Here is a 54,501-nt window from a genome sequence, read left to right as displayed (position 1 = left end):
GCCCAGACCGCCAGCTAAGGTCCCAAAATGTATGTTAAGTGGAAAAGGATGTGGAGTTGCTTAGACAACTAGGATGTTGGCTTAGAAGCAGCCACCATTTAAAGAGTGCGTAATAGCTCACTAGTCGAGTGACTCTGCGCCGAAAATGTACCGGGGCTAAACATACTACCGAAGCTGCGGATTGATACCTTTTGGTATCAGTGGTAGGGGAGCGTTCTAAGGGCGGTGAAGCCAGATCGGAAGGACTGGTGGAGCGCTTAGAAGTGAGAATGCCGGTATGAGTAGCGAAAGATAGGTGAGAATCCTATCCACCGAATGCCTAAGGTTTCCTGAGGAAGGCTCGTCCGCTCAGGGTTAGTCGGGACCTAAGCCGAGGCCGAAAGGCGTAGGCGATGGACAACAGGTTGATATTCCTGTACCACCTCTTTACCGTTTGAGCGATGGAGGGACGCAGAAAGATAGGGGATGCATGCCGCTGGTTGTGCATGTCTAAGCAGTTAGGCTGGTAAGCAGGCAAATCCGCTTACCGTAAAGGCTGAGCTGTGATGGGGAAGCCCTTTATGGGCGAACTCCCTGATTCTACGCTGCCAAGAAAAGCTTCTAGCGATGGTAAATGGTGCCCGTACCGCAAACCGACACAGGTAGGCGAGGAGAGAATCCTAAGGTGAGCGAGAGAACTCTGGTTAAGGAACTCGGCAAAATGACCCCGTAACTTCGGGAGAAGGGGTGCTCTTCGTAAGGAGAGCCGCAGTGAATAGGCCCAAGCGACTGTTTAGCAAAAACACAGGTCTCTGCGAAGCCGCAAGGCGAAGTATAGGGGCTGACACCTGCCCGGTGCTGGAAGGTTAAGAGGAGAGGTTAGCTCCAGGCGAAGCTTTGAATCGAAGCCCCAGTAAACGGCGGCCGTAACTATAACGGTCCTAAGGTAGCGAAATTCCTTGTCGGGTAAGTTCCGACCCGCACGAAAGGTGTAACGACTTGGGCACTGTCTCAACCAGAGACTCGGTGAAATTATAGTACCTGTGAAGATGCAGGTTACCCGCGACAGGACGGAAAGACCCCGTGGAGCTTTACTGTAGCCTGATATTGAATTTTGGTACAGCTTGTACAGAATAGGCGGGAGCCTGGGAAGCCGGAGCGCCAGCTTCGGTGGAGGCGCCTGTGGGATACCGCTCTGGCTGTATTGAAGTTCTAACCCGCGCCCCTCATCGGGGCGGGAGACAGTGTCAGGTGGGCAGTTTGACTGGGGCGGTCGCCTCCTAAAGTGTAACGGAGGCGCCCAAAGGTTCCCTCAGAATGGTTGGAAATCATTCGAAGAGTGTAAAGGCATAAGGGAGCTTGACTGCGAGACCTACAAGTCGAGCAGGGACGAAAGTCGGGCTTAGTGATCCGGTGGTTCCGCATGGAAGGGCCATCGCTCAACGGATAAAAGCTACCCCGGGGATAACAGGCTTATCTCCCCCAAGAGTCCACATCGACGGGGAGGTTTGGCACCTCGATGTCGGCTCATCGCATCCTGGGGCTGTAGTCGGTCCCAAGGGTTGGGCTGTTCGCCCATTAAAGCGGTACGCGAGCTGGGTTCAGAACGTCGTGAGACAGTTCGGTCCCTATCCGTCGCGGGCGCAGGAAATTTGAGAGGAGCTGTCCTTAGTACGAGAGGACCGGGATGGACGCACCGCTGGTGTACCAGTTGTTCTGCCAAGGGCATCGCTGGGTAGCTATGTGCGGACGGGATAAGTGCTGAAAGCATCTAAGCATGAAGCCCCCCTCAAGATGAGATTTCCCATAGCGTCAAGCTAGTAAGATCCCTGAAAGATGATCAGGTTGATAGGTCTGAGGTGTAAGCATGGCGACATGTGCAGCTGACAGATACTAATCGATCGAGGGCTTAATCATAATTACACAGCACAGCGTGTTATCTAGTTTTGAGGGAATACCCTTCAAACAAAATAGGTCTAGTGATGATGGCGAAGAGGCCACACCCGTTCCCATACCGAACACGGAAGTTAAGCTCTTCAGCGCCGATGGTAGTTGGGGGTTTCCCCCTGTGAGAGTAGGACGTCGCTAGGCAAAAAAGACTAAATCTAATTGATTTAGTCTTTTTTTGTTCAAAGGTAAGAAAGTATAACTTTTTAGGGGACACTGTTTAGCTCCCGTGATTTGCTTGCCGTGGAGAAAGACCTCCGCTCACTGAGGAAAAAAGCGCCTCAATGTGCGGAGAACTGCCTCCTTCGGGAGCAGGACGGGCCTTGTCCGCTTTTCTTAAAGAATAAGAAAGTATAGCTTTTGGAGGATGTCTGATTTCATCGGCCTGCTATCTGCGGAGGAGCGCCCTTCTTCGTGAGCCAAACGGGTCGATTTCGTTTTCTTACGCAGCTTTTGCAAGAAAAGGGAATCCATATATTGCATCCCTTGTTCCTCCAGCCCCTTTATGGTACATTTATAATAAGCTTAACTGTGTATGACATATGGGAGGTTATTACGTGCATACGTTTTTATCAGTCTTATTAATTATTGTATCCCTTGTTATGATTGTATTGGTTCTACTGCAATCGAGCAAAAGTACAGGTCTTTCCGGTGCGATTTCAGGCGGCGCTGAGCAGTTATTTGGAAAGCAAAAGGCTCGCGGCTTTGAAGCGGTTTTGCAGCGTTTAACGGTTATATTTGCTGTTTTATTCTTCGTACTTGCTATTTTAGTGGGGTACGTAGCATAAAGCTATCAGCATATGTAAAAGATTCACCGTCCTCGGTTGGATCTTTTTTGTACTTTCTTTCAGATAACATAAATTTCTAGCTGGGAAGCTATCCGATAGACTGGAAATTTTATATGTAAAGATAAGTGTAACAATGCTTTTATCTCTGCTCAAAAGCCTGCTAATCGGTGAGCTTTTGGACAAAGCTTAAGCAAGCATAACCTTTTGGCCGTTGTCTAGCAGATGCGGCCTGTTTCAGTTTCTAGAATAACCTTTGCACCTTGTGTGACAGAGAATATTCTCCTGCCAGAGCAAAGGCTGGCTTATTCCACTTTTCTTATTTTTGTTTGTGATGTTAGATTAATCCAAAAGCAATATGATACACTACTATTATTGCTATACAATTATAGAAAGAGGATATGAATATGAAGATAACATCTCCAAAACCGTTTACATTTGAGGCGGGAGAGCGTGCAGTACTGCTGCTGCACGGATTTACAGGACATTCAGCAGACGTCCGCATGCTTGGACGTTATTTAGAAAGCAAGGGTTATACATGCCATGCACCAATTTATAAGGGTCACGGTGTCCCGCCAGAGGAACTTGTACATACAGGACCGGTGGATTGGTGGAAGGATGTCATGGAGGCGTACGAGTTTTTAAAGGAACGAGGGCATGAGAAAATTGCTGCTGTCGGTCTTTCACTTGGCGGTATATTCTCGTTGAAACTCTCCTATACAGTACCTATCATAGGCGTAGTGTCGATGTGTGCACCGATGTATATTAAGAGCGAGGAAATTATGTATCAAGGAGTTTTAGCATACGCTAGAGAATATAAAAAAAGACTAGGCAAATCACCGGAACAAATTGATGAGGAGATGCTTCGTTTTAAACAGACACCGATGGGAACCTTAAAGGCGCTGCAAGATTTCATGCGTGATGTACGTAACAATATTGATATGATTTATGCACCAACGTTTGTTGTGCAAGCGCGCCATGATGAGATGATTAATACAGATAGTGCTAATATTATTTACAATGGTGTGGAATCGAATATAAAGCAGATTAAATGGTACGAGGAATCTACGCATGTAATTACATTGGACAAGCAGAAAGATGAGCTGCATGAGGACATCTATCAATTTTTAGAGAAGCTCGATTGGTAAATGTTACAGGTTTAAAAGGGATGAAGGACAGCAATAGATCTTGCATACAGAAGATGCTGTCCTTTTTCGTATTAAATACTATTTATACATACCGCTTATTTAGGAAATAATGATAATATCTGTGTTACAAGAAGGAGGGATTTTATTTGGACGACATAATACAAAAGCATATAGAAAAGCTATTGTCCTTCATGAAGGAAGAAGTATATAAACCATTAACTGTACAGGAGTTAGAGGAAGCATTCGGTATTGAAGAAGCAGCGGATTTTAAAGACTTTGTTAAAGCGCTTGTTACAATGGAAGAGCAAGGTTTAGTTGTACGCACTCGCAGTGACCGCTACGGTTTGCCTGAAAAAATGAATCTGCTGAAAGGAAAGCTTACAGGGCATTCACGCGGTTTTGCGTTTGTTGTTCCGGAGGAAAAGGGGAAGGACGACATTTTTATTCCACCGACAGAGCTAAATGGTGCGCTGCATGGTGATACGGTGTTAGCGCGAATCAACTCTGAAACGAGCGGTTCTAGAAAAGAAGGAACAATTGTCCGTATTATTGAACGCGGCACCAAGCAGCTAGTTGGTACATATACAGAATCGAAGAATTTTGGATTTGTTATTCCTGATGATAAACGTATTATCAGTGATATTTTTATCCCAAAGCATGCGACGATGGGGGCGGTAGAAGGTCATAAGGTAGTCGTAAAAATTACTGCTTATCCGCAGGACCGTATGAGTGCAGAGGGCGAAGTCATCCAAATTCTTGGTCATAAAAATGATCCAGGTGTTGATATTTTATCTGTTATTCATAAGCATGGTTTACCAATGATGTTTCCGGCGGATGCATTAGACCAAGCAAACAATGTGCCAGATACAATTGACCCGAAGGATTTAGAGAATCGCCGTGATTTGCGGGATGAAGTGATTGTGACAATCGATGGTGCAGATGCGAAGGATTTGGATGATGCCGTTACCGTGACAAAGCTGGATAATGGAAACTACAAGCTTGGTGTGCACATTGCAGATGTCAGTCATTATGTAACAGAGGGGTCGCCGATTGATGTGGAAGCAGCAGACCGCGGTACGAGCATCTATCTTGTTGACCGCGTGATTCCAATGATTCCGCACCGCCTATCAAATGGTATTTGCTCTTTAAATCCAAAGGTTGATCGGTTGACCCTTTCGTGTGAAATGGAAATTAGTGCAAAGGGCGAGGTCGTAAAGCATGATATTTTCCAAAGTGTCATTAAAACAACGGAGCGGATGACATATTTTGATGTAAATCGCATTCTTGAGGATAAGGATGAGGAGCTGCTTGCTCGGTACGAGACACTCATTCCAATGTTTCAGAATATGGGTGAGCTTGCAGCAATTCTTCGTGAAAAGCGGATGAATCGAGGTGCGATCGATTTTGATTTTAAGGAAGCAAAGGTTATTGTGGATGAAGACGGTCAGCCAAAGGATGTTGTGCTGCGAGAGCGGTCTACGGCAGAAAAGCTTATTGAGGAGTTTATGCTAGCTGCCAATGAAACAATTGCGGAGCATTTTCATTGGCTGAACGTACCGTTTATGTATCGTGTGCATGAAGAGCCGAAGGAAGACAAGCTAGAGCGCTTTTTCCAATTTATCACGAACTTTGGCTATACGGTAAAGGGGAAAGCAAATGATATTCATCCGCGTGCCCTTCAGCAAATTCTTGAGATGGTACAAGGCCAGCCGGAGGAGGTAGTGATCTCCACTGTCATGCTTCGTTCCATGAAGCAGGCACGTTATGATGCGGAGAGCCTCGGTCATTTTGGACTATCAACGGAATATTATACACACTTCACTTCACCAATCCGTCGTTATCCTGACCTAATTGTCCATCGCCTTATCCGAACTTATTTAATTAATGGGAAAATGGATGCGGATACGCAGGCAAAGTGGCGTGAAAATTTACCTAATATCGCAGAGCATTCATCTAATATGGAACGCCGCGCTGTAGAAGCTGAACGTGAAACAGATGAACTGAAAAAAGCGGAATATATGATGGATAAAATCGGTGAGGAGTTCGAGGGCATGATTAGCTCTGTTACAAACTTCGGTTTGTTTGTTGAGCTGCCCAACACGATTGAAGGTCTCGTTCACGTTAGTTATTTAACGGATGATTATTACCGCTATGATGAGCAGCATTACGCAATGATTGGAGAACGTACAGGAAAGGTGTTCCGCATTGGAGACGAAGTAACGATTCGTGTTGTGAAGGTAAATAAGGACGAGCGGTCGATCGATTTCGAGGTTGTTGGCATGAAGGGAAGCCCAAGACGCGAGCGCAAGGATCGTCCTACAGTTATTGCTGAAGCGCGTGGAGGACGGAGAAAGCGAACGGAAGAAGGAAATGGGCATAATCGCCGCGGTGCGAAGCCGAAGTCAAGGGATGGCAAGAAAAAAGCATTTTTTGAAAATGCGCCGAGCTTTAAACGTAAGAAAAAGAAAAAGCGTTAATGAAAAAGACGATGGGCAATCATCGTCTTTTTTAAATGATAAGAAAGTATAACTTTAGCGAACTGTATCCGCTTTTCTTATTCAATCGCACCTGTTCCTTGAATTTCTGTATCAACATACACACGAAATTGTACGTTAGGATATAGCTTCTTCCACCCAGCATACAATTCTTTTTCATCACCGATATGGCGGGAACGAAAACGCAAGCCAAACCCTACAGGATCTACTCGCTTCTTTTGCAGCTTACGCAGCAAGGAATGGACACTTTTTTTTACTGTTTTCGAGGTTAGGATTTCATACTCTTTTAAGTGTACCTGCTGAAGAGGCAGACTCGATTCTTTAATAATCCCCCTAATTTTTATATACATATTGATATATGGTTCCTTCTTATTTTCTGTATGGATTGAATATGAAACCGAAGAACCATTCATGGCTAAGATAAAGTAGTGTTTGTCTTTTTTTACCTTCAAATCTGCTTTGTGATAAGCACGCGCTACGATATTCAAAAATTTTGTTTCATCTTTACCTAGCGTAAGAACAGTTTTTTCGTTCTTAAAAATAGAGGTTTTTTGGATTTGATGTACACTGCTGTCCTTACTAACTTCAATAATAGGAAGCAATGCACTAAGACCTGGCTCCTGAAGGCGGCGGAGAAAATCAAATAAGTATGTATACATAATATAGGGAGATTCTGTGCCAGTATCACCAAAGAACTGAAGCAGTACACTGGAGGGCAGCCGCTCCGTTTTTGGTTTTTGCTGAAGCACCTTCTCAGCGCTTGGCCTGCCAATCGTTATCCAGGCAATTTGTTGAATATCTTGCCGCCGCATAAACCAATCTATAGTACGGCGAACGTCTCTTTGCGCTGCTTCATCACCGATAACAATGGTCTTTGCCTGACCGAAATCCAGATTTTTATTAACTCGTGATTCGATAACCTGGATTGCTTCGGAAATGCTTTGTCCTTCTTCGGATACAATAGTAAAATTTTTCGTCCCAATTTTGGGATCGGAGTGCGGCAGTGCTAACTTTAAGCTCACCTTATAGCCGTCTTCAAACTTTGTAGATGAGTCCAATCCGATTGCGATGACAAAAAAACGTTTATCAATGTCTTTAAAGTCACAGCCGTTCAGAATCACAGTCAATAAGATCCATATAGAAATGAGAAAGGAACGATTCATGCTTTTTGCTTCCTTGCTAGCCATGCAAGCGGCAGAATGGTAAACAGCAGGAATGGGATCGTAGCAGATATCCAAAATCTGGCGATCATATAAATGTGTGCCTCATTCGTAAAAATCGTCATCACACACGATGCTGTAATAAGAAAGGCCATCACGAGCAGCGGTATATTGGATTTCTTTTGTTTTTGAACCTGCGGAAACATACTTTTCAACCATTCAATCCCGACGTGCCAGTGAATCATAACGCTAACAAGTGAGATCGTGATGTATAAAAGCAAAAACATAAATAACATACGTTCAACAAATCCAAATTCCATGCGCAGTGTATCAGCAGTTGACACCCAAGGAAATACATATTTTCCGACTTGAATCGTGCCATGCATAGCAATTGGCACGAATGCCGTTGTAAATAAGTTAATGAGACCAATGACTGGTACAAGCCAAAGCCATTTTCGATTTAGCTTCGGGATTGCTCGATTGAAAATGACCAAGCTTGAGAAGCCAAGAAAGGTGTAAAGGGCACCTGAAATCGTAGTCCAGGAAGGTAATTCGTAAAAGTGTGTCATTGTCACCAAGATCATATCCCAATTAAAAAACTCATTGGTGTACGCCTTGAAAAAAATAAAAAGCATAATAGGTATATTGGTAAGAAGCAGTATTTCAAGCAGGAATAACAGCATTTTCGTTTCCAGCAGTGCTCCGCCGCCGCTGACCAGTGCAAACAGCAATGCAATAGCAAATGTGTGAGTATTAGGATTTAGGAAACTCTTGGTAATATCAGAGAAAATAATGAGTGTGATGAACCCTGCTTGGAACCAGAGAATGCCTTGCAGAAAAACAAAGAAAAAGCGAAACGATGATGGAACGCGATTCTTCAGGATTTCCGGCAGGCCCTGCGCTGGAAATTTAGCGAGAACACTCGTATACCAAAATAGAAAGCCTGTGCCAAGGATGGTAGCGATAATGATAGCCAGCACCATGCCGGAAAACCGTTCTTTTAGCAAAATATGCGGGACATAGGCAACAACATTGGCAATCATGTTTAGTAAAATAAGCCAGTATAGGTGGCGGCTCATTCCCATGCAGTTTTCCCTCCTCCTATGAGTTGCTGTGTTTAATTTTTTCCGGCTTCTCGCCGTATGCAATACGAAGATATGGCTCCTGAAAGCTTTTTAGATGTGCTAAATATACGAGGATTGCAAGCATTCCAACAATCAGGCCGACGAATCCGGTTGTTGTTGTTAAGAGAAGCAATATATATTTGACAACGCGCATGGCAAAGCTCATTTCGTTAATCGGAATTACAAAATTAGAAATAGCAACAGCGGCAACAATAATAATCATAATATTGGAGACAAGCGCAGCTTCTACAGCTGCCTGTCCTAAAATCAGCCCGCCCACCGTTGTTGCGGTGGAGGAAATTGTTTTCGGCAAACGAATGGATGCTTCAACGAGCAGCTCCATCATAAGCAGCATGAACAGCACCTCCAAATAGGAGGGATACGGGACGGCGATGCGACTTCCCGCGATCGACAGTGCGAGCTGCACTCGGAAGACTTCTGGGTTGTAGGATGTTAATGCCACATAAGCCGAGGGAAGACATAGGCTAAGAAATAGTCCAATATAACGGAGCGTGATGAGAAATTTCCCAACCCAATATGGTTGATATAAATCATCCATAGAGCTCATAAAATCGACGAAAACGGCAGGGACAATAAGAGCGAACGGGTTTCCTTCGATCATGAGGACGATTTTTCCTTTCTCTAGATTATAAGCAACTCGATCAGGGCGTTCTGTAACCATATAGATAGGGAACAGCATTTTTCCATGTCTATTCAGTAGTCGGTGCAGTTCTCCTGTGGATTGGATAATCTCCTTTTTAACTTGATTGAGATGCTGCTTTACATCCTCCAAAACGTCTGGATTTACCCGTTCTAGGTCGTATAGCATCACCAGCTCCATCTCGTTGACTGTTCCAACTGTTCGCGGAACTTCAATTTTGAGTGAAGGCTGATGATATCGGTGTCGAATCAGGCTGATATTTGTATCGAGATTTTCACTTAGTGCCTTTTGCGGACCTTGAATTGTCGTTTCTACCGATGTATCGAGCGGCTCCTTCGTAAACGCACTACGGCAGCCTAGGAGAAATGCTTCCTCTTCTATTAAAATGAGTACAAAGCCGCGTAATATCGATTGCAGCGCCTCAGCTTCGTTTTTGTATTCTTTATAGCTTTCCATGCTTTTAATGTACTGCTTAAAGGCGGAAAGAGATCTCATTGCATAAAAGGGAAAAATTAGTTTGTTTTGCAGAGACGCACTATCGCATACGGAGGACAAGTAAATACACTGAATCTGCTGATCGCCTGTTTTGATGATTTGAAATTGCGCATCATCGCTATGACCGATATTCTCCCGAAAAAATAGATTGATTTGATCGGATAGCATCTGTTATACACATCCTTTATGCATCCGCTGTTTTGGTTTTTAGTTCCTTATATTACGTTAGATTATTTTTGATGTTGTGTGCCATTTGTAACCGGTTTATGGATTATCTTGTATTGTTGAATGAGCATACAGTTTCAATAAAACCTTTCTCTTATGTACGAGCTATATAGGTATTGTTAGTATGGCTTATAGATAGAGATTTTTATGTAAGAAAAAGGAAATTTTTCAGGCGGCAGATCCAAGCAATTATGCTGCATTGAGAAATATCATATTGTTTGCTATAATAATGCAAATAAGGGAGGGACAAACTATGCCAAAGGGTCACGGCAAAGTAATTGCACAAAACAAAAAAGCATTCCACGACTATTTTATTGAAGACACATATGATGCCGGTATTGTCCTTCAAGGAACGGAAATTAAATCAATTCGCGCTGGAAAGGTGAACCTTAAGGACGCGTATGCCCGTATTCAAAACGGAGAGATATGGGTATTTGGCATGCATATTAGCCCGTACGAGCAAGGGAATCGTTACAATCATGATCCGCTCCGCACGCGCAAGCTGCTCTTACACCGCAGAGAGATTGAAAAGCTAATCGGTTACACGAAGGAAACAGGGAACACAATTGTGCCGCTTAAGCTTTACTTGCAAAATGGATTTGCCAAAATCCAGCTTGGTTTAGCAAAGGGTAAGAAGAATTACGACAAGCGCGAGGATTTAAAAAAGAAGGAAGCAAAACGTGAAATTGAACGTGCCTTCCGCGATCGTCAAAAAGGCTAATACAAAAACTTACAATTGCAAAGTGTAAATGTTATGTTATAATAAGTTTGTAAGTGATTGATGCACATTGAAAAACAGCTCATCATGAGCTCTCTTGATAGCTTCCCGTAAAGGGTCTTCTTATAATGGGGACGTTACGGATTCGACAGGGGTAGTTCGAGCTTAAGTTGCGAGTCGAGGGGATCGGCCTCGTTAAAACGTCAACGCCTATAACTGGCAAACAAAAATTAGCTTTAGCTGCCTAATTAACGCAGCTGCTCCTCCCTCCGTTACCTGTGCGGTAGGGTAAGGGGCCCACTCTTAGCAGGTTACGCCGGCGCCCGCCGTCTGAGGGCAAAGGAAGAGAATAACCAGACTAGCTGCTTCGAAGCCTGTCGATAGGCTGAAGAGCTTGCGAATTGCGAATATATCGACTACGCTCGTAGAAGCTTAAGTGCCGATATTTCTGGACGTGGGTTCGACTCCCACCGTCTCCACCAAATACATACTTTGGTGGATTTTTTATTTTTGTGTGTTAAACCATAAGGTAGCCGATTTGGCTATTTTATGGTTTATTTATTTTTGACCAATGTATCCTTTCGTTTAAAATTAAGACTAAGAGCATAATTCTGCTTCTCGCGTATGACCATTTCATGCTTTAACGTACATCTATCCGTTACTTTAAGCTTGTGGCTCTAATATAATATCTACATAAGAAATCATATTTAAAAATTTTTCTCTAAACATTGACGTAAGATTTAAAAGAAGAAGTTGGCTAGTTTCTCGGTAGTAACATAACCCCAACACCGATAATACAAATTACCCCGCCAATCCAGTCGTATGTATCGGGCGCTTTTTTATCAATTCCCCAACCCCAAAATAAACTCATCACAATAAAAACTCCACCGTATGCTGCATATACACGCCCAAAGTTAGGAAAGGCCTGCCAGGTAGCAATAACTCCATATAAAGCAAGCGTTATGCCCCCTAAAAGCCCTAACCAACCTGACTCTCCCTCGCGTAACCATTTCCAAATCAAATAGCCTCCCCCAATTTCGGCTGTTCCTGCGAGTAAAAAGACGAAAATTACTTTTATCACTATATCTCCTCCATATGACTTATGACCTCATTGTATACCATATTTACATGAAGATGACATAGCGCCGCGCTATAAAATCATTTCTATCTATCAGGCCTGCATTGTGCTTAAATTCTCCTGAAAGTTCCCTAGTGTAATATAAGGGGTACATCTGGTAACTGAAATGTCTCCTTCTGAAGCAATTTCAACAATATTGTAACAGCAGTTTTATGCAAGATTCAGAAAATAATGTAGAGATTCATTGACACATATGAATAGTGGTGCATATAATAAGAGAAAATACATGAACAATTGAATAGTTGTTCATATGTGTATAGGAGTGAGAGAAGGATGGCACAAGAAAAGAGAGCAGAAGAGCAGGTTGATGCTTGTGCGGAATCATGTAATCAAACGGTTATCCATCTTGAGACAGTAAAACAGGTGCAGCAAACCATTCCAAAAGACGGAACGCTAACGGATGTGGCGGAGTTGTTTAAAGTGTTAGGGGATCGAACGAGAACGCGCATCTTACATGCATTGTTTGAAACGGAGATGTGTGTATGCGATTTGGCTTATGTATTAGGCATGACACAATCATCTATTTCACATCAGCTGCGTGTGCTCAAGCAAGCAAAGCTCGTTAAAAACCGTAAAGAAGGAAAAGTTGTTTATTACTCCTTGGCAGATCACCACGTGAAGCATATCTTTGATCAAGCATTCCAGCACGTGAATGAGGACCGGAACTAAATTAAGGGAGAGAAACACTATGGGGGAACCGGCGGTAAAGCGGGAATTTGAATTGGATGGATTAGATTGTGCGAACTGTGCCTTGAAAATTGAAAATGGTGTGAAAGGGCTTGAGGGTGTTTCCTCTTGTTCTGTTAACTTTGTCACAAAAACCTTGACTGTAGTGACTGCAAAGGAAAAGGAAAGCAAGGTTGTTCAAGAAGCAAAGCAGCTTGTCAAAAAGCTGGAGCCACATGTTGAAGTAAAGGAAAAGACAGTAAGAAAAGGCTCTGCTCGCAAGCAGGTATTGCTGTTAGAGGGGTTAGATTGTGCAAACTGTGCGGCGAAAATCGAGAAACAAACTGGAGAATTACCTGGTGTTGCGGCTAGTACGCTAGATTTTGTATCAAAAAGGCTTATCATTGAAGCGGAAGATGCTGGACAAATAGCAAGTATCATTGAACAAGCAAAGCAAGTTGTGAGCCGTTTAGAGCCGGATGTAAGGGTCGTTCCAGAGCAAGAACGTAAGGAAGCGACCACTCAAGATGATCACGGAAAAGCGGAAATGCGCAACACCATTATCAAGCTGTCTATTGGTACAGTGTTAACTGCAATTGCTGTATTTGCTTCCCTAGAATTTCCATTTGACCTCGCATTGTTCGTAGCAGCATACATCCTCATTGGAGGTGAAATTGTTGTTCGGGCATGTAAGAATATCGTAAAAGGTCAAGTATTTGATGAAAACTTCCTTATGGCCATTGCCACACTTGGAGCCTTTGTGATAGGTGAGTACCCTGAAGGCGTAGCTGTTATGTTGTTTTATCAGATTGGGGAGCTATTCCAAAGTTTGGCTGTCAACCGGTCTCGAAAGTCCATTACGGCACTTATGGATATTCGGCCAGATTATGCAAACCTGCGAGTCGGAAAGGAAACAAGACAGGTCGCACCAGAGGATGTTCGTGTAGGAGATGTAATTTTAGTAAAGCCAGGGGAAAAGGTGCCTTTAGATGGAAGAGTGCTGGAAGGTTCCTCCATGGTGGATACATCTGCTTTAACAGGGGAGTCGGTTCCTCGTGAAGTAGAAGCTGGCAATGAAGTGCTGGGCGGCTTCATCAATAAAAATGGAATCCTGACAGTCGAGGTAACAAAAGAGTTTGGCGAATCTACTGTATCCAAAATTTTGGATTTAGTGCAAAATGCGAGCAGCCGGAAAGCGCCGACAGAGAATTTTATCACGAAATTCGCACGTTACTATACGCCATTTGTTGTCATTACAGCAGCTGCACTGGCATTTCTCCCGCCATTATTGATTAGTGGAGCTGCGTTCTCTGAATGGATTTACCGTGCATTGGTATTTCTCGTCATTTCTTGTCCATGTGCATTGGTTGTGTCCATTCCTCTTGGTTTCTTCGGCGGAATTGGAGGCGCGTCCAAACGCGGCATCTTGGTGAAGGGAAGCAACTATCTTGAAGCATTGAATGATGTCAAGTACGTCGTATTTGACAAAACAGGGACACTGACAAAAGGCGTATTTGATGTGACTGCGATATGTCCTGCAGGCAACATGACGGAAGAGCAATTGTTAGAATACGCGGCTTTTGCAGAGGTGCACTCAAACCATCCAATTGCAATTTCTATACACAAGGTGTATGACAAGGATGTTAAAGAAGAGCTGATCCAGAGCTACGAAGAGATTTCCGGACATGGGACACGAGTTGTTGTAAGTGAAGAAGAAATTTTAGCAGGAAATGCAAAGCTGATGAACAAATATAATATTGCGTTTACTGTACCTGCAGAAGTTGGAACGGTCGTACATGTAGCTGTGAATGGGAATTATGCTGGTTACCTTGTCATTTCAGATGAAGTGAAGGAAGATGCGGTAAAGGCAATTCAAGCTTTGAAGGAACTGGGTGTGAAGAAAACAGTCATGCTTACTGGGGACGCAAAGCCTGTTGGAGAAGCTGTAGGCCGGCAGCTAGGCTTAGGTGAAGTGCATGCCGAATTGCTGCCGCAGCAAAAGGTAGAAGAGGTTGAGAAACTGGATGCCAAGAAGGCTAAGAGAGAGAAGCTGGTGTTTGTAGGAGACGGCATTAATGATACACCAGTACTTGCGCGTGCTGATATCGGAATTGCAATGGGAGGACTTGGCTCGGATGCAGCAATTGAAGCAGCTGACATTGTCATTATGACAGATGAGCCATCAAAAATTGCAACTGCTATTGGTGTTGCGAAGCGAACAAGACGCATTGTCTACCAAAATATCATTTTCGCGCTGGGAGTTAAAGCTGCTTTCTTGTTACTTGGTGCATTCGGTATTGCAACCATGTGGGAAGCTGTATTCTCTGATGTTGGTGTGACGCTCTTGGCAGTATTGAACGCGATGCGTGTCATGAAGGTTGAGAATATATAAAGATAGGGAGGCCAGCTGTATGAAGGAAGATATGGCTGGCTTCTTTAGAACAGAGATCAGTTAGCTCATCCAGCGGATTATATTGGGGGATTTCAAGTAACCATGTCGTTTCCAGCCTAGAAGGAAATGATTATAAAGCAACGCGGCTGCCTTAGTATGTATCATAATTTTCAATATGCTTGGATATGATTTTATGAGCATGCTGAAAGGGGAGAATGCTTGATGACGAGTTTTGAAACAGCAGCGAAATTCGAACATGGTTTTTGGTTGCAAATATTGGGGGATCATGCTCGTTTTATTCATGATTCACTCGCTCCGAAAGAGAAGCAGGAAATCGATACCGCTAATAAGTTTATTCAAGTATTTGATCAGCTTCTCGAAAGCGTTCAGAGCGATAACTTACTTTCATTAAGCAGCAAGGCGGCAGAGGAGAGCAATGCATTAAGAGAATTTAAACTTCACTTAATAAAGCGGCACTTGATTGGGGAAATTCAAATAGGGCTGGGGCCGATCTTTCTGAGTCATATGGTGAATGAATTGGAGGAGTATTTGCGAATTTTAGACTATTTAAAACGGGGAGAGGCTCCGCCAATCTTTCATGAACTTCACCATCATTTATTATGGCTTTTAGATGCGGCAGGCCATGCCGGAGCCATCTCGGTTAATTTGTGCAGAGTTGAAAAGAAAATGAAAGAGAAAAGTGACAATTTTACAAAGGATTTTGAGGAGTTCTATTTAAAGGCGGTGGAACTAAAAGGGTTCTTAAGAACAAACTTATCCTCTTTCCCTGCATTGGAGAAATTCAACCAAGATACTTCGCTAGAAATGAAGCTTTTTATGAATTTTTTAAATGAAATTGAGGAGTTAGAGCTTAGCAAGAAAGCTTTAGGAACCTTTGCGCCTTTGATGGCTGATCATATGATGAGAGAAGAATGCTATTATTTAACAAAATTAGCACAAGCAACAGAGCTTCAGAAACCGAACTGCGATCCGACAAAACCGAGGTTAAAGGGTTGACAGGATGTAAAGGCAGATAGGGTCCGCTTTTCTTATAAAATCAGAAAATATAACGTTTTAGGTGTCACCCTGCTCCAGAATAGCCTTCCACGCAAAAGGCAAAAAGCGCCTTTTGCGTGAGAGAACACAATGAATCTGCTTCACCCGAACCGTGCTTTTTGTGTGCAGGTTGTTTTTCCGCAGGAACAACGGCAGGACGTGTCCGTCTTTTTATACTCTAAGAAAGTATAAGTTTCCAGCTAAAAGCTAATCCGATGCGGCAGGAAATTTTAGGAATAAAGTATAAGTGCAAATACGCCTTTGCCATTGCCTAAAGGCTTGCCAATCGATGAGTTTTCTTTATTTTAAATGGGCTGTGAATGGGTGTAACATATTGCTGCAATCAGGTTCATGAACGGGAGCATTTATCATATCGTATACATATAACTCTGTTATGATCGAAATACTGATTTGCGCCTCGATATTGTGAATTTTTGATCATATACAAATGAAAAAGGTGATGCACAATTAAGCCCTGGGTAAAGTCCACTTTCTTTATAAGTGTAATAGCTGTTAGTGTGTACATTGTGGTCAATACGGATTTGTTCTATTTTATACGAACTGGAGATTTTCAAGCAGTACCGTCTTTTTTAAGAGAAAATCTATTCTACACACTCAGTATTTTGTTAGTAGCTATGATTATTCAAAATGCATTTACGGTCATTCCACTGCTTGCCTTAATTACCGTTAATGTCACTTTGTTTGGTTTTTTCAACGGATTTCTTTGGAGTTGGTTTACGAGCATTATAGCGGCAATTATCATTTTTATGGGCGTTCGCTATTGTTTTCAAGACTGGGTACTAAAGAAAATGAATCCAGCATTAATTGCGAAAATAGAGAAGGCAGGACTTATGTATGTCATTCAAGGAAGAGTTTTTCCCTTTGTACCAACGAGTCTTGTGAATATTATTGCTGGGTTAAGCTCTATCCGATTTACGCATTTTTTACTTGGAACAATCATTGGGAATTTTATATATTTCTTTGTGTTATCTCTCATTCCGTTTGGGATCCTGTCGGTGAATCTGAATAAATACGTGCTTGGAGGGATTGTTCTCCTTATAATTATTGTTTTCTACGTGTATAGGAAGAAGAAACATACACTGAGCATTGTCAATCAGCAGAAAGAAAATGAGGCGGATGGGAATTTTTGACCGTCTCTTTCTCTTTCTGTCATACTCCTGTTCCCGACCTGCAAGGTCTCTCGTATACAGCCTCTCCTGTCTGTAAAAAAATTCTCGTTTTCATTAAACTTTCACCGTTCCCTTCTATAATCTCCTTGAAAGATGTGAGTAATAATCATTGAATATGCATATATAACAGTTTAATAAAGTTAAAGAATAGCTTTTTTAAGGAGTAGAGGGCAGGGAGATGGGAAGGATGAAGAAAATAACGTATGTGAAGTTTGCCATTGATATCGTGATGGCAGTTGTCTTTGTATTGCTGTTTAACAAGCGGGTGCTGGGAGGACTGACCTTTCATGAGATTGCTGGCTTAGCAATTGCGGTTATTTTTCTTACGCACGTGCTGCTTAACGCACAGTGGGTAAAGAAGGTGACTTTAAAGCTATTTGATCGTAAGCTGCCAGGGAAGACCCGTTTTGGTTATTTGCTAAACCTGTTGCTATTAATTACAATGACATTTAACATGGTCAGCGGAGTTATTATTTCAAAAGTTGTATTTCCGAACATCAACATTGGAAATGAAATGTGGTTTAAGGTGACACACATATCAGTTTCCTTCTTAACACTTATTTTAGTAGCTGTTCACGTTGGGCTTCATTGGCAATGGGTGATACAGGTATGGAAAAATATTTTTAAAGTGAAATCAACAAAATTGCCGCTTGGCATCATTGCGAAGGCTGCTGCAATCCTTATGCTTGCGTTTGGCGGCTATGAAATGTATTCCACTGGCTTTGTTTCCAAGCTAAGTGGTGTAAGCTTTGTGTTTGGCGCAGGTTCCACGCAGCAAATGCCGACGCGCGGTGAAGGTGGACCGCTGATGATGGAGGGAAGCGGACAAGCTGCAAAACCGGAATTTTCCGGAAATCAAACTACGGGAAGTGAACCAACAGCTTCCGTACAAGCAGGCTTCCCGCAAAATGGAGAAAGGCCGGCACGCCCTGAAGGCGGTATGGAGGGCGGTATGAGAGGCGGCGGACAAAGTGCGAGCGTCCTCGGTGTGCTTGCTACATACTTTGGGATTATGTCCGTATTCATTATTATTGTGTATTATTTAGAAAAAATTATATTGCGAAATAAACGAAAAATAAAACTAGCTGAAGGTGTGTAAAGGGAATAATACTTAAAAACAAGCTGTACTTTATTGGAAATTTATTTTCCAATATTGCCAATATGAGAAGGCTTATGAGATAATGGGCTTGTTTTCAATTTATATAGTATAAAGGAGATTATCAACATGGCTGAATTAAAAGTAACAGTAACAAGCGACTCTGGTATTCATGCGCGTCCTGCGACAGTACTTGTGCAAAGCGCAAGCAAATTTGAATCTAATGTAGAACTTCACTATAACGGCAAGGCTGTTAATTTAAAATCCATTATGGGCGTAATGGCTTTAGGCATTCCGCAAGGAGCTGCGATTACAATTACAGCGGAAGGCTCTGATGCAGATGCTGCGATCACTGCTTTAAAAGAAACATTGAAAAAAGAAGGCTTAGCTGAGTAATAGAGGCAGCTTAAATAAAAGTACATGTCTACGTGACATGTACTTTTTATTTTTTAGTCATAAATCATTTGCTCTCTAGAGAAAACTAAGCTGAAGGGAGCGATTCATATGCAATTTCATTATACAGTTATTTCTCCGTACGAAACGGAGGAAACGATTCATCGTTTGGAGAACGCATTGCAGGGCGACGGTTTTGAAATACTGTGGCGCTTTGATGTACAGGACAAGCTGCAGGAGAAGGGGTTCGCATTTACTGAGGAATTGCAAGTGCTTGAGGTATGTAACCCTGAGGAGGCACACCGCATTTTAAGTGAAAATATGATGGCCGGCTATTTTCTGCCCTGTAAAATTGTCGTGTATACGGAGCGTGAGCAGGTACATATCGGTATGCCGAAGCCAACAGCATTAATCAGCATGCTAGATCATGACGAATTAAAGGGATTTGCAGCAAGCATTGAGCGACGGCTTGCCAATGTGATTGATAAGACTGTGCAATAGAAGACATACAGCGAGCGGGCATCTTCTCATTGTCCGCTTGTTTTGAGGACAAATGGCGTTACGAAGGCTGCAAATGGGCAGCTTATTAAGATTTTCTAGATTTTTTCTTATTATTACTTGACGTAAATTTATTACCTGTATATACTAACTTACATAAAGTAATCTACTATAAAATTATATGGAGGCTGTCAGCATGATTCCTTCTTTGTTTTTAGCTCATGGTTCACCGCTGTTAGCTATTGAGGATAGTGAGTATACACAGTTTTTAGAGACATTAGCGGGACAGATTCGCCCAAAAGCAATTGTCATTTTCACAGCACATTGGGAAAGTGAAACGTTGACGATTTCTTCCTCTGATGATATGTATGAAACCATTTATGATTTTGGCGGCTTCCCGCCTGAGCTGTACGAGATTCGCTACCCTGCCAAAGGATCAGCGGCGATTGCTAACCTCGTAGCTGAGCGATTAACAAAGCAAGGTATTCCTGTACAAAGGGATACGAAAAGGGGACTGGATCACGGGTCGTGGACGCTGTTATACCGTATGTACCCAAAGGCTGATATTCCAGTTGTGCAGGTATCGGTCAATCCGTATCTTCCTGCGAGTGAGCAATATCGCATTGGGGAAGCGCTCCGCGGGCTCGGACAGGAGGACATTTTAGTGATCGGAAGCGGTGTGACGGTTCATAATCTTCGCATCATTAAGTGGGGGCAAACGACGCCAGAGCCTTGGGCTGTTGCGTTTGACGATTGGTTAATTGAGAAGCTTGCGGAGAAGGATAAGGAAGCCTTATTCGATTACGACAAGCAGGCTCCATACGCGCAGACAGCAGTTCCGCGCCCTGAGCATTTTGTGCCATTTTTCATTGCCTTGGGCAGCGGGAAAGAAGGAGAGGCGAGTGTCATTCACCGCAGTTATCAATACGGCACGCTCAGCTATTTGTGCCTGCAGTTCTCATAAACGGAACGAAGAACGTGGGATAATGTTCCTCACAAGAAAAAGGTTAAAACGAACAAACTACAAATGATTATTCTTCTATTACAGGAAAGGCAGGGAGATTAAGATGGCAACAGTTCTTTATATTACAGCACATCCGCATAATGAAACAGCTTCATATAGTATGGCAGTTGGCAAGGCATTTATTGAAGCGTATAAAGAGGCGCATCCAGAGGATCAAGTTACACATCTTGATTTATATAACGAGAATATCCCGCATATCGATGCGGATGTGTTCAGCGGATGGGGAAAGCTGCAATCCGGCTCAGCATTTGATCAGTTATCAGCAAACGAGCAGGCTAAGGTAGGCCGCTTGAATGAATTATGTAATCAGTTTGTGGAAGCGGATAAATATGTATTTGTAACGCCAATGTGGAACTTCTCATTTCCTCCAATTATGAAGGCATATATTGATTCCGTTTGCGTAGCTGGAAAAACGTTTAAGTATACGGAGCAAGGACCAGTCGGGTTATTAACAAACAAAAAGGCGCTGCACATTCAGGCGCGCGGCGGCGTATATTCAGAAGGGCCGGCAGCAGCCATGGAAATGGGTCACCGTTATATTGGAATTATCATGCAATTCTTTGGTGTCCCTTCCTTTGACGGTTTATTCGTGGAAGGACATAACCAGTATCAAGACCGAGCGCAGCAAATTAAAGAGGAAGCAATTGCAAGAGCAAAGGAAGTTGCGAAGGACTTCTAAGATATATAGAAAAGCTTCCCTTTGAACATGTGGAACTGAAAAAGTCTCTTTTTATCTCGGTGTTTTGGGATGGAAAGGGACTTTTTGTGATTCATACAGACTTTTCCTTGCAAGTATACATAACAATGGAATACAGACGGACGCATTCGGCTAAGATGGATGTTGAGGCAAGAATAAGGAGGATAAAAAATGAAGCACTTAATTGTATATGCACATCCGAATCCAAAAAGCTTTAACCATGCTATTTTAGAGACGCTGCAAGGGGAACTTTTGGAAAGAGGGCATGATGTGCGCGTCCGTGATTTGTATAAAATAGGATTTAATCCGGTCTTATCTGCACATGACTTTGAAATGTTGTCGCAAGGGACGATCCCTCCGGATATTCATGAGGAACAAGAGCATATTAGATGGGCGGATGTCATTATAACCATTTATCCGGTATGGTGGACCGGGCTTCCTGCTATGTTAAAGGGGTATTTTGACCGGGTGCTGACACATGGCTTTGCGTATGCATATGGTGAACATGGTCCGGAGCAGCTTCTTAAGGGGAAGAAGGGCGTATTTTTTACAACGCAAGGAAATCCAAGAGAGGTATACGTAGCAAGTCATATGTTTGATGCTATGAAGAAAACAACGGATGAAGGTATCTATGCATTTACCGGTATTGAAACGCTTGATCATATTTTCTTTACAAGCGTACCATCGGTAGATGATGAGAAGAGACGAGAGTATTTGGATGAAGTGAAGAGCTTTGTGCATACAATGTTTTAACAAGGGAGCGGCTGCTATGAATGGGGCAGCCGTTTCGTTTTGTTCTGTTTAGTTCGTTTCAATAGTGTAAACAGCACATATGTGATATGTTTTAGTTCTAAATATTAGCGTTATCAAGTAATCTATGGTAAAGCATTTTCTAACAAAGACAAGCAAATTGTAACGGTTCATACCGTTTCTTTTCTCAACTGTTTCTTTTAGGGGCGTTTATCAGCGTGCAAAAGGTGGAATAACGAGGATAGGAAGCTTACGAAAAGGAAAGAAGGGGGAGCTGAAATGAAATTCCCGTTTCACAAGTTGTATCAGCAATCTGGGAATTGGTGTGTGCTGGACGAGGAATTCCCGTGGGATATAAGCCAATTGAAACAGGATGTATTTGCTCTCATTGGAATGCGTACAACGCCTGTGTTTTTTTGCGACACATGCGAAGCGAACAGTGTTCTTTCTTATTTCGGAGAGGAAGAAGAGGAGTTTCTATATCCGGTAAACGGTTTTTATCACCGCGGGAAGCAGTTTGTATTTATTTGTGCATGGGAGAGCTATGAACAGGTGCTCGAAACGCTGCTGCACGAGCTTAGACATGATATGCAATATGAGAACAAACAAACGAGGCCTTTGTTTTATAATGATAGTCAGGTGTATGAGAAGAGATGGATTGAAATGGATGCAAGAGCTTTTGCTGAGGAAAAAATGAGGCAATATCGAAAGCAAATATAAAGCTGCCTTCTGGAATAGGGCAGCTTTATATTTGCTTTCTGTTTTAGAAGCTTTATAGCAGTGGTGAACAAATGCTTCTCCCTTATCGAGGGCATGTCTACTTTTCTAATTTCAAAGTATGCTTTTTGATAAATTCTTGCAGTTTAGAAAAAGGAATTTGTAAACTTTTGCGGAATTTGAATTTTATATAGCCATTACGAATGGATGACGGAAAAGGTGTGAGTTTTTTGCGTGTAACATTAGAAGCAGCAAAGCATATAGAAAAGCTACGGAATTTATATTCCTTATATTTGTACGATTTATCAGGGTTTAGTTATTCTCTTTCTATAAATGAATGCGGGTTGTATGAGTTTGAAGGGTTTGATAAGGTGATAGAGCGGGAGGAGCTGCAGCCACACTTTATTCAATATGAAGGAGAGTGTATAGGCTTCCTTTTGCTGGCGGAACGCCCGTTTACTGCACCAGGGACAGATTATTGTATAAATGATATATTTATTCTTCGCGCATTTCGCAGGCGTGGACTTGCTTCGGATGCAATCCATGAGCTTTTGAAGCGGAGGAGCGGATATTTCTGTGTACCTCAGCTGCAAGCAAATGAGGGAGCCTTGCAATTTTGGCGGAGCTTCTATGCAAGACATGGCATCTTTTACAGGGAAGAGCACCGGCTGATGGACGGAGAACCATGCATTATACATACATTTAGGAAATAACAGGAGCCGGTATTGAGGGCTCCTGTTATAGTTTAGAAAGCATTCAGCACCTTAACTGCTAGTGTTCCCGTCTTCTTTGTATTGAACTGCCCGTCACTTACTCGCTGGCGCTCCTTGAGGCGGGGGCTTTTATCGGAAAATGATAAATGGATCATCTAACGTCTGCAGTTAATTCGTTCATACTATAAACACAGGATTTAGAAGGGCTTTTCTCATTCAGGCCGTTCCTATCCATGGTAAAGGGTGATTGTGGCTCCGCAGCAAATCGAGATTATAAGACTTCCGTTTTTTGTTAAATCTGTAGTTGGATCTTATGCGAATTGCCAGGACGTTTTTCGATTTGAAAATGAATATAGAATATCCTGTACAATTTGCCCAGCACTTTCTTTTTGGTGGATTCTTGCAAGTGCCTGGCTCATCTCATCAAGCTTGCTCGTATGATTCAATAAATGCAGTACCTCTTTCACAATCGCTTCTTTGTTGCTGACAACAACTGCAGCGCCAAGTCTTGAGAAAAATAACGAGTTTTCCTTCTCTTGACCGGGAACAGGCCTGTATAAAATGGTTGGGAGCTGCTTGGCGGTTGCTTCTGAAAGCGTGATGCCGCCTGGCTTTGTAATCATAGCATCGGCAATAGCATACAGCTCATGTACATCGTCTACATATCCGAAAATGTGTAGACGCTTCTTATAGATGGGTTTCAGCTTGCTTAATTGCTTGTATAGCTGTTTGTTTCGTCCGCAGACAACGATAATTTGTATATCACTTTGTTCTAATATGCTAGTAGTAATAGCTTTTATATTCTTCACTACTCCGTACGCTCCAGCCATAAATAGGAGAGTTTTTCGATTTGTGGGCAGTCCATATTTGTCCTGAAGCTGCTTGGTATTTGGGCCCGATTCAAATGCTTTTCGAATAGGAATGCCGCTTACGTATATATTCGCTGGAGAAATACCGTTTTGAACAATTTTTTGTTTGACCTCCTCAGTGGCAACGTAATAGCGGTCAATCTCTGCATGTACCCATGTCCGATGCAGACAGTAATCGGTTACGACCGTGTATAGCTGAAACGGTTTTTTTGTTTTTCGTCTCCATTCGGGAACCGCTCCAACAGGAAAAGTGGTAATGATAATGTCCGGTTTTTCCTCTTCTACAACTGCTTCTAGTCTTCTTTTTCCGAGCCTGCAGTAGAAATAAGCAGCCTTCGTTTTGTACATCCTGTCTGTTCCATAAAAAAACAGCTTATAAAGCGGAGCCCCGATTGTAAAGGAGCGCTGATACAAAAATTTTGCGAGTTCATTCCAATATGGATAGGCATCGGCATATAAGTCGTATATCTTGACATTACAAACGCCATGTTCCTCAAATGTATGCTTTAACGCATGAGACACTTGATTATGTCCATTTCCAAAGCTTGCTGTTATCAACAAAATTTTCGGTTGAGTTTTCACAAGATTTCCTCCTGAAAAAAACATCCTAATTTTTGGGACATGTGTTATAAGTAAAAGGAAAGCGATATTCATGTCCATTTAGCTTTACAGTCAACTTAATCTGATTCTAGGAGAAGATTTTTAAGGGAGTATAAGGGAATTTTAAAGAGTTTATGAAGGTTTAGAGACAAGTATGACTAGCTGGTATCCTTTTCCTGGATGAATTCCATACAACATCCTCATAGAACAGGTAACACTAAAGGGAAAAGGGGGATGTGCATGCCTAGTATAGGATCTGTTTCTGCAAAACAACATGGGAATGATGAACAAGCGATAGATCACTCAAGAAAAAAACGTATGCTCTTTTTGTTTGCTGTTTCGTCTGGGACGCTATTAAATCCGCTTAACTCTTCAATGATTTCTATGGCACTGCATCCGATTCAGCATGCATTCCACATCTCATTTACAACCGCATCCTGGGTGATTTCTTCATTTTATATAGCGAGTGCTATTGGACAGCCGGTAATGGGCAAGATTGGTGATGCGCTTGGAAGAAAGAAGGTGTTTTTGGCTGGTTTGCTGATTGCAGCAGTGGCAGCTTTGACTGCTCCCTTTATAACAGCCTTCTCAGTGCTGGTGCTCCTGCGTGTCTTGCAGGCCGTCGGTACGAGTGCAATTTATCCGTCCGGAATGGGTCTTGTGCGGAAGCATATTCAAAGAAATCAGGCATTTGCTTTATCTCTTATCTCCATCTTTTCATCTGTTACAGTTGCACTTGGTCCGACAATTGGCAGCTTTGCAATCCTATCGGGGGGATGGTCTGCGATTTTTACAATCAATTTGCCGTTCCTCTTCATCAGCCTTTTTCTCGCTTGGATGGTATTTCCCAAGGATGATACAAGGGGACCGCATCAGCTTCGTGCTTTGCTTTTGCATTTGGATGTACCTGGTATTGTACTATTTGCATCAGCGCTTCTGCTTCTGCTTTCATTTCTGCTATCACTAAAAACAAGTGTACAATATACTTCAGGGGCAGTTGGAATGGTGCTTTTGCTTGCATTTATTCGTTACGAACTGCGTGCGGAGCAGCCGTTTATTGACCTGCATATGTTTCGAAAGCATCCAGCTTTGACGAAGGTCAATCTTCTATTTATTATGCTGAATGTATATAATTATGCCCTGTTGTTTGGGCTGCCTACCTACTTCCAGGATGAGATGGGGCTGAACATTGAAACGACAGGGCTGCTCATGCTATTTATTTCTGGTTTTGGTATTATTGTGTCACCGCTTACGGGAAAATGGATAGACCGTGCAGGGGTCATGCCGCCGCTATTGCTAGGTTCATCACTCATGCTTGTCGGCGCATTGCTATTGGCCTTTACGTTTACAGTCATTCCGTGGCAGTGGGTGATCCCGGTGCTTTCCATCATGGGTATGGGCTACGGCTTCAATAATGTAAGCCTGCAAACAGCTATGCTTCGCGCCGCTCCTAAAGAAGAGGTTGGTGTATCGTCTGGATTGTTCCAAACCTCACGCTATATGGGAGCCATTGTATCTTCTGCATTACTTGGCTTTATTTTTGGCCGCGATATTACAGCCTTTCATATGCAAATGGTTGGCTGTATTTTGATTGGCGTGTCGCTGCTTAGTATAATGGTGAGCTTTCGCTTTTCTCGGGTATAGCAAAAATGCGTTCCAGCGTTGTATGTTGTACAATAATAAGGAGAGAAAATCTGTTAGAATAAAGAGAGTATATACATAGGAGGCTTTGCAGCATGGCAATTGTTGATATTACGATTATTCCGATTGGAACACCGACAACGAGTGTGAGTGAGTATGTAGCCGACATTCAGAAGGTATTAGAAAAAAATAAAGAGCGTGTCAAATACAGACTTACACCGATGAATACAATTATTGAAGGAGAATTATCTGTGCTATTTGATGTAATTCAGCAAATGCATGAGGTGCCGTTTACGAAGGGGGTCGGCCGCGTAGCAACGAACATCCGTATTGATGATCGTCGCGATAAAGAGAGTTCGATGGAGAAGAAGCTGCAGTCTGTACAGTCGAAGCTGTAAAAAACTGCACCTCCAATTGTCAGCTGTGTCTAACAATTGGAGGTGGAGTTCAACGTTTAGGGCTTTTTTTACATATTGCATAGCATTAGCCATGCCTAAATATTTATAGTATGCTGTTCCTCCGTTGGAAGTTTGTAACAGCAACAAAGGTTTCTTATAATAGAAGCAGCATGTAAGGAAAGGGGAAAATAGGGATGACGAAGATATTTGAAGAGCAGTTTGATGGATTGCTTGAGAAGTACACGGAGCTGCTGCTTGGTCAAAGCGACGGAGAATTAAAGAAAAAGGTGCAAATGTGGGCGCTATATTCATATATTGCAAAAACGATGCCAGCACTTGCTAAGCATTGGAATGATACATATCCAGATGCGAAGCAAGAGATGATGAAGCTCATTGCAGAGATTAAGCAGCTGAATGAGGTACACCGGGAAAAGAAATAAGAAAATTGTTTATACTTTAAGAGGATATAAATTTTCAGCTAGAAGCTAATTCAACGTAGTAGGAAATTTTAAGAATAAAGTATCAGTGCAATTATGCCTCTGTCTTCGCCTAAAGGCCCGTAATCAGCGGGTTTTCTTTATGCAAAACCGTTTCTTCCTTGAAGCAGCGGTGTTGTTAGTAGAATCATCTTCTAGAAACTCCCTTACTTTTATAATCTGCTGTCTTTTTCCCGCTTTTGAATTTTCTATTCGTTTCCTCATTCTATCCTTATATTTCTGTCAAATCATTTTTAGAAAACAATATAAATAAAGTAAGGTACAAAGGCTTATCATAGGAGTGGAGGGCATGGAGCGATTGCTGCGGGATTCCTTTTTATTTTTATCAAAAAATAGAACACTTACAAAGTTTGCGAAGCGATATGGCCTGCGCTTTGGTGCATCTCGGTTTGTTGCAGGGGAAACGATCGAGCAGGCGATAGCCGTTATAAGGGAGTTAAATCAAAAGAAGCTTGCTGTAACAATTGATTATTTAGGAGAGTTCGTAGAGAATGAGCGCGAGGTAAATGAAATGGCGAAGCAGTCTATTGAAGCTATTCGAATAATTGGCCGTGAAGGGCTAAATTCTCAGCTTTCCTTGAAATTGACATCAATGGGACTGGATATATCGGATGAGCTTGTGATGAATCATATGTGCCGTATTTTAAATGTTGCTAAGGAAAATGGAGTATTTGTAACGATAGATATGGAGGACTATTCCCGCTGCCAAAAAACGATTGATATTTTAAAAAGGCTGCGAGAAGAATATGACAATGTTGGAACTGTGATTCAAGCTTATTTGTATCGTTCTCAAAAGGATATTGAGGATTTACATGTATACAGACCGAATTTGCGGTTAGTAAAAGGAGCCTATAAGGAAGCTGCGAATGTAGCATTTCCCGATAAAAAGGATGTAGATGATAACTTTCGAAAGATTATTAAACTTCATCTATTAAACGGAAATTATACGGCTGTTGCTACGCATGACGATGTGATCATTGAGTATACGAAGCAGCTTGTGCAGGAACACCAGATTCCTCTGAATCAGTTTGAATTTCAAATGCTGTACGGCATTCGGCCAGAACGGCAGCTTGAGCTCGCGATGGAGGGATATACGATGCGTGTATACGTGCCTTATGGAACGGATTGGTATGGGTATTTTATGCGGCGTCTTGCTGAACGTCCGGCAAATGTCATATTTGTGTTAAAGGGTATTCTTAAGAAGTAGAAGCAGGAGTATATGAAGGTTATGCAATGGACCCTTAAAGAAATCGAGTGTAATCGAGGATTTCTTTAAGGGTCTATTTTTTTAAAAACTTATGGTCTTTATGTTGTGATTATGCAATGAGTTCATAATTAGACGCAGCAGGAAATTTTAAGTATAAAGTATTAGGACAGCTACGTCTTTGTCCTCGCCGATTAGCGAGTTTTTCACAGGGAGTAACGCGCTATGATAGAGGCATCCTTGTACAGATGATCTTCATCACAGCTCAATACAATACTAATAACCCTCTTTCCGTCTTTTTCATAAACGGCAGCCAGAGTGTAGCCGCCAATGTCAGTACGCCCGCTTTTGCTGGCAATGACATATGGATCATGAAATAGATCCTTGCGGCCATAGTTTGTAATTTTTGTATTTTGCAAAGAGGTATGAATAGGTGTTGTGACGGTGTGCATCGCCTCTGCTGCTTCTGGATGCTTAAGGAGTTCTTTGGCAATTAAAGCTAAATCATATGCTGACATATGCTGTCCCCATGCTTCTATACCACTTGCATTTTTAAAGGATGGATTCTTAATGCCCAGCTCCTTGGCCCGCTTGTTCATAAGAGCAACAAACTTCTCCTTAGAGCCGGCAAGCTGTTCCGCGACAGATTCCGCGACAGGATCCACACTAATCACAAGCATCAGACGTAACGCTTCATCGCGCTTTAGCGTTTCTCCCGCTTGGAGCTTTATTTTTTTCGTACCCTGCTCTGTATTTAGTGCATGCTGCGTAATTGTTACTTCATCCTCTGGCCGCATTTGTTCCAGCAGAAGAAGCGAGGTCATCAGCTTCACAAGACTTCCAGGCTGTGCAGCAGTATGTTCGTTTTTTCCGTACAGAATTTTACCTGTGTTTGCATCAATCGCAATTCCTGACTTAGCATAAATATCCGGCTGGTTTGCATGAACCTTTGTTTCAGGTTCGTGGCGAAATGCGAAAAACAGTAAAAATGTGACGGTTAGAACTGCGGTGGTAATGATAATTTTTTTCTTCATTGAGATCCCTCTTACAAACAGAATAAAAAACAAAAAGGCAGGAGATGGCCTATCCTTCATTATGCCACGTTTCCTACCTTTATTTGTATCCCAAAATCTTATTTATCACCCATATTTTGCTTTCCGTATTGTTGGTTGGTGCTGTGTCTTCCTTTTTCCTTCCCATTATTATGAGGACCTGCATTGCCCCTTACGCTTGCTGCGCTCACACCGCCCTTGGAAGGATTTCCTTGCATCTTTGTCATTGTTACCACCTCCGTTTGCAGTATGTAGTATGTCCACAAGCTTATAGACTATGTAGACGATGGAGAGAATCGATATTACATGGAAAACATGCTAAAGGTATTGCCAGAATTTTGAAAACGATGTATATTTGTAGATAGAGAACTCATTCATCACATTTAAAAATTTTTGCAGAAAAACTGAATGAGTATTCATTCAAAGTATGAGGAGGAGAGGAGAATGTTTCAAATTCAAAAAGCAGCTGTCATTGGCTCTGGTGTAATGGGATCAGGTATAGCTGCCCATTTGGCTAACATCGGAATTCCGACAGTGTTATTGGACATTGTTCCGAAAACGCTTACAAAGGAAGAAGAGGCAAAGGGCTTGACGCTTGATTGTAAGCAAGTTCGTAACCGCTTTAGCAGTAATGCTGTGCAAAAGCTGTTTAAACAAAAGCCAGCTCCCCTCACTGCAAAGGAAAATGCTGCGCTTATTACGGTCGGCAATCTAGAAGATGATATGGAGCTTTTAGGGAATGCGGATTGGATTATTGAGGTAGTTATCGAGAATTTAGCCATAAAAAAACAAGTTTTTGAACGGGTTGATCGCGTGCGTAAGAAAGGAAGCATTGTGAGTTCCAATACATCCGGTATCTCTGTAGAACAAATGGCAGAGGGACGGTCTGAGGATTTCCGCAAGCACTTTTTGGGCACGCATTTTTTTAATCCGCCGCGTTATTTGAAGCTGCTTGAGGTAATCCCGACCAGGTCTACGTCTCCCGAGGTGCTAGCCTTTATGAAGAGATTTGGAGAAGATGTGCTCGGAAAAGGTGTAGTAGAGGCAAGGGATACACCAAACTTTATTGCAAATCGTATCGGCACCTATGGATTGCTTGTAACGCTGCGAGAGGCGCTGCGGCATGGATATACCTTTAGTGAAGTGGATTCTGTAACAGGACCGCTTATTGGCCGTCCGAAAAGTGCGACATTTCGTACGCTTGATGTTGTTGGGCTTGATACGTTCGTTCATGTTGCGAACAACGTCTATGAAAATGTTGAGGAAGAGGAGAAGGACGTATTCAAGATTCCGACATTTCTTCATGTGATGATTGAACATAAATGGCTCGGAAGCAAGACAGGTAAAGGATTTTTTATTAAGCAAGGAAAAGAAATTTTAGAGCTGAACCCGGACACCCTGCAATATGAAGCCTGCAAAAAGCTGCAAGCGCCTTCTATAGAAGCAAGCAAACAAGAAAAGGGGCTGCCTAACAAATTAAAAGCTCTTGTTTATGCAGGTGACCGTGCTGGGACATTGCTATGGAGTATTTTGACTCCAACACTCCTTTATGCGGCAAAGCTGAATAAAGAAATTGCTGACAACATCGTTGCGATTGATCATGCAATGAAATGGGGCTTTGGCTGGGAAATGGGTCCATTTGAAACGTGGGATGCAATCGGTGTCCGCAAATCAGTTGAGAAGATGAGAGAGAACGGATTAACCGTTCCAGTATGGGTACAGGAGATGCTGGAGAACGGCTTCGAAACATTTTATAAACGCGACAACGGTTTTGTATATTATTACGATAACGGCGGATACAAGTTGTTAGAGCAAAATAAGAAAGCGATTAGCCTGCGGCAAGTCAAGGAACAAAGAGGCGTTCTGAAAAAAAACAGCGGCGGGAGCTTAATTGATATAGGGGATGGTGTGCTTTGTCTCGAATTCCACTCTCCTAATAACGCCATTGGTATGGATATTATTCAGATGATTCATTTTGCCGTTGATGAGGCCGCCCGCAATTATAAAGGGCTTGTCATTGGAAACCAATCGAAAAACTTCTGCGTCGGCGCGAATCTCGCGATGATGTTAATGGAGGCGCAGGATGATAATTATTTTGAGATCGATTGGGTTGTAAAGCAATTTCAAGCCGCGATGATGAAAATCAAATACAGCCAAAAGCCTGTAGTTGCAGCGCCTTACGGTATGACACTCGGAGGCGGTGCTGAGGTTTGCTTACCTGCTGCCAGTATCCAAGCGTCGAGCGAGACTTATATCGGGCTTGTCGAGGTTGGAGTCGGCTTAATTCCAGGCGGCGGCGGCAGCAAGGAGTTGTATATCAAGCACCTTAACCAAATTCCACAAGGTGTTGAGATCGATTTACAGAAGGTAGCGAACAAGGTATTTGAAACGGTTGCGTTAGCGAAGGTATCTGCCTCTGCACAGGAGGCGTTTGGAACAAATTTCCTTGGTGTTAAAGATGCTGTGAGTGTAAATGGCGACCATTTGTTATATGATGCAAAACAAAAGGTTCTTGCCTTATATGAAGCTGGCTACAAGGCGCCTATACGTAAAAAGGTTCCGGTCATCGGGGAAACGGGATACGGGACGCTGTTATTAGGGGCGCAGGCGATGTATTTATCCGGTCATATCTCTGACTATGATTTATTCATCGCGAAAAAGCTGGCATACGTTATTGCAGGCGGAAGAGTGCCGTACGGAACAGAGGTCGATGAACAATACCTGCTGGATTTAGAGCGAGAAACATTTATCAGCCTCATAAAAGAAATGAAATCGCAGGAAAGAATGCAGCATATGCTTGTAAAAGGAAAGCCGCTGCGTAATTAAGGAGGGGAAAACATTGAGAGAAGCCGTGATTGTTGCAGGAGCAAGAACACCTGTCGGAAAAGCAAAGAAGGGGTCGCTTGCGAGCGTGCGCCCGGACGATTTAGGAGCGTTAGCCGTAAAGGAGACTTTGAAGCGCGCAGGGAATTATGAGGGTGAAATTGATGATCTTATTTTCGGATGCGCGATGCCTGAAGCAGAGCAGGGCATGAATATGGCACGCAATATTGGTGCTTTGGCTGGTCTTCCATATACGGTTCCGGCTATTACAATTAACCGCTACTGTTCCTCAGGCTTGCAGTCTATCGCTTTTGGAGCAGAGCGTATTATGCTTGGGCATTCGAGTACAGTGCTTGCGGGCGGTGCGGAATCCATGAGTCTCGTTCCTATGATGGGGCATGTTGTTCGTCCGAACCTTCGTCTAGTTGAAGCTGCGCCTGAATATTATATGGGTATGGGGCATACAGCGGAGCAGGTCGCTGTAAAATACGGAATTAGCCGCAGTGACCAGGATGCTTTTGCAGTTCGCAGTCATCAGCGCGCAGCAAAGGCGCTGCAGGAGGGCAGGTTTGACGATGAAATCGTTCCGGTTCACGTCACGGTGCGTTCTGTAGATGATAACAATCGAATGTGTGAAAAAGCCTTCGTGCTTTCCCAAGACGAGGGAGTACGCGCAGAAACGACCACTGAAGTACTTAGCAAATTAAAGCCGGCATTCCATGTACGAGGCTCTGTCACAGCAGGTAACGCTTCGCAAATGAGCGATGGCGCAGCGGCTGTACTATTAATGGATCGTGAAAAAGCACAAGGAGAAGGCTTGCAGCCAATTGCAAAATTCCGCTCCTTCGCAGTGGCAGGTGTTCCTCCAGAAGTAATGGGGATTGGTCCGATTGCTGCTATTCCAAAGGCGTTGAAGCTGGCTGGCCTAAGTATCTCAGATATTGGCTTGTTTGAGCTAAATGAAGCATTTGCCTCACAAGCCATTGGGGTCATTCGCGAGCTCGGCTTAGATGAAGAGAGGGTAAATGTAAATGGAGGAGCGATTGCATTGGGGCATCCGCTCGGCTGTACAGGTACGAAACTCACATTATCATTAATTCATGAAATGAAGCGGCGCGGTGAGCAATTTGGCGTTGTTACGATGTGCATCGGCGGGGGTATGGGCGCTGCAGGCGTATTTGAATTAGTTTGATAGACTGGGAGGAAGCGGAAATGACGAAAAAAACAGTTGGGAGCGCAGTCAAAGGAGGCAGCTTTCTGCTTGATACGATTACAGTTGATCAAGTATTTACACCGGAGGACTATACGGATGAACATAAATTAATTGCAAAAACTACAGAGGATTTTATTGTAAATGAAGTACTGCCGGAATTAGAATATTTAGAGGATCACGAGTTTGAGCGCTCTGTTAAGCTCTTAAGGCAAGCGGGAGAACTTGGGCTGCTTGGGGCCGATGTGCCCGAGGAGTATGGCGGCATCGGTCTTGATAAAATCAGTTCCGCATTAATCGCAGAGAAATTTGCACGTGCGGGCGGATTCGGGATTTCACATGGCGCCCATGTTGGGATTGGCTCACTTCCTATTGTGTTGTTCGGCAATGAAGAACAAAAACAGAAGTATCTTCCATCCCTGGCCATGGGTGAAAAGCTTGCGGCTTACGCATTGACAGAACCAGGCTCGGGTTCTGATGCGCTCGGTGCGAAAACTGTTGCCAAATTAAATGAAAACGGCACACATTATGTGTTAAACGGGGAGAAGCAGTGGATTACGAACTCTGCGTTTGCTGATGTATTTATTGTCTATGCGAAGGTTGATGGCGAGCATTTTACAGCATTTATCATTGAACGTGAATTCCCTGGTGTATCGACGGGTCCGGAGGAAAAAAAGATGGGAATTAAAAGCTCATCTACCCGTACGTTAATTTTGCAGGATGCGCTTGTACCAAAGGAAAACGTGCTGGGTGAAATCGGCAGAGGTCACGTAATTGCATTTAATATTTTAAACATCGGACGCTATAAGCTTGGCGTCGGCGTTGTCGGTTCTTCTAAACGCGGTCTGGAGATTTCTGCGCAATATGCGAATCAGCGTCAGCAATTTAAGCAGCCGATTGCCCGTTTTCCGCTTATTCAGGAAAAGCTTGCGAGTATGGCGACGAAAATTTATGCGGCGGAAAGTTCCGTGTACCGTACGGTTGGTTTGTTTGAGGCACGTACGAGTCAGTTAACGGATGAAGAAATAAAGAATGGTAAAGCAGTGGCAGCTTCTGTTGCGGAATATGCAATAGAGTGCTCCTTAAATAAATTTTTCTGCTCAGAAGTATTGGATTATGTTGTAGATGAAGGTGTGCAAATTCACGGCGGTTATGGATTTATGGCAGAATATGAGATTGAAAGAATGTACCGCGATTCCCGCATTAATCGTATTTTCGAAGGGACGAATGAGATTAACCGCCTGCTTGTGCCAGGCACGCTGCTTCGCAAAGCGATGAAGGGCGAGCTGCCGTTATTCCAAAAGGCGCAGCTTATTCAGGAGGAATTAATGATGCTGATGCCAGAGGAGCCAGGCGATGAGCCGCTTGCACAAGAGCAGTATCTTGTGCGAAACGCAAAGAAAATTGGGATGCTGGCTGCAGGTCTTGCGGTGCAAAAATACGGAAAATCGCTTGACCAGGAGCAGGAGGTGCTTGCAAATATTGCTGATATTGTGAGCAATGTGTACGCGATGGAATCCGTCCTGCTTCGTACGGAAAAAGCGATTCGAAATACTGGCCTTGAAAAGAACAGGCAAAAGCTTTTGTATACACAAGTATTTTGTCAGGAGGCATTTCACGAAATTGAAGCGCATGCGAAAGAGACTCTCATCGCAGTTGAGCAAGGTGATACGCTGCGCATGATGCTGTCTGCGCTTCGTAAGCTGACGCGCCATTTGCCGATTAACGTGATCGCCAAAAAGCGTGAGATTGCAGCAAAAATTCTAGCGGAAGAAAAATACGTTGTGTCATGATTAAATTAAAAAGAGCACGGAAGCACTGTCTTAGCTGCTTTTGTGCTCTTTTCATATGTTCCACTTTAAGAAAGTATAAATTTCCAGCTAGAAGCAAATTCGACGTAATGGGAAATTTCAGGAATAAAGTATAAGTGCAACTACGCCTCTGTCTTCGCCAATCGGCGAGTTTTCTTTAAAAGTTTAGCTTTCCCAAACAAATTGATAGCCTTGTCCACGAATATTCCGAATGTAAGAAGGTAAATGAGGATACGCCTCCAGCTTTTTTCGCAGGTTACTAATATGTACCCTTAAGGTGCGTGTATCCCCATTGCTCTCTGCTCCCCAAATCCAGTGATATAGTTCATCCTCGCTTATAATCGTGTTAGCTTTTTGGGCAAGCAAGCTTAAAATGGAAAACTCCTTGCAAGATAGGGGTAACGTGCTGCCTCGTACCACTGCTCGTTGATACATTAAGTCAATCTCTAGATCGCCAAAATGCAATCTTTGATTTTCTGAGTTTGACTGCTGCAAATGAGTTTGTGCAGTCAGGGAAACAGCCGGAAATGTTTCGCGATTAAATATAGGAGCACGACGCAGGTTTGCTTTAATTCTTGCAAATAGCTGGTATAGATCAAATGGCTTTGTAACGTAATCATCTGCTCCTAATTCAAGACCGTGAATCACATCACTCCCGTCACGTAAACAACTAATAAAAATAATTGGGACATTGGATATGCTGCGAATATATTTGCAAATTTGAAACCCGTCCATATCTGGAAGTTGTATATCCAGCAAAACAAGATCAGGCGGATTTTGCTCGAATTGACGAAGCGCGTCCATGCCGCTTTGGCAGCCGAGAACACCATATCCTTGTTTCTGTAAAGCAATTATAAGCAAGTCCAATATTTCAGAATCATCTTCAACTATTAAAATTTTTCTATTCATTGCTCTTCCTCTCTTTTCGTAAAAACGCTGGTAAGGTAATGGTAAATTGACTTCCCTTTCCCAACTCGCTGCTGACAGAAATCATACCGCCGTGATGTTTTATAATTTGCTGACAAATGGCCAAACCAAGACCTGTTCCTGTTTTCGAGGATGTCCGTTTTCCTTTTACAAAACGTTTGAACAGATGTGGAAGCAGTTCGGGCTCAATACCTGAGCCTGTGTCGCAAAATAAAATCTGAATCTCCCACTGCTCTTCGTTATTTGAAGAGGTATGGCAGTATACTTCGCTATGCAAGGAGATTTTACCTCCTTCAGGCGTATGACGAATGGCGTTTTGCAGCAGGTTGGAAAATGCTTGCTCTAACCGGATGAAATCGACTTGTAGAAAAAGCTTATGGCCTGCAGGAACATGAGTGAGAGCGGTCTGCTCACAGCGCAGACCGCTGCGTTCGATTTCTACTTTAGATCGTTGGCCAAAATATGAAAGCAATTCTTTCATTTCCACTTGTTCAAAATGAAATTGAATTTGATTTTCCTCCATTTTTGCTAAATCTAGTAAGTCAGTAGAGAGTCGATTCAGAAGTCTTGTTTTTTCATAAACAATTTGCAGATATTTTTCCTGTTCCTTTGGCGGTAAGCCTTCTTGTATCAATTGTACATATCCTTGAATCGACTGCATAGGTGTTCCCAGTTCATGCGCGATAGTAGAGAAGAGCTGCTGCCTCGTTTGTTCGAGTGTTTGCAGCGCCTCGTTTGTTCGCTGTAATTCTTCATTCATATCCTTTAGTTCCATCGTACGCTGTGCAATTCTCCCTTCTAGGGATTGGTTTACCTGCAGCAGCTCCGCAGACAGACGTTCTACATTTGCAAGGGCATAGGATGACTTTTGCGCAATAATCAGCGACTGCACAAATAAAGCGATAAATGATCCGAGCGGTGTAGCATCTGTACCGGTCGGGAAAAAATGATAATAGAAAATATCATTCAAAATAGAAGCGATTGTAATGACGAGCATGACACAATTTATGAATGCTCCGACTCTTTTTCGAATGGCCGCACAGATGATTATATATATGATATACAGCAAGATTGGGATCAAACAAATTTGAAATAGAAACAGCCACTTTGTGAAATAAATGGCAGGGAGTAAGGTGGTAAGACTAAAAAATATACAAATAACTGAAAAGGCCTTAACAATAAATCGGTTCGATTCTTCAGGATATAAATAGGTAACAAAGATAAATAACAAGGGGCATCCGATATAGACTGTTAAGTATTCTAACTTTACGCTGAATTCCCATGGGATAGAAGGAATCCAGTAGATGAGCAATCGATCCCCGACTAATAGGGTACGCAAGGTCATCAGTAAACAAAAGCACCCTAAAAATAGAGATAGCGGATTTTTTCTATGAAACAAATAAATAATAAGCTGAAATGAGCCCAGTACTAAAAGACTGCTTGCGAGGAACACATCTTTTAAAATCGAGTGTTCCCTTGCTTGAAGAATAAGGGAATCGCTGCCGATTTGAATGCTTTTCCACATTCCGCCCCTTCGCTGTGTAAAATTGGATACCTGCAGGATCAGCTCAATTTCATTTGTCTTTGGTTGAAACGTTACAATCTTTGCATAAGATTTAGGCCTCATGTTTTCTTTACTTATACCAACAACTCCATTAGATGCAGCTAGTTTGCCGTTTACCCAAAGCTTATAAGCTGAAGAGATAGATGGTATATATAAAGACAATGGCTTTGACTTGTTTTGTTCAGAGAGGACAATGCGGAGACGATATGTCCCATATCCTTCATTACTTAATGTTTGCGAGCCAGTATAGCTTGCGTCGGCCCATACGGATGGCACTTCAATTATCGCACGGTTATTGCTGTGAAGATGCTTTGGATACTCTAATCTTTTCCAATAGAATTCCCATTCGCCATTAAGAGAAAGAATGGTTTGCGACAAATCTAGAGAACGAGCATCCAAAATACCATGTCGGGCAGCGATTTGTTGCTCTGAGTTAGCGTAGGATACGAAAGGAAGTGCGAGAGCATATACGATTATTAGGACGAGTGTTACTGTAAAACTTCTCATTTATTCTATCCTTTTATTAAGAAAAATTTATCTTATCTTATTTTATCCTACTTTATGAAGCACACACAATTATATCCCGTGTAAATAATGTATCCAGATACAAGACATGCAATTTGGATAGGCAGAGGAATGACTGACTATGTATTTCGAGAAATGATATATCAAGTATACATTAGAAGGCATGAAAGAGCGATATACCTTATTATGGGGTTTTACAAAAAAATGGACAATGTAAGAGGGATGAGAGCAATATTTATGAAAAGGAAATTCATTCTCATCAATATATTATAATGAAATTGTAGTGTTTTCAGAAAGCTCCTCATAATCTACTGCATTTTACATAGTAACAGTTCTTTCGCTTTTTTATAAGAAATTCTCCAAAAACAAACAGGAATTTACACATTTTCACATAATTCTAATACTATCAATCTTTTTATAGGTGATAACAATGCATATTAGCAAATTTGTAGCACCGGAAATTATCTTTGGCAACAACACGATTCAGCAGGCAGCAGATGCTTGTATGCGTCTGGGAGCAAAAAAGGTGTTCATTGTCAGCGATTTAGGAGTTGCGCAGGCCGGTTGGCTGGAGACGGTAATGACCTGCTGCAGACAAGCTGGTTTGCCATTTGCGACGTTTATGGATATTACGACAAACCCGAGGGACACGGATGTTATGAAAGGCTGTGCCTCATTTACTGAAAACGAGTGTGATGCGGTCATTGGCGTTGGAGGCGGGAGTGCTTTAGATGCAGCGAAGGCTATTGCTGTGCTGGCAGCAAATGGAGGTACGATTCGTGACTATGAGGGGGTCGACAAAATTGAAAAGCCGCTTCCGCCTATGGTCATGATTGCGACAACAGCAGGATCTGGTTCCGAAGTTTCACAGTTTTCGGTTATCACAGATTCCCAGCGTAAGAAAAAGATGACAATTATTTCAAAAACACTAGTTCCCGATATCGCGATTGTAGATCCGTATACATTAATAACAAAAGACAGCTCATTAACGGCATCTACAGGCCTAGATGTGCTCACGCATGCTATTGAATCGTATGTGAGCATCGCGGCTACCCCGCTGACGGATGTGCAGGCGAAAAATGCGCTCTCGCTTGTATCTGCCTATCTGCGTCCGTCCGTTGCTTCAAGAACAAATGCAGAGGCAAAGGAAGCAATGGCGATGGCAAGTCTGCAGGCTGGTCTTGCTTTTTCTAATGCCATTTTAGGAGCAGCGCATGCCATTTCCCATGCGATTGGAGGTATGTCACCTGTTTCTCACGGTGAAATTAATGCCATTTTGCTCCCATATGTGATGGATTTTAACTTTATAGCTGCTCCGGAACGATTTAGACAGATTGCCGATTGTATGGGAATTGATACGCGGGCGTTAACGCAGCGAGAGGCGGGAAATGCAGCCATTCAGTTTGTACAGGAGCTATCAATTGACATTGGAACGCCGCAGCGGCTGAGCGAGCTTGGCATTATAGAAAATATGATTCATAACATTTGCGTGACAGCGCTCGAGGACGCCTGCATGATCACGAATCCGCGTGATATGACGCTAGAGCAGGCAAAAACCTTGTTAGCCCGAGCGTTTTAGGAGGGAGAGGCATGCTTGAGGACAAGCAAGAAATCATTGCTCTTTTAACGGGTGTCAAATCTTCGAAGCGCAATTATTATACAGAACTGAAAGAAACAGTTGGTCAGCTTCGTAAAAAAAATATGCAGCTGGAAATTATAAGTGAAGTGATGAAAAGCATGAAGGTTGATATGTCGCCCGAGGAGATTTTGCGAAATGTCATTGAGAAGCTCCGGGTGCTTATTCAATTTGAACGTTTTGGTCTGCTTCTGCTGCAAGATTCTCAACTTATTTTAGCAAATGTTTATCCGGAGGACAGCTATATGCTGGAAATCGGAACTCCTATTCCGCGTGAAAACTCCTTATATTGGTCCGCATTAAACAAGAGACAAATTATTTTTCAAGATTTGCTTGATGAACAGGCCTCTTTTTATGAGAAGCCGTACTTACTTGGACTAGGTATCAGAACGATATTAATGCTTCCGATTTATAGTAAAAAGAAAAGAATTGGCATTTTAAGCATCGGTCGCCGCGATAGCTCAGACTGGAGAATAGACGACCTTGCTTTTTTAGAGCAGCTAACCGACCATCTTGCTGTGAGCATCGAAAATGCCCAGCTATACAATGAGGTGCTTCGAGGCAAGCAGCAGTGGGAGGATACGTTTAAAGCAGTGAACGATATGATTATTGTATTTGATAAGGAATTGCAGGTACTGCAATGTAATGATGCTGTGAAGGGTTTTTTCCAGGCTGAAGGCTGTTCGGATGTACCAATGCTGCACGATATGCACAAGGAGCTCCTGAGAGAAACCTTTCTATCCAAAAAGCCTGGATATATAGAGGTATATTTTCCGAATGGGTCTATTTGTGAGATGTATACATATCCAGTACAGAATAATGAACAGCACGTCTATGGCGTTATTGCATATATCAAGGATGTAACAGAGAAACGAAAGATTGAGATGCAGCTGCAGCACTCTGGAAAACTGGCAGCGATCGGGGAGATGGCAGCCGGTATTGCGCATGAACTAAACAGCCCGTTAACAGCTATTCTTGGAAATGCTCAGCTGCTGCTTCGAAGCACGGCAGAGCAGGATACGTCTTTTACTCTTTTAAGGGATATCCATAGCTGCGGTAGTCGCTGTAAAACAATTATTAAAAGCTTGCTCACCTTTTCGCGGCAGGATGAGTATATATTCTATCCATGCTCCTTAAATGAGGCAGTAGGACAGGTGCTTGATTTATTGAAGGGGCAGCTTAAGCAGCAGCGAATCGTTATAAGGCAGCGACTGGAGCAGTCTCTGCCTCTCGTTGAAGCAAGCCAGCCGCAAATTGAGCAGGTGATTATTAATTTGCTCTTGAATGCAAGAGATGCGATCGAAGAGAGGGAACAACAAGCGGGGGAGATTGTAATTCGAACGTTTTGGGAGGACGATTGCGTTTGTATTTCGGTTAGCGATAACGGAGTCGGCATTGAAGAGAGTAAGCTGTCGCAAATTTTCCATCCCTTTTACACAACGAAGGGAGCCGGAAAGGGAACTGGTCTCGGTTTATCGGTTAGCATCGGCATTGCCAAGGCGCACGGAGGTACGATTGAAGTAAACAGCCGTGTGTATGAGGGCAGCACGTTTACGCTGCGATTGCCTCTTCAGTTTGTAAATCATACGGAGGTGTGACTGTTGATTCGGATTTTAATTGTGGATGATGAAAAAGAAATTGGAACTTTTCTTTCTCATTTATTTACGTCGAAGGGATATCTCGTCACAGTAGTAAACAGCGGCAAGGAATTCTACAATCTCGATTTGAAAAAACAGCGCTTTCACGTGGCCTTACTGGATCTTAAGCTTCCTGATGTAAGCGGGCTTTCCTTGTTACAGTATTTGAAGCAGCAGCAGCCGGCATGCAAGGCTGTGATTATGACAGGATACAGCACCATTCAAACGGCAGTTGATGCTATGAAGCTTGGGGCAAGCAATTATTTAGAGAAGCCGTTTGAAGATATTGATGTATTAGAGCAGCAAATAGATGAGCTGCTGGCTGGCGGCGATGAATCTGTGAATCGGTATTTGCAGGAGGCAGCCGTAAGAAGCGGCCTTGTAATTGGGACGAGTGAGAAAATGAAGCAGCTGCTTCAAACCGTTTATAAGGTAGCGCAAAAGCCTGTAAACATTTTAATAGAAGGGGAGACAGGTACAGGTAAGGAAGTGCTGGCCCGTTTTATTCATGAAGCGAGTTCGCGCAGCAAGGAGGCTTTTATTGGTGTGAACTGCGGGGCAATTTCCGAATCACTTCTTGAAAGTGAGCTGTTTGGTCATGAGAAAGGGTCTTTTACTGGGGCGGCGCAGCAGCGAAAAGGGCTGTTTGAGCTTACCAGTAAAGGAACGCTATTTTTGGATGAGGTAGCAGAGGCTTCTCATCTGATTCAGGTGAAGCTGCTTCGCGTACTGGAGACGCGGGAGTTTATGCGTGTCGGCGGTACAGCTGTGCTGCGTACAAATGCTAGAGTTATTGCTGCTTCTAACGAAAATTTACAGGAAGCTGTTCGAAAGAAAACCTTTCGCGAGGATTTATTCTATAGATTGAATGTAGTTCATGTAAAGATTCCTCCCCTTCGTGAGCGGCAAGAGGATATTCCGCTGTTGATCCAACATATGCTAGAGAGGTATGGAAGCGGAAATATGTCATTTAATAAGGATGCGATGAGACGCTTACAAGAGTATCGCTGGCCAGGCAACATTCGGGAGCTCGCCAATTTTGTTGCGAGAACCATTGCGCTTGCTGATTCTGATCAAACCGTTATAACAGCAGAGGATTTACCGCTTTGGGACACAGAGGGGGCTTCTATACGTATGCCGTCTGTTCTAGAATCAGATGTACATAAAGATCATGAGCTCGAGGATTATTTACGGACGTGGAGTCAGGATGTTTTAACAATGTTTCAGAAAAAAGACGATGTTCATCTTGAGGATGTGCTCGCGCAGGTTAAGCAGCTGGAATCCCAAATTGGGAAAGCTTTTATTCTTAAGGCGCTGCAAAATACCCTTGGAAACCGGAGTGAAGCAGCAAAACGCTTGCAGATTACGATACGGAAGCTGCGCTATTTATTGAATGAAAAAAAAGGGGATACCGGTGCATAAGAAACTAATATGTATGATTTGATAGCCGTATTCCCCGTATGAAAGGGGACTTTCACGGGAAAAAGGCCCCCGTTTGCACGGGGGTAATGACATTTTTGTGTGCAGTGAGGATGCGAATGATTAAAAGTGTTTAAGCCATCGTTAAAACAATTCGCCCGTTAATTTGTCCTTTTTCCATGCGCTCAAATACTTCATTGATGTTATCAAGCGGCTGTACTTCAATATTTGTACGAACTTTCCCTTGTGCAGCAAAGGCAAGGGACTCCTGCAAATCCTTTCTCGTTCCGACGATGGAGCCTTTTACCGTTACTCCATTTAACACAGTATCGAAAATTGGGATCGGCAGTTCATCATTTGGAAGACCAACAACAACGAGGGTGCCGCCGCGTTTTACAGAGCGGTAAGCTTGTTCAAAAGCCCGTTTCGTTACAGCGACGCTAACAGCGGATTGGACACCGCCGACACGCTTATAAATTTCTTGGACAGGATCTACCTTCATACCATTAATTGTAATATCTGCACCAAGCTGCGCGGCTAGTTCAAGCTTGTCATCTTGAATATCCACAGCAATTACATTAAAGCCCATCGCTTTTGCATATTGCAGGGCAACGTGCCCGAGGCCGCCGATGCCGTAAATAGCGACCCAATCACCAGGCTGAGCTTCGGACACCTTTAATGCTTTATATGTTGTCACGCCAGCGCAGAAAATTGGAGAAACCTCTTCAAAACTCAGTCCATCCGGAATTTTGACGATATAATTGGCAGGAGCTTTACAATATTCAGCATAGCCGCCGTCTACGGAATAGCCAGCATTCAATTGATGCGGACATAGTGTTTCGCGTCCTGTTAAGCAATATTCACATTCACCGCAAGCGGAATATAGCCAAGGAATGCCAACTGCATCACCCACTTTAATGGATGTTACGCCAGGACCTACTTCCTCTACAATACCAACACCTTCATGTCCCGGAATTAATGGAAGCTTTGGTTTTACTGGCCAATCGCCGTGTGCAGCATGAAGGTCTGTATGGCAGACACCGCAAGCCTTAATTTTGACAAGTACTTCGCCATAGCCGATTTCAGGAATCGGTACCTCTTTAATTTCAAGCTGCTGTTTAAACTCATTTACAACTGCAGCCTTCATCGTTTTATTTGTACCCATTTTCAAATCTCCCCTTTTCATTTTCGCACTACACCTTTATATAAGCAAAGGCCGTGCCAACTTTTTTGATGTGTAGTGTTGCACAAAATGAAAGCGTTTGCCGAAAATTCGGCATAGCGTGCCGAAAATTCGGCATAAATTAGACGAATTATCGGCATATTTGTCTAAAAAAAAGACAGGAGGCGTTCCTGTCTTGTTGGGCAAAAGTAATTTGCAGAGAATAGCCTTCTTCCCGAACAAACCGGGCAGTGTCCGCTTTTCTATAGCTGCTGCAGTTCTTGATCTGTAAATACACGCGACCTCGTCAAAAATCGTTTTCCTTCCGATCCTTCGAGCGAGAACATCCCGCCTCTTCCATCCACGACATCAATAATAAGCTGCGTATGTTTCCAATATTCATACTGTGCGCGGGCAATATAAAACGGGCAGTTTCCAATATAGCCGAGTAATATATCGTGATCTCCGATTAGGAGCTCACCGGCTGGATAGCACATTGGCGAGCTTCCATCGCAGCAGCCTCCTGATTGATGAAAGAGCAGAGGACCATACTTGCTTTGTAAATGTTGAATGAGCGCAAGCGCTGCATCTGTTGCGGTAACGCGCTGTATTTCCTCCATTTTGCACCTCCTAATATGAAAGCTTCCGCTGCGAGGAAGCAAGCGGAAGCTTTTGTTTTTCTTAAAAGAATCCTAATTTTTTCGGGCTGTAGCTTACAAGCATATTCTTCGTTTGCTGGTAGTGGCTGAGCATCATTTTATGTGTTTCGCGGCCGATGCCTGACATTTTATATCCGCCGAATGCAGCATGAGCCGGGTAGGAGTGATAGCAGTTCGTCCAAACGCGTCCTGCCTCAATTGCCCTGCCGAAGCGGTATGCTGTGTTAATATCGCGTGTCCAAACGCCTGCACCTAAGCCGTAAAGTGTGTCATTGGCGATTTGGAGCGCCTCCTCCGGCGTTTTAAACGTTGTAACAGAAACAACGGGACCGAAAATTTCTTCTTGGAAAATGCGCATTTTATTGTGACCTTTAAATACAGTCGGCTTTACATAATAGCCGTTCTCAAGGTCGCCGTCTAATATATTGCGTTCGCCGCCTGTAAGAAGTTGTGCACCTTCTTGCTTACCAATATCGATATAAGAAAGAATCTTTTCAAGCTGCTCAGCTGAGGCTTGTGCGCCAATCATTGTGTCAGGGTCAAGCGGGTTGCCCTGCCTAATGGCATTTACACGCTGCAGCGCACGCTCCATAAAGCGGTCATAAATGGATTCCTGGATGAGCGCGCGGGAAGGGCATGTACAAACCTCTCCTTGGTTTAATGCGAACAATACGAAGCCTTCAATCGCTTTATCAAAGAAGTCATCATCTGCATCAAGCACATCCTCAAAGAAAATATTTGGCGATTTTCCGCCTAATTCAAGCGTAACAGGAATAAGGTTTTGAGATGCATATTGCATGATAAGACGACCTGTTGTCGTTTCCCCCGTAAATGCGATCTTCGCGATGCGATTGCTAGAAGCAAGCGGCTTACCGGCTTCAAGACCGAAACCATTTACGACATTCACGACACCATCCGGAAGCAAATCGGCAATAAGCTCTATTAATACCATAATGCTGACAGGTGTCTGCTCCGCTGGTTTTAATACAACACAGTTCCCGGCTGCAAGAGCGGGAGCGAGCTTCCACGTTGCCATAAGAAGCGGGAAGTTCCAAGGGATAATTTGACCAACAACGCCGAGCGGCTCATGAAAATGGTAAGCAATAGTATCTTGGTCAACCTCGCCAATTGTGCCCTCTTGTCCGCGGATGCAGCCCGCGAAATAGCGGAAATGATCAATAGCTAGCGGAAGATCGGCATTAAGCGTTTCACGGACTGGTTTTCCGTTATCCCAAGTTTCAGCAACAGCCAGCATTTCTAAATTTTGCTCTATACGGTCCGCGATTTTGTTTAAAATGTTAGCTCGATCTGCAGCCGGCATTCTGCCCCATTTGTCTTTTGCGGCATGTGCAGCGTCAAGTGCCAATTCCACATCCTCGGCCTGTGAACGTGCCACTTGGCAAAACACTCGTCCAGTTACCGGAGAGATTACATCAAAGTATTGTCCGTCAACAGGAGCGGTCCATTTGCCCCCGATAAAATTGTCATATCGGTTTTTAAATGAAATTTTTGCATCCTGTTCGCCTGGTGCGGCATAAATCATTTTTGTTGCATAAGCCATTTTCATTCCCCCTATTCTAACTGTATTCACTTTTTATATATGCAAATTGTGTGCCAATATAGAGAGGGGGGAATGTTTTGCACTTTTAAGAAAGTATAAGTTTCCAGCTAGGAACTCATTCGACGTAGTAGGAAACTTTAGGAATAAAGTGTAAGTGCAGCTACGCCTCTTTCTTCGCCTAACGGCTCGCCAATCGCGAGTTTTCTTTAAAATATGTGAGGGTGTGCATCCTTTTGTATAGCAAGTAAGAAAACCTTGCAGGATAAGAATAACAGACAGCGAAATAGTATAAAGCTTGCAATAGGTGAGCAAATTAGGAAAAAAATCCCCGCCTATGCTACAATAGGGAGAGTAAAGGGCAGGTGATAGGTATGACATTGACATTTTATTCTTATCCAAAATGCGGAACATGCCAAAAGGCAAAAAAATGGCTTGAAGGGCATAATGTTCCCTACAGCATGATACATATTGTAGAAAATCCGCCGTCTAAGGAAGAGGTGCGTAAGCTGCATAAGGCGAGCGGCCTTGATTTGAAGAAGCTGTTCAATACGAGCGGCATGAAGTATCGTGAGCTTGGCTTAAAGGATACATTAAAGACGGCAAGCGAAGAAGAAATGCTAGACCTGCTTGCATCTGATGGCATGCTGCTCAAGCGTCCCATTGTGACAAATGGCAGCAAGGCAACAGTTGGCTTTAACGAAGAGCAGTTCGAGCGAGAATGGCTGTAATGCCGATTGGGCATTTACATAATTGATACAAAGTGGAGGGGACAAAAATGAACATTCCTAAAGAGTTGCGTTATTCCGAAGAGCATGAGTGGGTGAAGGTAGACGGGAGTCGTGTGACTGTCGGCATTACTGAATTTGCGCAGCATGAGCTTGGTGATATCGTATTTGTAGAGCTTCCGGAGGTTGGTGCTGTATTAAAGGCAAATGAGCCGTTTGGCAGCGTAGAATCCGTGAAAACAGTTTCTGAGCTTTATGCTCCTGTTAGCGGTAAGGTTGTGGAAGTGAATGGAAACTTAAGTGACAGCCCTGAGCTTGTGAATGAATCTCCATACGAAGGGGCATGGATGCTTGTTGTTGAGCTTTCGGATGCAGGTGAGCTTGATAGCTTATTAACTGCTGAGCAATATGAGGAAATGACGAATCAAGGGTGAGAAATGAGGAGGCGGGAAAACCGTCTCCTTCTTGCTTTTATAAAGATCAGAATTTATAACTTTTGGGGTGCTGTCTAGGTTCCTTCCGCAAAAGCGCCTTATGTACGGAGTGCCCTTAGCAGGAGCAAAGGCGGACCGTGTCCGCTTTTCTTACAAAAATGACAATATTTGCGTACAGTCGGTTTCGATAAAACAGGAAACAAGACGAAAAGAAAGAATATACTATATATTAAGTTTGTATCATAGTCCACATTAGTCAGGTGATGCACAATGACGGAAATGGAAAAAGTGATAATTGTTGAGGGAAGATCCGATAAAAAGAAAATTGCAAATCTTATTAAGGAGCCTGTAGAAATCGTATGCACGAATGGCACGATTAGTTCATCTAAAATGGACGAATTTGTTGACAAGCTTTATGATAAAGAGGTGTACATACTGGTTGATGCGGATGAAGCAGGTGAGAAGCTGCGCAGGCAATTTAAACGTGAATTTCCTCACGCAGAGCATTTGTATATTGACCGTACGTACCGAGAAGTAGCAACAGCACCAGTACAGCACCTTGCAAGCGTGTTGCTTGGAGCGGATATAGATGTGTATGCAGAATTTTTAAAGTAAGGATGACGCGAATGGTCGAGTGGACAGGAGAAGAGGCAGAATACGAAATTCGAAATGGGGAAGCAACCGTCCTTTATGTGCAAACGCCTATGTGCGGAACATGCCAGCTTGCGAAGAGAATGTTAACGGTTGTAGAGGCGGCGCTTGATACTACAGTTGGCGCAGTCAACCTCAATTATGCTCCTTATTTAGCGGAGCGGTATGAAATTGAGAGCGTGCCGTGCCTGCTTGTTTTCAAGCACGGCATTGTAAAAAAACAAATCTATGCGTTTCAGTCAGTAGACTTTATTTACAATGAATTGCAAAAACTCGACATATTTCCTAAGAAATAAGAAGAAAATGTCGAGCTGTTATTAAAGGGTTGTTTCGCGAACGGATGGAAAATATATACAGAACCTGTTCGCGAGGAGTGATGGAAATGACGTTGCAAGCATTGTTGCAGTCATTTGCGGATTACGCAAGCACACAATATCATTTAGAGCCGCTTCTGCCTTTGGAGGAAAAGGTCATTTGTTTTCGGTTTAGGGGAGAAAGCTGCTCTTTAAAAATGTCACGCCATGAAATCACATTGTCGGAAGGATTGAACGGAACAGACACGATTACATTTCGGAAAGAAGAGGACTTGCATAGCTTAGTAAATGGTCTTGTTCGGCTGCAGCTGCTATTAAGGTGGAAGGGAACAGAGTATATGGGATCATATCGAACACTTTTACTAGCAGAGTCGCTGTTTCATATATGCAAGCCATTAGAAAAGGGAGCGTAAATGCTCTCTTTTTTTATTGTTTATTCATATTTTTGAAAAGTTTTAAAAATAGTAAATTTTCTGTATTTTTTAAGACGAAAACCTATTGGCATCGTGGAATAATTTGTTTTGAAGTTTTCTAAAAATAATAAATCATTATCATTGACATAAATATGCGAGATTGATAGAATGACAATCATGTGATAAAAAAACAAATCAGATTATTTATGTCTGATGTGCTCTTATCAAGAGAGGTGGAGGGACTGAGCCCAATGAAGCCCGGCAACCGTCAACATGTGTTGAAATGGTGCCAATTCCTGCGAAGCGAATGCTTTGAGAGATGAGAGGGAAGGATACGCGACGATTGTTCGAAAACCTTTCTGCTCATCTGGAGCGGAAAGGTTTTTTTTCTGTAGGATAACGACTGAATGAAGAGGTGAGAAGATATTGATTCTACTAGAGAACGTTCAGAAGATCTATCGTTCGAAAAGCGGAACAGTTACTGCTGTTCATGATGCAAATTTAGAAATTCGCCAAGGGGAAATCTTTGGCATTATCGGATATAGCGGAGCAGGAAAAAGTTCGTTACTACGTATGCTAAATCAGCTGGAGAAGCCGACTTCCGGCCGTATTACAGTAGCAGGACGTCTAATTTCTGCGATTCAAGGCAAGGAGCTGCGCAAGGCCCGTCAAGAAATCGGGATGATTTTCCAACACTTTAATCTTCTATGGTCAAGAACGGTTCGTGAAAATATTGCATTTCCATTAGAAATTGCAGGGGTGTCCAAGGAAGAGCGCCAAAATCGCGTTGATGAACTAATTCGTCTTGTTGGGTTAGAAGGAAGAGAGGATGCGTATCCGTCCCAGTTAAGCGGGGGACAGAAGCAACGTGTTGGAATTGCTAGAGCCTTGGCAAATAATCCAAAGGTTTTGCTTTGTGATGAAGCAACATCTGCTCTTGATCCGCAAACGACAGATGCTATTTTGGATTTGTTAGTGGACATTAATGAAAGGCTCGGCTTGACAATAGTGCTGATTACCCATGAGATGCATGTAATTCGCAAAATTTGTCATCGAGTGGCTGTTATCGAGAGCGGGAACATCGTGGAACAGGGAGAAGTTCTTGAGGTATTCAAGCATCCTAAACATGTAACTACAAAAAAGTTTGTGCAACAAGTCACTGAACCGGATGAAGCGAGAGAAACAATTGAACAATTGCTGCATCAGTATCCAGATGGGCAGATTATTAAGTTAACGTTTGTTGGTGATGCTGCGGAGAAGCCTCTTATTACGGATTTGGTTCGTCATTTCGAACTGGATGTTAATATTTTGCAAGGGAAAATTTCCCAAACGCAAAAAGGCTCCTATGGGACATTGTTTGTTCAGCTTCAGGGCAAGAATGAGGAGATTGCAAGGGCCATTGCTTTTATTCAAGATAAGATGGTAGAAGTTGAGGTGGTCGAATATGCAAAATGAGTGGTTAGAGCTAATTAAATTGGAAAAATTAATCGATGCGACGCAAGAAACGATTTATATGACAGCTATTTCAGTCGCAGCCACATTTATTTTAGGGCTGGCGCTAGGATTGCTTTTGTTTTTAACTGCTAAAGGAAATATGTGGGAAAACAAGGCTGTTAATACGATTATTGGGTTGTTTGTAAACGTATTTCGTTCAATCCCATTCATTATATTGATTGTATTGCTTATTCCTTTTACTAAATTGATTGTAGGAAGTATTTTGGGGGCCAATGCAGCTTTACCTGCTTTAATCATTGGTGCCGCACCGTTTTATGCCCGCATGGTTGAAATTGCGCTCCGTGAAATTGATAAAGGGGTTATAGAGGCCTCCTATGCTATGGGAGCTTCTAATGGACAAATTATTTTTAAGGTGCTTATACCAGAATCATTGCCGGCCTTGGTTTCGGGAATTACAGTTACGGCCATTGCTCTTGTTAGCTATACAGCTATGGCAGGGGTTATCGGAGCTGGGGGACTTGGGAACTTCGCATATTTAGAAGGGTTTCAAGGCAGCAACCCGTTGTTAACATTTGTTGCTACGGTAGCTATTTTAATTCTTGTGTTTATTATCCAATTTATTGGAGATTATTTTACTAAGAAATTAGATAAAAGGTAATTAGGGAGGAATCTAGAATGAAAAGACTACTTAGTCTCATTGCAGCTGTTTTTGTTCTTGCTTTAGCGGCTTGCGGCGGAGCAGACACTGCGAAAGAAAATGAAAAGACAGCTGATGGAAAAACAAAACTAGTTGTGGGAGCGTCCGCTGTTCCACATGCTGAAATTTTGGAAGAAGCAAAGCCATTGCTTGCAGAAAAAGGAATTGACCTTGAAGTTAAGGTGTTTCAGGACTATGTTTTACCAAACGTTGCCTTAAAGGAAAAAGATATTGATGCGAACTACTTCCAAACTCCAGGGTATTTAGATTTAGAGATGGAGAAAAAGGGTTATGACTTTGTGAGCATTGGTGAAGTTCATAAAGAGCCAATTGGGATTTATTCTCAAAAGTACAAAAGTTTAGCGGATCTTCCAGAAGGCGCGAAGATTATCATGAGTAACTCGTTTAGTGATCATGGGCGTATTCTTCCGATTTTTGAAAAAGCTGGGTTAATTAAGCTGAAAGAGGGCGTTGGTGCAAACGCACGCGTGGAAGATATCGTAGAAAATCCAAAGAAATTAGACTTTTCAACATTGATTGAAGCAAAGCTTCTTGCTACTTCCTTTAAAAATGGGGAAGGAGATGCGGTGGTAATCAACACAAACTACGCGCTTGAAGGAAAAGTAGATATTAAAAAATACGGCATTGCGTTCGAAGGAAGTGATGTTGTTCCTTCCAACTTAGTAGTTGTCCGCAAGGGTGATGAAAATCGTAAAGAACTGCAAGCATTAGTGGAAGTACTGCAATCTAAGGAAATACAAGATTTTATTAAAGAAAAATACCAAGGTGCTGTTATCCCTGCTACAAGTAAATAAACAATTGGAAGCCCGTGAGGATTCCAAGGGCTTCCAATCATGAACAAAACCCCTGCGGGAATCGCAGGGGTTTTGTTCATGATTGGAAGTATAAATTTCCAGCTGGAAGCTCATTCAATGTATTGGGAAATTTCAGGGATAAAGTATCAGGGCAACCATGCCTCTGTCTTTTTAATTGCTTTTAATATAGCTCCCTGCTTTTTTACATAGGGATTTGAATAAGCAGATTGCTGTTTTTGGGGAGGATATAGAGTATAATGGTGCTCGGGTCCGTTTTCTCAAAAAATAGGAGAGAATACCCTTTCCTTCGACCGAAGGAGGTCCCTTGAGGGAAAGGAGCGTTAGCGAGCAGGCGGCAGATAGGTCAAAGTTCGAAGCAAGGGCATGATACATACAGTGTTTTCGATTGCAGTGTAAAATACAAAAAAATGCAAATGATAAAACAGTGCAAAGCAGTTAAGGTATCGTTAAGTTAGAAAGTTCTGAAAATTTTCTTCTGTTTGATATATGTTTTTAATTGATATAAAATAAGAATGAGAATAGAATGAGAATGTGAAAGTTCTACAACAATTTTTCTTCTATATAGAAACAAACTGGAGGTATTGTGATGGCTGGTTCAACTTTAACAATTAAGGATCTACATGTATCCATTGATGAAAAAGAAATTCTAAAAGGTGTAAATATCGAAGTGAAGGGCGGAGAAATCCATGCAATCATGGGCCCGAACGGAACGGGTAAATCGACGTTATCTTCTGCAATTATGGGTCATCCGAAATATGAAGTAACAAGCGGAAGCATCACGCTTGACGGCGAAGATGTATTAGAAATGGAAGTTGATGAGCGCGCTCGCGCAGGTCTGTTCCTAGCAATGCAGTATCCTAGCGAAATTAGCGGTGTAACAAACGCAGACTTCTTGCGTTCTGCAATGAACGCACGTCGTGAAGAAGGAGATGAAATTTCTTTAATGAAGTTCATCCGTACATTGGATAAAAACATGGACTTCTTAGAAATGGATTCTGCAATGGCGCAGCGTTATTTAAACGAAGGCTTCTCTGGCGGCGAAAAGAAGCGTAATGAAATTCTTCAATTAATGATGCTTCAACCGAAAATTGCTATCTTAGATGAAATCGACTCTGGATTGGATATCGATGCATTAAAGGTTGTATCAAAAGGCGTAAACGAAATGCGCGGCGAAGACTTCGGCTGCTTAATTATTACGCACTATCAACGACTTCTTAACTACATCACACCTGACTTTGTACACGTTATGATGAACGGCCGCGTTGTGAAATCCGGTGGTCCTGAGTTGGCACAACGTCTAGAAGCAGAAGGCTATGATTGGATTAAAAAGGAACTCGGCATCGAAGACGAAGCAGAGCAAGAAGCGTAAGCGGATAGGAGGATAATCATGACAATCGGTACACTACCATTCGATCAAGACTATGTTCGTCAATTGGCAAGCGGAGAGCCTGCATGGTTGACGGAGCTTCGCTTACAAGCCCTTGCCAAAGCGGATGCACTTCCAATGCCAAAGCCAGACAAAACGAGTATCGCTAAATGGGATTTCATCGGTACGGGACGTGTGGCAAAGCAAGAGGCTGTAAGCTCCCTTGAAGAGCTTCCAGAGGACGTAAAAAAGCTTTTCAATACAGAAGAAGAGAAAAACGTGCTTGTACAGCGCAGCGGCACGCCAGCTTTCGTTGTATTATCTGAAGAAGCAAAAGCAAAAGGTGTTATTTTCACTGATATCGTAACGGCGGCTCGCGAGCACGGCGATTTAGTGCAAAAGTATTTGATGACAAAGGGAGTTAAAGTCGATGAGCATCGCTTAACAGCCCTTCATGCAGCTTTAATCAATGGCGGTGCGTTTGTATACGTTCCAAAAAATGTTGTACTTGAAGCTCCGCTTCAGGCTGTATTTGTCGTAGATAGTGAAGAATCCAATCTTTATAACCACGTTCTTGTTGTGGCAGATGAAAACAGCTCTGTAACGTACGTAGAAAACTATGTGGCAAATGAAAATACAACGGGTGTTGCGAACATCATCGCCGAAGTAATTGCTGAACAAGGTGCACAAGTGAAATTTGGTGCAGTTGATCTTCTTTCTAAAGGAATTACAACCTACGTAAACCGCCGCGGTACAGTTGGGCGTGATGCGCGTTTAGAGTGGGCACTTGGCTTAATGAACGACGGAAATACAATTTCTGAAAATATTACAAATCTAATGGGTGACGGCTCTGTTGGCGATACGAAAACAGTAACAGTTGGGCGCGGCGAGCAAATCCAAAACTTCACAACAAGCGTGGTGCATTTTGGCAAAAACTCCGCAGGTAATATCTTAAAGCACGGTGTACAAAAGGATGCAGCAACATCCGTTTTCAACGGTATCGGTAAGATCGAGCACGGCGCTTCTAAATCAGATGCGCAACAAACTTCCCGCGTGCTGATGTTAAGCGAAAAAGCGCGCGGCGATGCAAACCCGATCTTGTTAATCGATGAAGATGATGTAATGGCAGGACACGCAGCCTCTGTAGGACGCGTGGATCCAATGCAGCTGTACTACCTAATGAGCCGTGGTATTCCTAAAAAAGAGGCTGAACGTCTTGTGATTCATGGTTTCTTGGGACCAGTTGTGAATGAGCTTCCAATTGAAGGCGTAAAGGCACAGCTTGTTGAGGTCATTGAAAGGAAAGTTCGCTAATGGATATTCAAGCAATACGCCAACAGTTCCCGAT

Annotated in this window: 50 protein-coding genes, 2 rRNA genes, 1 other RNA gene and 1 riboswitch (2 of these 54 running past the window's edge); of the genes, 40 read left to right on the top strand and 13 right to left on the bottom strand. The window is 42.9% G+C overall.

Annotated features, from left to right (window positions below; genetic code table 11):
• Positions 1 to 1,896: ribosomal RNA gene (locus AC6HZ4_RS24670) — 23S ribosomal RNA — on the top strand; it begins 1,030 nt to the left of the window's first position.
• 58 nt (positions 1,897 to 1,954) lie between these two features.
• Positions 1,955 to 2,070, top strand: a 5S ribosomal RNA gene (gene rrf / locus AC6HZ4_RS24665).
• A gap of 192 nt (positions 2,071 to 2,262) precedes the next feature.
• Here rrf and AC6HZ4_RS24660 read toward each other — a convergent pair.
• Complete coding sequence (locus AC6HZ4_RS24660) at positions 2,263 to 2,409, bottom strand: hypothetical protein (protein ID WP_497492503.1); 147 nt, start codon at positions 2,407 to 2,409, stop codon at positions 2,263 to 2,265.
• A gap of 74 nt (positions 2,410 to 2,483) precedes the next feature.
• Here AC6HZ4_RS24660 and secG point away from each other — a divergent pair, with 74 nt between their 5' ends.
• The 3 genes from secG to rnr all read left to right on the top strand — a co-directional run bounded on the left by secG (position 2,484) and on the right by rnr (position 6,336).
• Positions 2,484 to 2,714, top strand: a complete 231-nt coding sequence (gene secG, locus AC6HZ4_RS24655; RefSeq protein ID WP_497492502.1) for a preprotein translocase subunit SecG — start codon at positions 2,484 to 2,486, stop codon at positions 2,712 to 2,714.
• A 404-nt stretch (positions 2,715 to 3,118) separates the two neighbouring features.
• Positions 3,119 to 3,859 (top strand): alpha/beta hydrolase, encoded by a 741-nt coding sequence (locus AC6HZ4_RS24650; RefSeq protein ID WP_497492501.1) that lies wholly within the window; start codon positions 3,119 to 3,121, stop codon positions 3,857 to 3,859.
• A 146-nt stretch (positions 3,860 to 4,005) separates the two neighbouring features.
• Positions 4,006 to 6,336 (top strand): ribonuclease R, encoded by a 2,331-nt coding sequence (gene rnr / locus AC6HZ4_RS24645; protein ID WP_497492499.1) that lies wholly within the window; start codon positions 4,006 to 4,008, stop codon positions 6,334 to 6,336.
• Positions 6,337 to 6,413: 77 nt separating this feature from the next.
• On the opposite strand, the gene AC6HZ4_RS24640 is transcribed toward rnr, so the two are convergent.
• Genes AC6HZ4_RS24640 through AC6HZ4_RS24630 form a run of 3 tightly spaced genes read right to left on the bottom strand, consistent with a single transcriptional unit; the run spans position 6,414 to position 9,962 of the window.
• Positions 6,414 to 7,517: a Ger(x)C family spore germination protein gene (locus tag AC6HZ4_RS24640; RefSeq protein ID WP_497492498.1), complete on the bottom strand. Its 1,104-nt coding sequence runs from the start codon at positions 7,515 to 7,517 to the stop codon at positions 6,414 to 6,416.
• Complete coding sequence (locus AC6HZ4_RS24635) at positions 7,514 to 8,599, bottom strand: hypothetical protein (protein WP_497492496.1); 1,086 nt, start codon at positions 8,597 to 8,599, stop codon at positions 7,514 to 7,516. The genes AC6HZ4_RS24640 and AC6HZ4_RS24635 overlap by 4 nt, the downstream gene beginning before the upstream one ends.
• Before the next feature lie 16 nt (positions 8,600 to 8,615).
• The gene (locus AC6HZ4_RS24630; RefSeq protein WP_497492495.1) at positions 8,616 to 9,962 is read right to left on the bottom strand and encodes a spore germination protein; all 1,347 of its coding nucleotides are present in this window, start codon (positions 9,960 to 9,962) and stop codon (positions 8,616 to 8,618) included.
• A 310-nt stretch (positions 9,963 to 10,272) separates the two neighbouring features.
• On the opposite strand from AC6HZ4_RS24630, the gene smpB reads away from it, so the two are divergent.
• Both smpB and ssrA read left to right on the top strand, forming a co-directional pair.
• On the top strand, positions 10,273 to 10,740 hold the full coding sequence (gene smpB, locus AC6HZ4_RS24625; protein WP_129732069.1) for an SsrA-binding protein SmpB: 468 nt from the start codon (positions 10,273 to 10,275) through the stop codon (positions 10,738 to 10,740).
• 127 nt (positions 10,741 to 10,867) lie between these two features.
• Positions 10,868 to 11,219, top strand: a transfer-messenger RNA (tmRNA) gene (gene ssrA / locus AC6HZ4_RS24620).
• Between the two features lie 275 nt (positions 11,220 to 11,494).
• Here ssrA and AC6HZ4_RS24615 read toward each other — a convergent pair.
• Positions 11,495 to 11,818 carry a YnfA family protein gene (locus AC6HZ4_RS24615; protein WP_497492493.1) on the bottom strand — a complete coding sequence of 108 codons (324 nt, stop codon included), beginning with the start codon at positions 11,816 to 11,818 and terminating at the stop codon, positions 11,495 to 11,497.
• Positions 11,819 to 12,148: 330 nt separating this feature from the next.
• Between AC6HZ4_RS24615 and AC6HZ4_RS24610 the strand changes: the two genes are divergently transcribed.
• The 12 genes from AC6HZ4_RS24610 to AC6HZ4_RS24555 all read left to right on the top strand — a co-directional run bounded on the left by AC6HZ4_RS24610 (position 12,149) and on the right by AC6HZ4_RS24555 (position 23,067).
• The gene (locus AC6HZ4_RS24610; RefSeq protein ID WP_497492492.1) at positions 12,149 to 12,544 is read left to right on the top strand and encodes an ArsR/SmtB family transcription factor; all 396 of its coding nucleotides are present in this window, start codon (positions 12,149 to 12,151) and stop codon (positions 12,542 to 12,544) included.
• Positions 12,545 to 12,563: 19 nt separating this feature from the next.
• Entirely contained in the window at positions 12,564 to 14,933 is a 2,370-nt protein-coding gene (locus AC6HZ4_RS24605; RefSeq protein ID WP_497492490.1) for a heavy metal translocating P-type ATPase, read from the top strand.
• 222 nt (positions 14,934 to 15,155) lie between these two features.
• Positions 15,156 to 15,950, top strand: a complete 795-nt coding sequence (locus AC6HZ4_RS24600; protein WP_497492489.1) for a DUF2935 domain-containing protein — start codon at positions 15,156 to 15,158, stop codon at positions 15,948 to 15,950.
• A 566-nt stretch (positions 15,951 to 16,516) separates the two neighbouring features.
• Positions 16,517 to 17,140, top strand: coding sequence for a TVP38/TMEM64 family protein (locus tag AC6HZ4_RS24595; protein WP_497492487.1), 624 nt, complete (start codon positions 16,517 to 16,519; stop codon positions 17,138 to 17,140).
• A gap of 226 nt (positions 17,141 to 17,366) precedes the next feature.
• On the top strand, positions 17,367 to 18,278 hold the full coding sequence (locus tag AC6HZ4_RS24590) for a DUF4405 domain-containing protein (RefSeq protein ID WP_497492486.1): 912 nt from the start codon (positions 17,367 to 17,369) through the stop codon (positions 18,276 to 18,278).
• Positions 18,279 to 18,404: 126 nt separating this feature from the next.
• Entirely contained in the window at positions 18,405 to 18,671 is a 267-nt protein-coding gene (locus AC6HZ4_RS24585) for a phosphocarrier protein HPr (protein ID WP_497492485.1), read from the top strand.
• Positions 18,672 to 18,779: 108 nt separating this feature from the next.
• Positions 18,780 to 19,169: a DUF302 domain-containing protein gene (locus AC6HZ4_RS24580; RefSeq protein ID WP_497492484.1), complete on the top strand. Its 390-nt coding sequence runs from the start codon at positions 18,780 to 18,782 to the stop codon at positions 19,167 to 19,169.
• A gap of 193 nt (positions 19,170 to 19,362) precedes the next feature.
• On the top strand, positions 19,363 to 20,130 hold the full coding sequence (locus tag AC6HZ4_RS24575; protein ID WP_497492483.1) for a DODA-type extradiol aromatic ring-opening family dioxygenase: 768 nt from the start codon (positions 19,363 to 19,365) through the stop codon (positions 20,128 to 20,130).
• Positions 20,131 to 20,233: 103 nt separating this feature from the next.
• A complete protein-coding gene (locus AC6HZ4_RS24570; RefSeq protein ID WP_497492482.1) occupies positions 20,234 to 20,869 on the top strand; it encodes an FMN-dependent NADH-azoreductase in 636 nt (211 codons plus the stop codon).
• 189 nt (positions 20,870 to 21,058) lie between these two features.
• Positions 21,059 to 21,640: an NAD(P)H-dependent oxidoreductase gene (locus AC6HZ4_RS24565; RefSeq protein WP_497492481.1), complete on the top strand. Its 582-nt coding sequence runs from the start codon at positions 21,059 to 21,061 to the stop codon at positions 21,638 to 21,640.
• 276 nt (positions 21,641 to 21,916) lie between these two features.
• Positions 21,917 to 22,357, top strand: a complete 441-nt coding sequence (locus tag AC6HZ4_RS24560) for a DUF3920 family protein (RefSeq protein ID WP_497492480.1) — start codon at positions 21,917 to 21,919, stop codon at positions 22,355 to 22,357.
• A gap of 227 nt (positions 22,358 to 22,584) precedes the next feature.
• A complete protein-coding gene (locus AC6HZ4_RS24555; protein WP_497492479.1) occupies positions 22,585 to 23,067 on the top strand; it encodes a GNAT family N-acetyltransferase in 483 nt (160 codons plus the stop codon).
• A 311-nt stretch (positions 23,068 to 23,378) separates the two neighbouring features.
• On the opposite strand, the gene AC6HZ4_RS24550 is transcribed toward AC6HZ4_RS24555, so the two are convergent.
• Complete coding sequence (locus AC6HZ4_RS24550) at positions 23,379 to 24,518, bottom strand: MGDG synthase family glycosyltransferase (RefSeq protein ID WP_497492478.1); 1,140 nt, start codon at positions 24,516 to 24,518, stop codon at positions 23,379 to 23,381.
• A 312-nt stretch (positions 24,519 to 24,830) separates the two neighbouring features.
• Here AC6HZ4_RS24550 and AC6HZ4_RS24545 point away from each other — a divergent pair, with 312 nt between their 5' ends.
• The 4 genes from AC6HZ4_RS24545 to AC6HZ4_RS24530 all read left to right on the top strand — a co-directional run bounded on the left by AC6HZ4_RS24545 (position 24,831) and on the right by AC6HZ4_RS24530 (position 28,279).
• Positions 24,831 to 26,180, top strand: coding sequence for an MFS transporter (locus AC6HZ4_RS24545; RefSeq protein ID WP_497495834.1), 1,350 nt, complete (start codon positions 24,831 to 24,833; stop codon positions 26,178 to 26,180).
• 92 nt (positions 26,181 to 26,272) lie between these two features.
• Positions 26,273 to 26,575, top strand: a complete 303-nt coding sequence (locus AC6HZ4_RS24540) for an MTH1187 family thiamine-binding protein (protein WP_497492477.1) — start codon at positions 26,273 to 26,275, stop codon at positions 26,573 to 26,575.
• Positions 26,576 to 26,769: 194 nt separating this feature from the next.
• A complete protein-coding gene (locus AC6HZ4_RS24535; protein WP_497492476.1) occupies positions 26,770 to 27,015 on the top strand; it encodes a YusU family protein in 246 nt (81 codons plus the stop codon).
• Between the two features lie 346 nt (positions 27,016 to 27,361).
• Positions 27,362 to 28,279: a proline dehydrogenase family protein gene (locus AC6HZ4_RS24530; RefSeq protein WP_497492475.1), complete on the top strand. Its 918-nt coding sequence runs from the start codon at positions 27,362 to 27,364 to the stop codon at positions 28,277 to 28,279.
• Between the two features lie 203 nt (positions 28,280 to 28,482).
• Here AC6HZ4_RS24530 and AC6HZ4_RS24525 read toward each other — a convergent pair whose 3' ends face one another.
• Positions 28,483 to 29,310, bottom strand: coding sequence for a D-alanyl-D-alanine carboxypeptidase family protein (locus tag AC6HZ4_RS24525; protein WP_497492473.1), 828 nt, complete (start codon positions 29,308 to 29,310; stop codon positions 28,483 to 28,485).
• Positions 29,311 to 29,408: 98 nt separating this feature from the next.
• Positions 29,409 to 29,555: a YuzL family protein gene (locus AC6HZ4_RS24520; RefSeq protein ID WP_497492471.1), complete on the bottom strand. Its 147-nt coding sequence runs from the start codon at positions 29,553 to 29,555 to the stop codon at positions 29,409 to 29,411.
• 217 nt (positions 29,556 to 29,772) lie between these two features.
• On the opposite strand from AC6HZ4_RS24520, the gene AC6HZ4_RS24515 reads away from it, so the two are divergent.
• The 3 genes from AC6HZ4_RS24515 to AC6HZ4_RS24505 are packed head-to-tail and all read left to right on the top strand — an operon-like array spanning position 29,773 to position 35,154.
• On the top strand, positions 29,773 to 32,154 hold the full coding sequence (locus tag AC6HZ4_RS24515) for a 3-hydroxyacyl-CoA dehydrogenase/enoyl-CoA hydratase family protein (RefSeq protein ID WP_497492469.1): 2,382 nt from the start codon (positions 29,773 to 29,775) through the stop codon (positions 32,152 to 32,154).
• 13 nt (positions 32,155 to 32,167) lie between these two features.
• Positions 32,168 to 33,343, top strand: coding sequence for an acetyl-CoA C-acetyltransferase (locus tag AC6HZ4_RS24510; RefSeq protein WP_497492467.1), 1,176 nt, complete (start codon positions 32,168 to 32,170; stop codon positions 33,341 to 33,343).
• Between the two features lie 20 nt (positions 33,344 to 33,363).
• The gene (locus AC6HZ4_RS24505; protein WP_497492465.1) at positions 33,364 to 35,154 is read left to right on the top strand and encodes an acyl-CoA dehydrogenase FadE; all 1,791 of its coding nucleotides are present in this window, start codon (positions 33,364 to 33,366) and stop codon (positions 35,152 to 35,154) included.
• 183 nt (positions 35,155 to 35,337) lie between these two features.
• Here the strand turns inward: AC6HZ4_RS24505 and AC6HZ4_RS24500 are convergent, their stop codons facing one another.
• Positions 35,338 to 36,081: a response regulator transcription factor gene (locus tag AC6HZ4_RS24500; RefSeq protein WP_497492463.1), complete on the bottom strand. Its 744-nt coding sequence runs from the start codon at positions 36,079 to 36,081 to the stop codon at positions 35,338 to 35,340.
• Complete coding sequence (locus AC6HZ4_RS24495; RefSeq protein ID WP_497492461.1) at positions 36,074 to 38,170, bottom strand: sensor histidine kinase; 2,097 nt, start codon at positions 38,168 to 38,170, stop codon at positions 36,074 to 36,076. Before AC6HZ4_RS24495 ends, AC6HZ4_RS24500 begins: the two co-directional genes overlap by 8 nt.
• A 448-nt stretch (positions 38,171 to 38,618) precedes the next feature.
• On the opposite strand from AC6HZ4_RS24495, the gene AC6HZ4_RS24490 reads away from it, so the two are divergent.
• The 3 genes from AC6HZ4_RS24490 to AC6HZ4_RS24480 are packed head-to-tail and all read left to right on the top strand — an operon-like array spanning position 38,619 to position 42,883.
• Complete coding sequence (locus AC6HZ4_RS24490; protein WP_497492459.1) at positions 38,619 to 39,767, top strand: iron-containing alcohol dehydrogenase; 1,149 nt, start codon at positions 38,619 to 38,621, stop codon at positions 39,765 to 39,767.
• A gap of 11 nt (positions 39,768 to 39,778) precedes the next feature.
• On the top strand, positions 39,779 to 41,422 hold the full coding sequence (locus AC6HZ4_RS24485) for a PAS domain-containing sensor histidine kinase (protein WP_497492457.1): 1,644 nt from the start codon (positions 39,779 to 39,781) through the stop codon (positions 41,420 to 41,422).
• A 3-nt stretch (positions 41,423 to 41,425) separates the two neighbouring features.
• Positions 41,426 to 42,883 (top strand): sigma-54-dependent transcriptional regulator, encoded by a 1,458-nt coding sequence (locus AC6HZ4_RS24480; protein ID WP_497492455.1) that lies wholly within the window; start codon positions 41,426 to 41,428, stop codon positions 42,881 to 42,883.
• Between the two features lie 130 nt (positions 42,884 to 43,013).
• Here AC6HZ4_RS24480 and adhP read toward each other — a convergent pair whose 3' ends face one another.
• The 3 genes from adhP to adh form a co-directional block, all read right to left on the bottom strand.
• Positions 43,014 to 44,027 carry an alcohol dehydrogenase AdhP gene (adhP, locus tag AC6HZ4_RS24475; protein WP_497495833.1) on the bottom strand — a complete coding sequence of 338 codons (1,014 nt, stop codon included), beginning with the start codon at positions 44,025 to 44,027 and terminating at the stop codon, positions 43,014 to 43,016.
• A 278-nt stretch (positions 44,028 to 44,305) separates the two neighbouring features.
• On the bottom strand, positions 44,306 to 44,662 hold the full coding sequence (locus AC6HZ4_RS24470) for a DUF779 domain-containing protein (RefSeq protein ID WP_497492453.1): 357 nt from the start codon (positions 44,660 to 44,662) through the stop codon (positions 44,306 to 44,308).
• A gap of 61 nt (positions 44,663 to 44,723) precedes the next feature.
• Positions 44,724 to 46,244, bottom strand: coding sequence for an aldehyde dehydrogenase (gene adh, locus AC6HZ4_RS24465; protein WP_497495832.1), 1,521 nt, complete (start codon positions 46,242 to 46,244; stop codon positions 44,724 to 44,726).
• Positions 46,245 to 46,633: 389 nt separating this feature from the next.
• Here adh and AC6HZ4_RS24460 point away from each other — a divergent pair, with 389 nt between their 5' ends.
• From AC6HZ4_RS24460 to AC6HZ4_RS24410, 11 genes are all read left to right on the top strand, one after another.
• On the top strand, positions 46,634 to 46,990 hold the full coding sequence (locus AC6HZ4_RS24460) for an arsenate reductase family protein (RefSeq protein WP_497492451.1): 357 nt from the start codon (positions 46,634 to 46,636) through the stop codon (positions 46,988 to 46,990).
• Positions 46,991 to 47,037: 47 nt separating this feature from the next.
• On the top strand, positions 47,038 to 47,421 hold the full coding sequence (gcvH, locus tag AC6HZ4_RS24455; protein ID WP_497492449.1) for a glycine cleavage system protein GcvH: 384 nt from the start codon (positions 47,038 to 47,040) through the stop codon (positions 47,419 to 47,421).
• Positions 47,422 to 47,691: 270 nt separating this feature from the next.
• On the top strand, positions 47,692 to 48,036 hold the full coding sequence (locus AC6HZ4_RS24450; protein WP_497492447.1) for a toprim domain-containing protein: 345 nt from the start codon (positions 47,692 to 47,694) through the stop codon (positions 48,034 to 48,036).
• Positions 48,037 to 48,047: 11 nt separating this feature from the next.
• Entirely contained in the window at positions 48,048 to 48,368 is a 321-nt protein-coding gene (locus AC6HZ4_RS24445) for a thioredoxin family protein (RefSeq protein ID WP_497492444.1), read from the top strand.
• Positions 48,369 to 48,454: 86 nt separating this feature from the next.
• Positions 48,455 to 48,799, top strand: a complete 345-nt coding sequence (locus AC6HZ4_RS24440) for a hypothetical protein (protein ID WP_497492442.1) — start codon at positions 48,455 to 48,457, stop codon at positions 48,797 to 48,799.
• Positions 48,800 to 49,017: 218 nt separating this feature from the next.
• A riboswitch (SAM riboswitch) is annotated at positions 49,018 to 49,125 on the top strand.
• 100 nt (positions 49,126 to 49,225) lie between these two features.
• The gene (locus AC6HZ4_RS24435) at positions 49,226 to 50,254 is read left to right on the top strand and encodes a methionine ABC transporter ATP-binding protein (RefSeq protein WP_497492440.1); all 1,029 of its coding nucleotides are present in this window, start codon (positions 49,226 to 49,228) and stop codon (positions 50,252 to 50,254) included.
• Entirely contained in the window at positions 50,244 to 50,912 is a 669-nt protein-coding gene (locus AC6HZ4_RS24430; protein WP_497492438.1) for a methionine ABC transporter permease, read from the top strand. Before AC6HZ4_RS24435 ends, AC6HZ4_RS24430 begins: the two co-directional genes overlap by 11 nt.
• A 17-nt stretch (positions 50,913 to 50,929) precedes the next feature.
• Complete coding sequence (locus tag AC6HZ4_RS24425; protein WP_497492436.1) at positions 50,930 to 51,766, top strand: MetQ/NlpA family ABC transporter substrate-binding protein; 837 nt, start codon at positions 50,930 to 50,932, stop codon at positions 51,764 to 51,766.
• 607 nt (positions 51,767 to 52,373) lie between these two features.
• Complete coding sequence (gene sufC / locus AC6HZ4_RS24420; RefSeq protein WP_497492435.1) at positions 52,374 to 53,156, top strand: Fe-S cluster assembly ATPase SufC; 783 nt, start codon at positions 52,374 to 52,376, stop codon at positions 53,154 to 53,156.
• An 18-nt stretch (positions 53,157 to 53,174) separates the two neighbouring features.
• A complete protein-coding gene (gene sufD, locus AC6HZ4_RS24415) occupies positions 53,175 to 54,467 on the top strand; it encodes a Fe-S cluster assembly protein SufD (RefSeq protein WP_497492434.1) in 1,293 nt (430 codons plus the stop codon).
• Positions 54,467 to 54,501 carry the 5' end (the start) of a cysteine desulfurase gene (locus AC6HZ4_RS24410; protein ID WP_497492432.1) on the top strand. Its footprint extends 1,186 nt past the window's final position, so the window shows 35 of its 1,221 coding nt (coding positions 1-35); the start codon lies at positions 54,467 to 54,469; its stop codon lies beyond the right edge, outside the window. The genes sufD and AC6HZ4_RS24410 overlap by 1 nt, the downstream gene beginning before the upstream one ends.

The organism is Ectobacillus sp. OTK (genome assembly GCF_059698935.1).
Note: the sequence above shows the minus strand (reverse complement) of the source record. Positions and strands in the feature narration are given on the sequence as shown.

Coding starts and splice junctions, on each gene's coding strand:
- AC6HZ4_RS24660 (WP_497492503.1), bottom strand. CDS start 2,409: ATGCAATATATGGATTCCCTTTTCTTGCAAAAGCTGCGTAAGAAAACG.
- AC6HZ4_RS24650 (WP_497492501.1), top strand. CDS start 3,119: ATGAAGATAACATCTCCAAAACCGTTTACATTTGAGGCGGGAGAGCGT.
- AC6HZ4_RS24640 (WP_497492498.1), bottom strand. CDS start 7,517: ATGAATCGTTCCTTTCTCATTTCTATATGGATCTTATTGACTGTGATT.
- AC6HZ4_RS24635 (WP_497492496.1), bottom strand. CDS start 8,599: ATGGGAATGAGCCGCCACCTATACTGGCTTATTTTACTAAACATGATT.
- AC6HZ4_RS24630 (WP_497492495.1), bottom strand. CDS start 9,962: ATGCTATCCGATCAAATCAATCTATTTTTTCGGGAGAATATCGGTCAT.
- smpB (WP_129732069.1), top strand. CDS start 10,273: ATGCCAAAGGGTCACGGCAAAGTAATTGCACAAAACAAAAAAGCATTC.
- AC6HZ4_RS24610 (WP_497492492.1), top strand. CDS start 12,149: ATGGCACAAGAAAAGAGAGCAGAAGAGCAGGTTGATGCTTGTGCGGAA.
- AC6HZ4_RS24605 (WP_497492490.1), top strand. CDS start 12,564: ATGGGGGAACCGGCGGTAAAGCGGGAATTTGAATTGGATGGATTAGAT.
- AC6HZ4_RS24600 (WP_497492489.1), top strand. CDS start 15,156: ATGACGAGTTTTGAAACAGCAGCGAAATTCGAACATGGTTTTTGGTTG.
- AC6HZ4_RS24590 (WP_497492486.1), top strand. CDS start 17,367: ATGAAGAAAATAACGTATGTGAAGTTTGCCATTGATATCGTGATGGCA.
- AC6HZ4_RS24585 (WP_497492485.1), top strand. CDS start 18,405: ATGGCTGAATTAAAAGTAACAGTAACAAGCGACTCTGGTATTCATGCG.
- AC6HZ4_RS24580 (WP_497492484.1), top strand. CDS start 18,780: ATGCAATTTCATTATACAGTTATTTCTCCGTACGAAACGGAGGAAACG.
- AC6HZ4_RS24575 (WP_497492483.1), top strand. CDS start 19,363: ATGATTCCTTCTTTGTTTTTAGCTCATGGTTCACCGCTGTTAGCTATT.
- AC6HZ4_RS24570 (WP_497492482.1), top strand. CDS start 20,234: ATGGCAACAGTTCTTTATATTACAGCACATCCGCATAATGAAACAGCT.
- AC6HZ4_RS24565 (WP_497492481.1), top strand. CDS start 21,059: ATGAAGCACTTAATTGTATATGCACATCCGAATCCAAAAAGCTTTAAC.
- AC6HZ4_RS24560 (WP_497492480.1), top strand. CDS start 21,917: ATGAAATTCCCGTTTCACAAGTTGTATCAGCAATCTGGGAATTGGTGT.
- AC6HZ4_RS24540 (WP_497492477.1), top strand. CDS start 26,273: ATGGCAATTGTTGATATTACGATTATTCCGATTGGAACACCGACAACG.
- AC6HZ4_RS24535 (WP_497492476.1), top strand. CDS start 26,770: ATGACGAAGATATTTGAAGAGCAGTTTGATGGATTGCTTGAGAAGTAC.
- AC6HZ4_RS24530 (WP_497492475.1), top strand. CDS start 27,362: ATGGAGCGATTGCTGCGGGATTCCTTTTTATTTTTATCAAAAAATAGA.
- AC6HZ4_RS24525 (WP_497492473.1), bottom strand. CDS start 29,310: ATGAAGAAAAAAATTATCATTACCACCGCAGTTCTAACCGTCACATTT.
- AC6HZ4_RS24520 (WP_497492471.1), bottom strand. CDS start 29,555: ATGACAAAGATGCAAGGAAATCCTTCCAAGGGCGGTGTGAGCGCAGCA.
- AC6HZ4_RS24515 (WP_497492469.1), top strand. CDS start 29,773: ATGTTTCAAATTCAAAAAGCAGCTGTCATTGGCTCTGGTGTAATGGGA.
- AC6HZ4_RS24505 (WP_497492465.1), top strand. CDS start 33,364: ATGACGAAAAAAACAGTTGGGAGCGCAGTCAAAGGAGGCAGCTTTCTG.
- AC6HZ4_RS24500 (WP_497492463.1), bottom strand. CDS start 36,081: ATGAATAGAAAAATTTTAATAGTTGAAGATGATTCTGAAATATTGGAC.
- AC6HZ4_RS24495 (WP_497492461.1), bottom strand. CDS start 38,170: ATGAGAAGTTTTACAGTAACACTCGTCCTAATAATCGTATATGCTCTC.
- AC6HZ4_RS24490 (WP_497492459.1), top strand. CDS start 38,619: ATGCATATTAGCAAATTTGTAGCACCGGAAATTATCTTTGGCAACAAC.
- AC6HZ4_RS24485 (WP_497492457.1), top strand. CDS start 39,779: ATGCTTGAGGACAAGCAAGAAATCATTGCTCTTTTAACGGGTGTCAAA.
- adhP (WP_497495833.1), bottom strand. CDS start 44,027: ATGAAGGCTGCAGTTGTAAATGAGTTTAAACAGCAGCTTGAAATTAAA.
- AC6HZ4_RS24470 (WP_497492453.1), bottom strand. CDS start 44,662: ATGGAGGAAATACAGCGCGTTACCGCAACAGATGCAGCGCTTGCGCTC.
- adh (WP_497495832.1), bottom strand. CDS start 46,244: ATGATTTATGCCGCACCAGGCGAACAGGATGCAAAAATTTCATTTAAA.
- AC6HZ4_RS24460 (WP_497492451.1), top strand. CDS start 46,634: ATGACATTGACATTTTATTCTTATCCAAAATGCGGAACATGCCAAAAG.
- gcvH (WP_497492449.1), top strand. CDS start 47,038: ATGAACATTCCTAAAGAGTTGCGTTATTCCGAAGAGCATGAGTGGGTG.
- AC6HZ4_RS24450 (WP_497492447.1), top strand. CDS start 47,692: ATGACGGAAATGGAAAAAGTGATAATTGTTGAGGGAAGATCCGATAAA.
- AC6HZ4_RS24445 (WP_497492444.1), top strand. CDS start 48,048: ATGGTCGAGTGGACAGGAGAAGAGGCAGAATACGAAATTCGAAATGGG.
- AC6HZ4_RS24440 (WP_497492442.1), top strand. CDS start 48,455: ATGACGTTGCAAGCATTGTTGCAGTCATTTGCGGATTACGCAAGCACA.
- AC6HZ4_RS24430 (WP_497492438.1), top strand. CDS start 50,244: ATGCAAAATGAGTGGTTAGAGCTAATTAAATTGGAAAAATTAATCGAT.
- AC6HZ4_RS24425 (WP_497492436.1), top strand. CDS start 50,930: ATGAAAAGACTACTTAGTCTCATTGCAGCTGTTTTTGTTCTTGCTTTA.
- sufC (WP_497492435.1), top strand. CDS start 52,374: ATGGCTGGTTCAACTTTAACAATTAAGGATCTACATGTATCCATTGAT.
- sufD (WP_497492434.1), top strand. CDS start 53,175: ATGACAATCGGTACACTACCATTCGATCAAGACTATGTTCGTCAATTG.